55 protein-coding genes and 1 tRNA gene (1 of these 56 running past the window's edge) are annotated in these 57671 nt (G+C 58.1%); 22 read left to right on the top strand and 34 right to left on the bottom strand.

The window, feature by feature from the left end; genetic code table 11:
* Nucleotides 1–169 carry the start of a 3',5'-nucleoside bisphosphate phosphatase gene (locus tag KHU33_RS06870; protein ID WP_211461787.1) on the bottom strand. 662 nt of this gene lie to the left of the window's left edge, so the window shows 169 of its 831 coding nt (coding positions 1–169); the start codon lies at nt 167–169; the stop codon falls past the left edge of the window.
* A 117-nt stretch (nt 170–286) separates the two neighbouring features.
* Nucleotides 287–886, bottom strand: a complete 600-nt coding sequence (locus tag KHU33_RS06865) for a TetR/AcrR family transcriptional regulator (protein ID WP_211461766.1) — start codon at nt 884–886, stop codon at nt 287–289.
* Between the two features lie 173 nt (nt 887–1059).
* Here KHU33_RS06865 and KHU33_RS06860 point away from each other — a divergent pair, with 173 nt between their 5' ends.
* The 4 genes from KHU33_RS06860 to KHU33_RS06845 are packed head-to-tail and all read left to right on the top strand — an operon-like array spanning nt 1060 to nt 5499.
* On the top strand, nt 1060–2514 hold the full coding sequence (locus KHU33_RS06860; RefSeq protein WP_211461765.1) for an efflux transporter outer membrane subunit: 1455 nt from the start codon (nt 1060–1062) through the stop codon (nt 2512–2514).
* 24 nt (nt 2515–2538) lie between these two features.
* A complete protein-coding gene (locus KHU33_RS06855; protein ID WP_211461764.1) occupies nt 2539–3744 on the top strand; it encodes an HlyD family secretion protein in 1206 nt (401 codons plus the stop codon).
* An 18-nt stretch (nt 3745–3762) separates the two neighbouring features.
* Complete coding sequence (locus KHU33_RS06850; protein WP_211461763.1) at nt 3763–5301, top strand: DHA2 family efflux MFS transporter permease subunit; 1539 nt, start codon at nt 3763–3765, stop codon at nt 5299–5301.
* Between the two features lie 9 nt (nt 5302–5310).
* Entirely contained in the window at nt 5311–5499 is a 189-nt protein-coding gene (locus KHU33_RS06845) for a hypothetical protein (RefSeq protein ID WP_211461762.1), read from the top strand.
* 27 nt (nt 5500–5526) lie between these two features.
* Here the strand turns inward: KHU33_RS06845 and KHU33_RS06840 are convergent, their stop codons facing one another.
* On the bottom strand, nt 5527–6564 hold the full coding sequence (locus tag KHU33_RS06840) for an SDR family oxidoreductase (RefSeq protein ID WP_211461761.1): 1038 nt from the start codon (nt 6562–6564) through the stop codon (nt 5527–5529).
* 132 nt (nt 6565–6696) lie between these two features.
* On the opposite strand from KHU33_RS06840, the gene KHU33_RS06835 reads away from it, so the two are divergent.
* The gene (locus KHU33_RS06835) at nt 6697–7299 is read left to right on the top strand and encodes a TetR/AcrR family transcriptional regulator (RefSeq protein ID WP_230414098.1); all 603 of its coding nucleotides are present in this window, start codon (nt 6697–6699) and stop codon (nt 7297–7299) included.
* Nucleotides 7300–7326: 27 nt separating this feature from the next.
* Here KHU33_RS06835 and KHU33_RS06830 read toward each other — a convergent pair whose 3' ends face one another.
* Nucleotides 7327–8214: an alpha/beta fold hydrolase gene (locus tag KHU33_RS06830; RefSeq protein ID WP_211461760.1), complete on the bottom strand. Its 888-nt coding sequence runs from the start codon at nt 8212–8214 to the stop codon at nt 7327–7329.
* Nucleotides 8215–8237: 23 nt separating this feature from the next.
* A complete protein-coding gene (locus KHU33_RS06825; protein WP_211461759.1) occupies nt 8238–9263 on the bottom strand; it encodes a patatin-like phospholipase family protein in 1026 nt (341 codons plus the stop codon).
* Nucleotides 9264–9723: 460 nt separating this feature from the next.
* Between KHU33_RS06825 and adh the strand changes: the two genes are divergently transcribed.
* The 5 genes from adh to eutC all read left to right on the top strand — a co-directional run bounded on the left by adh (nt 9724) and on the right by eutC (nt 15595).
* Complete coding sequence (gene adh / locus KHU33_RS06820; protein WP_211461758.1) at nt 9724–11244, top strand: aldehyde dehydrogenase; 1521 nt, start codon at nt 9724–9726, stop codon at nt 11242–11244.
* Between the two features lie 94 nt (nt 11245–11338).
* The gene (locus tag KHU33_RS06815; protein WP_211461757.1) at nt 11339–11737 is read left to right on the top strand and encodes a DUF779 domain-containing protein; all 399 of its coding nucleotides are present in this window, start codon (nt 11339–11341) and stop codon (nt 11735–11737) included.
* A gap of 193 nt (nt 11738–11930) precedes the next feature.
* The gene (eat, locus tag KHU33_RS06810; protein WP_211461756.1) at nt 11931–13322 is read left to right on the top strand and encodes an ethanolamine permease; all 1392 of its coding nucleotides are present in this window, start codon (nt 11931–11933) and stop codon (nt 13320–13322) included.
* Between the two features lie 47 nt (nt 13323–13369).
* Nucleotides 13370–14773, top strand: coding sequence for an ethanolamine ammonia-lyase subunit EutB (locus KHU33_RS06805; RefSeq protein WP_211461755.1), 1404 nt, complete (start codon nt 13370–13372; stop codon nt 14771–14773).
* A 9-nt stretch (nt 14774–14782) separates the two neighbouring features.
* Nucleotides 14783–15595, top strand: a complete 813-nt coding sequence (gene eutC, locus KHU33_RS06800) for an ethanolamine ammonia-lyase subunit EutC (protein ID WP_211461754.1) — start codon at nt 14783–14785, stop codon at nt 15593–15595.
* Nucleotides 15596–15635: 40 nt separating this feature from the next.
* Here eutC and dkgB read toward each other — a convergent pair whose 3' ends face one another.
* A complete protein-coding gene (dkgB, locus tag KHU33_RS06795; RefSeq protein ID WP_211461753.1) occupies nt 15636–16445 on the bottom strand; it encodes a 2,5-didehydrogluconate reductase DkgB in 810 nt (269 codons plus the stop codon).
* 397 nt (nt 16446–16842) lie between these two features.
* Here dkgB and KHU33_RS06790 point away from each other — a divergent pair, with 397 nt between their 5' ends.
* The 5 genes from KHU33_RS06790 to KHU33_RS06770 all read left to right on the top strand — a co-directional run bounded on the left by KHU33_RS06790 (nt 16843) and on the right by KHU33_RS06770 (nt 22248).
* Nucleotides 16843–19077, top strand: coding sequence for a TonB-dependent receptor (locus KHU33_RS06790; protein ID WP_211461785.1), 2235 nt, complete (start codon nt 16843–16845; stop codon nt 19075–19077).
* Between the two features lie 28 nt (nt 19078–19105).
* A complete protein-coding gene (locus KHU33_RS06785; protein WP_211461752.1) occupies nt 19106–19792 on the top strand; it encodes a Fe2+-dependent dioxygenase in 687 nt (228 codons plus the stop codon).
* 213 nt (nt 19793–20005) lie between these two features.
* Nucleotides 20006–20641 carry a 2OG-Fe(II) oxygenase gene (locus KHU33_RS06780; protein ID WP_211461751.1) on the top strand — a complete coding sequence of 212 codons (636 nt, stop codon included), beginning with the start codon at nt 20006–20008 and terminating at the stop codon, nt 20639–20641.
* A 206-nt stretch (nt 20642–20847) separates the two neighbouring features.
* Nucleotides 20848–21618, top strand: a complete 771-nt coding sequence (locus KHU33_RS06775; protein ID WP_211461750.1) for a slipin family protein — start codon at nt 20848–20850, stop codon at nt 21616–21618.
* 135 nt (nt 21619–21753) lie between these two features.
* The gene (locus KHU33_RS06770; RefSeq protein ID WP_211461749.1) at nt 21754–22248 is read left to right on the top strand and encodes a DinB family protein; all 495 of its coding nucleotides are present in this window, start codon (nt 21754–21756) and stop codon (nt 22246–22248) included.
* 20 nt (nt 22249–22268) lie between these two features.
* On the opposite strand, the gene KHU33_RS06765 is transcribed toward KHU33_RS06770, so the two are convergent.
* Nucleotides 22269–23150 (bottom strand): alpha/beta fold hydrolase, encoded by an 882-nt coding sequence (locus KHU33_RS06765; RefSeq protein WP_211461748.1) that lies wholly within the window; start codon nt 23148–23150, stop codon nt 22269–22271.
* Nucleotides 23151–23522: 372 nt separating this feature from the next.
* Here KHU33_RS06765 and KHU33_RS06760 point away from each other — a divergent pair, with 372 nt between their 5' ends.
* A complete protein-coding gene (locus tag KHU33_RS06760; protein WP_211461747.1) occupies nt 23523–25253 on the top strand; it encodes a CocE/NonD family hydrolase in 1731 nt (576 codons plus the stop codon).
* 16 nt (nt 25254–25269) lie between these two features.
* Here KHU33_RS06760 and KHU33_RS06755 read toward each other — a convergent pair whose 3' ends face one another.
* Nucleotides 25270–27207: a sigma-54-dependent Fis family transcriptional regulator gene (locus KHU33_RS06755; protein ID WP_211461746.1), complete on the bottom strand. Its 1938-nt coding sequence runs from the start codon at nt 27205–27207 to the stop codon at nt 25270–25272.
* A 125-nt stretch (nt 27208–27332) separates the two neighbouring features.
* Here KHU33_RS06755 and KHU33_RS06750 point away from each other — a divergent pair, with 125 nt between their 5' ends.
* Nucleotides 27333–27821 carry a hypothetical protein gene (locus tag KHU33_RS06750; protein ID WP_230414097.1) on the top strand — a complete coding sequence of 163 codons (489 nt, stop codon included), beginning with the start codon at nt 27333–27335 and terminating at the stop codon, nt 27819–27821.
* A 17-nt stretch (nt 27822–27838) separates the two neighbouring features.
* On the top strand, nt 27839–28447 hold the full coding sequence (locus KHU33_RS06745; RefSeq protein ID WP_211461745.1) for a pyridoxamine 5'-phosphate oxidase family protein: 609 nt from the start codon (nt 27839–27841) through the stop codon (nt 28445–28447).
* A gap of 176 nt (nt 28448–28623) precedes the next feature.
* On the opposite strand, the gene KHU33_RS06740 is transcribed toward KHU33_RS06745, so the two are convergent.
* From KHU33_RS06740 to KHU33_RS06730, 3 genes are all read right to left on the bottom strand, one after another.
* A complete protein-coding gene (locus KHU33_RS06740; protein ID WP_211461744.1) occupies nt 28624–29007 on the bottom strand; it encodes a RidA family protein in 384 nt (127 codons plus the stop codon).
* A gap of 66 nt (nt 29008–29073) precedes the next feature.
* A complete protein-coding gene (locus KHU33_RS06735; protein WP_211461743.1) occupies nt 29074–30234 on the bottom strand; it encodes a DSD1 family PLP-dependent enzyme in 1161 nt (386 codons plus the stop codon).
* A gap of 14 nt (nt 30235–30248) precedes the next feature.
* Complete coding sequence (locus tag KHU33_RS06730; protein WP_211461742.1) at nt 30249–30878, bottom strand: HAD-IA family hydrolase; 630 nt, start codon at nt 30876–30878, stop codon at nt 30249–30251.
* Between the two features lie 96 nt (nt 30879–30974).
* Here KHU33_RS06730 and KHU33_RS06725 point away from each other — a divergent pair, with 96 nt between their 5' ends.
* Nucleotides 30975–31910 (top strand): LysR family transcriptional regulator, encoded by a 936-nt coding sequence (locus KHU33_RS06725; protein ID WP_211461783.1) that lies wholly within the window; start codon nt 30975–30977, stop codon nt 31908–31910.
* A gap of 135 nt (nt 31911–32045) precedes the next feature.
* Nucleotides 32046–32930 (top strand): CsgG/HfaB family protein, encoded by an 885-nt coding sequence (locus tag KHU33_RS06720; RefSeq protein WP_211461741.1) that lies wholly within the window; start codon nt 32046–32048, stop codon nt 32928–32930.
* A 118-nt stretch (nt 32931–33048) separates the two neighbouring features.
* On the opposite strand, the gene KHU33_RS06715 is transcribed toward KHU33_RS06720, so the two are convergent.
* From KHU33_RS06715 to KHU33_RS06685, 7 genes are all read right to left on the bottom strand, one after another.
* Nucleotides 33049–33348: a hypothetical protein gene (locus KHU33_RS06715; RefSeq protein WP_230414096.1), complete on the bottom strand. Its 300-nt coding sequence runs from the start codon at nt 33346–33348 to the stop codon at nt 33049–33051.
* 339 nt (nt 33349–33687) lie between these two features.
* Nucleotides 33688–33762: transfer RNA gene (locus KHU33_RS06710), tRNA-Val, on the bottom strand.
* Between the two features lie 93 nt (nt 33763–33855).
* Nucleotides 33856–36123, bottom strand: a complete 2268-nt coding sequence (locus tag KHU33_RS06705; RefSeq protein ID WP_211461740.1) for a RelA/SpoT family protein — start codon at nt 36121–36123, stop codon at nt 33856–33858.
* 10 nt (nt 36124–36133) lie between these two features.
* Nucleotides 36134–36484 (bottom strand): RidA family protein, encoded by a 351-nt coding sequence (locus tag KHU33_RS06700; protein ID WP_211461739.1) that lies wholly within the window; start codon nt 36482–36484, stop codon nt 36134–36136.
* A gap of 50 nt (nt 36485–36534) precedes the next feature.
* Nucleotides 36535–37401, bottom strand: coding sequence for an alpha/beta fold hydrolase (locus KHU33_RS06695; RefSeq protein ID WP_211461738.1), 867 nt, complete (start codon nt 37399–37401; stop codon nt 36535–36537).
* Nucleotides 37402–37665: 264 nt separating this feature from the next.
* Nucleotides 37666–38319, bottom strand: a complete 654-nt coding sequence (locus KHU33_RS06690; RefSeq protein ID WP_211461737.1) for a 3-oxoacid CoA-transferase subunit B — start codon at nt 38317–38319, stop codon at nt 37666–37668.
* Nucleotides 38320–38347: 28 nt separating this feature from the next.
* Nucleotides 38348–39046: a CoA transferase subunit A gene (locus tag KHU33_RS06685; protein ID WP_211461736.1), complete on the bottom strand. Its 699-nt coding sequence runs from the start codon at nt 39044–39046 to the stop codon at nt 38348–38350.
* Nucleotides 39047–39179: 133 nt separating this feature from the next.
* Between KHU33_RS06685 and KHU33_RS06680 the strand changes: the two genes are divergently transcribed.
* On the top strand, nt 39180–39749 hold the full coding sequence (locus KHU33_RS06680; RefSeq protein ID WP_211461735.1) for a LuxR C-terminal-related transcriptional regulator: 570 nt from the start codon (nt 39180–39182) through the stop codon (nt 39747–39749).
* On the opposite strand, the gene KHU33_RS06675 is transcribed toward KHU33_RS06680, so the two are convergent.
* On the bottom strand, nt 39746–40165 hold the full coding sequence (locus KHU33_RS06675; RefSeq protein WP_211461734.1) for an acyl-CoA thioesterase: 420 nt from the start codon (nt 40163–40165) through the stop codon (nt 39746–39748). The genes KHU33_RS06680 and KHU33_RS06675 overlap by 4 nt on opposite strands.
* A gap of 485 nt (nt 40166–40650) precedes the next feature.
* Between KHU33_RS06675 and KHU33_RS06670 the strand changes: the two genes are divergently transcribed.
* Complete coding sequence (locus tag KHU33_RS06670; RefSeq protein ID WP_211461733.1) at nt 40651–42342, top strand: electron transfer flavoprotein-ubiquinone oxidoreductase; 1692 nt, start codon at nt 40651–40653, stop codon at nt 42340–42342.
* Nucleotides 42343–42400: 58 nt separating this feature from the next.
* Here the strand turns inward: KHU33_RS06670 and KHU33_RS06665 are convergent, their stop codons facing one another.
* The 15 genes from KHU33_RS06665 to nuoB all read right to left on the bottom strand — a co-directional run.
* Entirely contained in the window at nt 42401–42961 is a 561-nt protein-coding gene (locus tag KHU33_RS06665; protein WP_211461732.1) for an NUDIX domain-containing protein, read from the bottom strand.
* Nucleotides 42962–43055: 94 nt separating this feature from the next.
* Nucleotides 43056–43370: a DUF2818 family protein gene (locus KHU33_RS06660; RefSeq protein ID WP_211461731.1), complete on the bottom strand. Its 315-nt coding sequence runs from the start codon at nt 43368–43370 to the stop codon at nt 43056–43058.
* A 4-nt stretch (nt 43371–43374) separates the two neighbouring features.
* Nucleotides 43375–44880, bottom strand: coding sequence for an NADH-quinone oxidoreductase subunit NuoN (gene nuoN, locus KHU33_RS06655; RefSeq protein WP_211461730.1), 1506 nt, complete (start codon nt 44878–44880; stop codon nt 43375–43377).
* A gap of 42 nt (nt 44881–44922) precedes the next feature.
* Nucleotides 44923–46413, bottom strand: a complete 1491-nt coding sequence (locus KHU33_RS06650) for an NADH-quinone oxidoreductase subunit M (RefSeq protein WP_211461729.1) — start codon at nt 46411–46413, stop codon at nt 44923–44925.
* Nucleotides 46414–46453: 40 nt separating this feature from the next.
* On the bottom strand, nt 46454–48484 hold the full coding sequence (gene nuoL / locus KHU33_RS06645) for an NADH-quinone oxidoreductase subunit L (protein ID WP_211461728.1): 2031 nt from the start codon (nt 48482–48484) through the stop codon (nt 46454–46456).
* A gap of 89 nt (nt 48485–48573) precedes the next feature.
* On the bottom strand, nt 48574–48882 hold the full coding sequence (gene nuoK, locus KHU33_RS06640) for an NADH-quinone oxidoreductase subunit NuoK (RefSeq protein WP_211461727.1): 309 nt from the start codon (nt 48880–48882) through the stop codon (nt 48574–48576).
* An 11-nt stretch (nt 48883–48893) separates the two neighbouring features.
* Nucleotides 48894–49562, bottom strand: coding sequence for an NADH-quinone oxidoreductase subunit J (locus KHU33_RS06635; protein WP_211461726.1), 669 nt, complete (start codon nt 49560–49562; stop codon nt 48894–48896).
* 95 nt (nt 49563–49657) lie between these two features.
* The gene (gene nuoI / locus KHU33_RS06630) at nt 49658–50146 is read right to left on the bottom strand and encodes an NADH-quinone oxidoreductase subunit NuoI (protein ID WP_211461725.1); all 489 of its coding nucleotides are present in this window, start codon (nt 50144–50146) and stop codon (nt 49658–49660) included.
* A gap of 17 nt (nt 50147–50163) precedes the next feature.
* Entirely contained in the window at nt 50164–51231 is a 1068-nt protein-coding gene (nuoH, locus tag KHU33_RS06625; protein WP_211461781.1) for an NADH-quinone oxidoreductase subunit NuoH, read from the bottom strand.
* Complete coding sequence (gene nuoG / locus KHU33_RS06620; RefSeq protein WP_211461724.1) at nt 51231–53573, bottom strand: NADH-quinone oxidoreductase subunit NuoG; 2343 nt, start codon at nt 53571–53573, stop codon at nt 51231–51233. The genes nuoH and nuoG overlap by 1 nt, the downstream gene beginning before the upstream one ends.
* A 47-nt stretch (nt 53574–53620) precedes the next feature.
* A complete protein-coding gene (gene nuoF / locus KHU33_RS06615) occupies nt 53621–54916 on the bottom strand; it encodes an NADH-quinone oxidoreductase subunit NuoF (protein ID WP_211461723.1) in 1296 nt (431 codons plus the stop codon).
* Nucleotides 54913–55392: an NADH-quinone oxidoreductase subunit NuoE gene (gene nuoE / locus KHU33_RS06610; RefSeq protein ID WP_230414095.1), complete on the bottom strand. Its 480-nt coding sequence runs from the start codon at nt 55390–55392 to the stop codon at nt 54913–54915. The genes nuoF and nuoE overlap by 4 nt, the downstream gene beginning before the upstream one ends.
* 94 nt (nt 55393–55486) lie before the next feature.
* The gene (locus KHU33_RS06605; protein WP_211461721.1) at nt 55487–56740 is read right to left on the bottom strand and encodes an NADH-quinone oxidoreductase subunit D; all 1254 of its coding nucleotides are present in this window, start codon (nt 56738–56740) and stop codon (nt 55487–55489) included.
* Entirely contained in the window at nt 56740–57336 is a 597-nt protein-coding gene (locus tag KHU33_RS06600; RefSeq protein WP_211461720.1) for an NADH-quinone oxidoreductase subunit C, read from the bottom strand. The genes KHU33_RS06605 and KHU33_RS06600 overlap by 1 nt, the downstream gene beginning before the upstream one ends.
* Before the next feature lie 9 nt (nt 57337–57345).
* A partial coding sequence (nuoB, locus tag KHU33_RS06595) for an NADH-quinone oxidoreductase subunit NuoB (RefSeq protein ID WP_211461719.1) occupies nt 57346–57671 on the bottom strand: 326 nt, incomplete at its 5' end.

Raw genomic sequence — 57671 nt, 5'->3', positions numbered from 1 at the left:
GATCAAGCGCTGCCGCTGCGGCCCGTGCTTCGCTGACGCCGCCGATTTCGTCGTGATCGGTCAAGGCCCAGAGATCGACGCCATTCGCCTTGGCGCGTGCAGCCACTTCCTGCGGCGTCAAGGTGCCGTCGGAAATATTGGAATGGCAATGGAGATCAACGTTCAACATCATTAGTCCGTGCAGGGGGAAGCAGCCGTCAAGCCACGATTGTACGCTCCTTGGGCCGCTCATGCTGCGAACGCACATTTTCTCCGCCAGCAAAATATCGATAAGCCGGCGACTTTCTCATATGGCGTAGATTCGCATGAATGCATCGATTGCACGTTCTACCGAGCCGCGCAGCTTGGGCGCGGTCACATTAGTGACGACTCCCAACATCCTGACTTCCATCCATTCGGCTTCCAGCAGCCCGCGCAATTGCAATGCTGCGAGCCAGGTATCGGCCTGGCGCAATTGCTTTCTTTCCATCGCGGTTTTGAGGAATTCGGCAGCAACGGTCCAGCCTCTTTTCGGCCCGCGCTCATACATCGTCTGCCCAAGCTTGGCACGCTCGGCGTGATAAACGATAAGACGGCGGGCGGCAATTATTTCGGGCTGCAAGACGGTCTGCAAATACAGCGTCCCAAAACGCTGCAAGGTCGCAGGTAAATCGTCTGACTCATCCAGGCTGCCGAAGACCAATTCAAACTGCTGCCCGGCATGCTGCAGCATGACCTCGATAAAGATCTCTTCTTTCGATGAAAAATAGTTGTACAGCGTTGCCTTCGAGCCGCCCAGGCGCGCCGAGATTTCCGACATCGAGGCTTGTTCGACCCCTACCTCATTAAATATCTGCGCCGCGATATCGAGGATTGCCTGTCGTCGTTCTTCACTTTTCTTGCGCATTAAATTTGATCCTTGTCCATACATGCCAATGGTGTTAGCGGCAACCTGCCGTGCCGTTGTTGTAAAAAAACCTGCTTTTTTAAGTACGCCAGTTTTACTTGACGACGCTGAAAAGTCAATACTATACTATACCGTACAGTATAGTTATAATAAAACATCAACGGATACCACCTATGTCACCCCCTAATTTTTCACCCTACACCGCCCTCAGCCTGCGCGGTATCGCCAGCATGTGCGTGCTGGCCCTGAGCATCAGCGGCTGTGCCCAGTTCTCTGAAATCGGCGCGCGCGCCGAGCCTAAGGACATCGGCAGCTATCAAACCGGGCCGCTGCTGGCCGGCAATGCCGTCAGTTGGCCTGACGACAATTGGTGGACGGTATACGGCGACCCGCAATTGAATGCCCTGATCGCCGAAGGCTTGAAAGGCGCGCCGTCGTTGGCGGCGGCCCAGGCGCGCCTGCTGAAAGCCGAAGGCGTCGCCCAACAGCAAGGCGCCGCCCTGCTGCCGCAAGTCAGCGCGAACGCCTCGGCCGACTATATGAAGCAAAGCTACAACAACGGCGTGCCGGCAGCGTTCGTACCGCAGAACTACAACTACGAAGGCAAGGCGACGCTGAACCTCAGTTATGAAATCGATTTCTGGGGCAAGAACCGCGCCGCGCTGGCTGCCGCCGCTTCCGATCTGGAAGCCGCCAGGGCTGACGCCGCGCAGGCCAGGATCACGCTGGCGACTTCGATTGCCGCCGCCTATGCCGAGTTCGAGCGCCTGCTGAGCCAGCACGATACCGCCCAAGAAGCGCTGCAAGTACGGATCCAAACGCTGGATTTGTTTGAGCAGCGCCGCGTCAACGGCCTGGAAATGCTGGGCAGCGTCAAGCAAGTGCTGGCGCGCAAGGCCAGCGCCGAGGCCGATCTGCTGAGCCTGGACGAATCGATCGACCTGCAACGCAACAAGATCGCGGCGTTGATCGGCGCCGGCCCGGATCGCGGCTTGCGATTGCAACGGCCGGCCCTCGATCTCTCCAAGCCATTTTCCTTGCCGCAGCAACTGCCGGTCAATCTGCTGGGCCGCCGGCCGGACGTGGTTGCCGCACGCCTGCGCGCCGAAGCCGCCGCCAAACAGATCAAGGTGGCCAAGGCGCAGTTCTATCCCAACGTCAACCTGACTGCCTACCTGGGCTTGCAATCGCTCGGCCTCGGCATGCTGACCAAAGCCGGCTCCGATATCGGCAGCATCGGCCCGGCCATATCGCTGCCGATCTTTGAAGGCGGCCGCCTGCGCGGTCAATACCGCCAGGCCAGCGGCAGCTACGACGAAGCCGTCGCCAATTACGACGGCGCCGTGACACAGGCGCTGCAGGATGTGGCCGATGTCGCCGTCAGTGAAAAAGCGCTGTCGGGGCGCCTGGCGAAAGTACAGGAAGCGACAGACGCAGCCGAAGCCGCCTTCCAGATTGCCCAGAACCGCTACCAAGGCGGCCTGGCCACCTACCTCGACGTGCTCAATGCGCAAGACACCTTCCTCACCAACCAGCGCGACCTGTCGACGCTACGCTCACGCATGTTCTCGCTGGATGTGGAACTGGTGCGGGCGCTAGGCGGCGGCTACCGGCAAGCTGCCATCTGATCAAACACTATAGGTAAGAACAACATGTCACATTCCGATTCTCAAGCTGCGCAAGAACTAGCTGCTACCGCCACCGCAACCGCCGGCAAGGCCGAACAAGCGGCACAGGCCGCCACTACCCAAAAGCGCAAGAAACTGTTCGCCTTGCTGGGCGGCGCCATCCTGCTTGCCGCCCTCGCCTACGGCACTTACTGGTACTTCATCGGCTCGCGTTATGTCAGCACCGATAACGCGTATACGGCTGCCGAAATTGCCTCGATCACACCGGCTGTCAACGGCATCATCGCCGATGTCAAAGTGGTCGACACCCAGTATGTGAAACAAGGCGATGTGCTGGTGGTGATCGACAGCAGCGACGCCAAGCTGGCGCTGTTGCAGGCTGAGGCGGACCTCGATCGCGCCCAGCGCCGGGTGCAAAGCTATTTCGCCAACGACGCCGGACTGGCGGCCCAGGTATTGGCGCGTGAAGCAGAGCAGAACCGCGCCGCAGCGCAGGTATTGTCGGCGCAAGCGGATCTGCAACGGGCCGAACTCGATCTGCATCGGCGTGAAGCGCTGGCCAAATCAGGCTCGGTTTCCGGCGAAGAAGTGACCAATGCCCGCAGCTCGCTGTTGACGGCGCAAGCCAATATGAAAGTAGCCGAAGCCGGAGCGATACAAGCCAAGAGCAATCGCAATGCAACCATCGGCGCGCAACAAGCCAGTACCGTGCTGACCGCCAACACCACGGTCGCCACCAATCCCGAAGTCGAACTGGCGCGGGCCAAGCGCGACCAGGCCAAGCTGGATCTGGAGCGCACTGTATTGCGGGCGCCGGTCGACGGCGTGATAGCCCGGCGCCAGGTCCAGGTTGGGCAGCGAGTGCAGGCCGGCACTGCCTTGCTGTCGGTGGTGCCGACGCAATCGCTGCACGTCGACGCCAATTTCAAGGAAGGCCAGTTGACCCAGGTGCAACTGGGGCAGCCGGTCACCATGAGTGCAGATATCTACGGTGGTTCGGTCGAATACCACGGCACCGTAGTCGGCTTGTCCGGCGGCACCGGCTCGGCGTTCGCGGTAATCCCTGCGCAAAACGCCACCGGCAACTGGATCAAGGTGGTACAGCGCCTGCCGGTGCGGATTTCGATAGACCGCAAGGATTTGATGGCACGGCCGCTGAGCGTCGGCTTGTCGATGGAAGTGTCGATCGATACGCACGGCGACAAGAGCGCGCCGGCCTCGCGCATGTGAAAAAATAGAAAGCAGATCATGTCATCCATCTCTTCAGAGCCGCAGATCAAGCCCCTGGCCGGTGCGCAACTGATCGGCGCCGGCCTGCTGCTGGCCGCCGCCAACTTCATTGCGGTGCTCGACACCACCATCGCCAATGTTTCGGTATCGACCATCTCGGGCGCGCTCGGCGCTTCGTCCAGCCAGGGCACCTACGTGATCACCTCATACGCGGTGGCGGAGGCAATCACCGTGCCGCTGACCGGCTGGCTCGCCAATCGCTTCGGCGCGGTGCGGGTGTTCATCGCCTCGATGATCATGTTCGGCGTTTTCTCAGCCTTGTGCGGCCTGGCCAACTCGTTAGGCTTGCTGATTGCCTTCCGCGTATTGCAAGGTCTGGCCGGCGGCCCGCTGATTCCGTTGTCGCAGACTTTGCTGCTGCGCGTCTTTCCCAAAGAGAAAGCGCCGACGGCAGTCGGACTGTGGGCGATGACGACCTTGATTGCGCCGATTGCCGGCCCGATCCTGGGCGGCGTGCTGTGCGATCAATATAGCTGGCCCTACATCTTCTACATCAATGTGCCGGTGGCGCTGCTGTGCGGTTATCTCGGCTGGAAAATGTTCAAGCGCTATGAGTCGCCGCTGGTGAAAGTGCCTATCGATACCGTCGGTTTGGGACTGATGATCGTCTGGGTCGCGGCCTTGCAATTGATGCTGGACCAAGGCAAGGAAAAGGACTGGTTTGCCTCGCCTGAAATCGTCGCGCTGGCGTTGATCGCCATCGTCGGCTTCATTGCCTTCCTGATCTGGGAACTGACCGAGCGCAATCCGGTAGTCGATCTGCGGGTATTCCGGCATCGCGGCTATTCGGCCAGCGTCGTCACCATCTGCCTGGCGTTCGGCGCCTTCTTCGGCGCTACCGTGCTGACCCCGCTGTGGTTGCAAAGCTACATGGGGTATACCGCCACCCACTCGGGCCAGACTACCGCCTTGAGCGGCATCCTGGCGGTCATCACCGCGCCCTTCGTCGCCAAATTGTCGACCAAGGTCGATCCGCGCAAACTGGTGTGCCTCGGCGTGCTGTGGCTGGGCTCGGTAACCTTGCTGCGCAGTTTCAACAGCACCGATATGACCACCTTTCAGATCGGCTGGCCCTTGCTGCTGCAAGGGATCGGCTTGCCGCTGTTCTTCGTGCCATTGACCGGACTGGCGCTGAGCAGCGTCAATTTTTCCGAGACAGCTTCGGCCGCCGGCCTGATGAGTTTTTGCCGCACCATGTCCGGCGCCATCGCCACTTCGCTGGTCAACACCGGCTGGGAAAACAAGGCGATTTACTATCATGCGGAGCTGGCTGGCCTGGTCGACAAGAGCGGCGACGCCGGCAATACGCTGATGCAATCCGGCCTGAGCGCCGAACAGGCGCGCGTCAGCATCGAGCAAACCTTGCAGTCGCAAAGCATCATGTTATCGACCAATCATATTTTCATGCTAGCCGCGTTCTCATTCTTGCTGGCGGCGACTGCAGTGTGGTTCGCGCCCAAGCCGACACGCATTGCAGATACCTCGGCAGCGCATTAGGAAACGCATATGTTTGAGAAAGAAATGGATGCAAGCGCTATTGGCGAAATGAGCCAAACAAGCGAGTTAGGGGAAATCGAGTATCACTTGACCGTGGTTGAATTCGACATCCTGTGGAATCGCCGGACGACTCTGCAGGAACAGAGCCGCATGGACAACATGATCAAAATCATCGACGCCTTTGAGGAAAACCGATAGCGAAGCCAAAATGCGTCCGGAACCGATTCAGTTTGCATCTGATTGAAGCGGCAGCCATTGCTGCTCCCGATACCAGGCAATGACTTCACGAACCGTATCTTCGACCGGCCTGAATTTCAAGCCCAATTCGCGCTCGCTCTTGGCGTGATTGAAGCGCGTGCGGTCTGCCTCTTTGACCATCAGGCGCACCGTAGCGATACTGAGCAAGATCGGTTTGCCGCTGAGGCGCGCATAGATTTCCTGCAAACCCGCCAGCGCAAATAAAAGCGGCAAAGGCAGCATGCGCTTGGGCGTGGCGACTCCGGCGATCCGGCCGATCAGGGGAATCAGTTCGCGCATCGTCATATGGCGGCCGGCGGCCAGATAGCGCTCGCCGCTGCGCCCGCGCTCTGCGGCGGCGATTTGCGCCAGCGCGACATCACGGGCGTCAACCACCGAAAAACTGCCTGGCACCAGGCCCGGCAATTTTCCCAGAACGGTATCCAGCGCTACCTGCCCGGAAGAAGTCGGGCCGATGTCGCCTGGCCCCCACATCCATCCTGGCAGAACCAGGCTGGCATGCATGTCGGGAAATTTTTCAAGGAAGGCCAGCACCGCATGATCGGCCAGAATCTTGCTCCGATAATAATCATCGGCGTCGGCCGGGTCGCGTTCCCTGGTTTCATCGACCGCCAAGCCTGGCACGCCGTTCAGTACTGCGATCGAGGAAGTTTGCACAAAGCGCCGGACGCCCTGGCGATAAGCTTGCCCAATCAAGGCGGCGCTGCCGTCGACGTTAATCCGCTGGAGTGTTTGCCAATGGCTGCCGCCCTTGTAGTTGTCACGAAAGAAGGCGGCGGTATGGAACACCACATCGCATCCTCGCAAAGCCGCAGAGAACGCTGCGACGTGCTCCATGTCGCCATGCACCAACTCAATCCCCGCCAGGCTGCCGAATTGGCGCGCGGCCTTTTCCGGCGAGCGCACCAGAGCCTTTACGGCGATCCCGCGGCGTACCAGTTCACGCACAAGGTTATTGCCGAGCAGCCCGGTGGCCCCTGTAACAAAGGCGGTTTGTAGTTGCATGCTTGCTCCCGGTAGACGATTGGATTTAAGATATCAGTTGATATCCGAAATTATATCAATTGAAATTCAAAATTCAATTGATATTTGAGATTAATTTACATCGAGATGAACCAGCAAACCACAAAACCCCGCTTGAACCGCGAACAAAGCCAGGCGCTGACGCGCGAACGACTGCTTCAAGCGGGACGTAAACTGTTCGTGCAAAACGGTTTCGGGGGAGCATCGATTCGTGAGATTGCCGAAGAAGCCGGTTACTCGCAGGGCGCCTTCTACTCGAATTTTGCAGACAAAGACGCCCTTCTGCTTGAACTGCTGCGGGCGCACATGGAGACTGAGGCGACGCAGCTGGCGGCCGTGTTTGCAAGCGCCGAGCTGAGCGGCGAGGAAGTGCTGGCGGCGTTGGATGCATGGGCAGCCACGCTGCATGCTGACGCCAATTGGACTATGCTCTCGATCGAATTACAGCTGCACGCCAATCGCAGCCGCGCTTTCGCCGCAGAATATGAGACTGTCTGGAAAACCCACCGTAGCGCACTCGGGCATGTTATCGGACGTCTATTTGCGCATCTGGGCCTGCAGCCGCCAGCCGAACCCGAGCAACTGGCGGCCGGCTTCATGGCCCTGGCTCACGGACTTGGATTGCAAGGCACGGCGATCCATCCCGCCCCTACGGGCAGGATGATCATGCTATTTCTTCGTGGTTTGATTGCTGGAGCAGAAGCTGCGGTCAAGTAGCTCTAAGCTATAAGTTCTGGTCTATATTTATCCGGAACACTCTTGCAGAAACGGTTCGATCAATGCCGCCAGCGCCTGCGGCTGGTCGTGATGCAGCATATGCCCGGCGTCCGCGATGACTGCGCTCCTGGCATGCGGCAGCTGGGCGATGCGGCTGTCGATCTCGCTGCGCATCACTTCTTTGCCGCCCATCCATTGCCACATATTGGTGTGTTCCGCCTCGACGCATAACACCGGCGCCGTGGTGGCGCGCCAGCAGTCCAGCATTTCCTCGACTCTCGGCAACACCGGGTTAATGATTTTATGCGCAGGATCGGCCAGGATTTCCCAGCGCCCCAAATCGTTCTGGCGCGACCAATGCTGCGCCAGAAACGCCGCACGCTGATCGCTTAAACGCGGATTGGTTTTCTGCAAGCGAGCGGCAACCGCGGCCAGGTCCGGATAACTCTGCAAGGCCGCCGCTTCGGCCAGTTGATCCAGCCATTTGGCGTAACGCGCCGGCGCCAGTTCGGCTGGCTGCCGCGCGCCGCCGAAACCTTCCAGGTTGATCAAGGCCTTGATCCGTTGCGGCCGCGTGCCAGCGTACAGGCCGACCGCATAGCCGCCCATGCTATGCCCGAGCAGATTGACCGGCGCGCTGGCCGAATAATGTTGCAAGATGGCGTCCAGATCGGCCAGGTAATCGGGGAACCAATAACTGTCCACCGGCGGCCCTTCGGTCAAACCGAAGCCGCGCCAGTCCGGCGCAATCACATGCCAGTCGTGCTGCAGACAATCGACCACGAATTGAAACGAGGCCGAGACATCCATCCAGCCGTGCAGCATGAAAATTTTTGGAGCGCCGGCGCGGCCCCAGTGGCGCACGTGATAACGCAAGCCGCGCAAGGGGATGAATTCCGATCGGGATACTTTCATTTGCATGATGACGTTAATGCACGTTAAGCCAGGAATTGATCGAGATCGAAATTCGATTCCAGTTCGGCGCCGGAAAATTTCTCTGTCAGCCAGTGTTCCGCGCGCACCCGGCCGGCGTCGCGCAAGGCGAGGATGAAGGACGCTTTGGTATTCAGTTTGCTGGCGACGCTCAACTGGCTCATCAAGGCATCCGAATCGATCACATGGATGCGCAACTCCTTGAGCCGTTCATGCATTTTTCCGCTGGCATTGGGATCGGCTTCGGTTTCGCGCTTGGCCAGCGCCAGCCCGCCGAGCTCGGTAAAAAAGGTGGAGCTGAAGCTGATTTCGCTCAGGCGCTGCCCGATTTCGTCGGTGCCGGTGGGTACCAGCGGACGGCGGAACGGATGCAGCAGCACCGCCAATATGTCGGGCGAGTTGCATAAATGCAGCAACGGGAAAATCGGCGGATTGGCGGTCAGGCCGCCATCCCAATACGCTTCGCCATCGATCTCGACCGCGTGGTGCATCGACGGCAGACAGGCCGACGCCAGCAACGCTTCCTGCGTCAGTTCGTCATTGCGGAAGATACGCAGGCGGCCGGTACTGACCTGGGTTGCGGCGATGAACAGCTTGACTTTGCCGTCTGCGCGCAAACGTTCAAAATCGATCTGCTTGCTCAAGATATCGCGCAAGGGATTCAGATCGAACGGATTGAGCTGATACGGTGAAAACATCCTGGTGACGGAAAACATATGCTTCAACAGCGCCGAGGAAGTCGCCTGGGAAGCAATCCCGGCCTCGCTCAAGGCGTCCGGCCGCATGAAACTGTAGAGATCCCTGGTGCTGACGCCATCCCAGAAATCGGCCAGCGCCTGCCGCGCGCCGTCACGGCCGCCGATCGCCAGGCCATAACTCATCACCACCGCATTCATGGCGCCGGCGCTGGCGCCGCTGATGCCCTCGATATCGATCCTGGGGTCTTCCAGCAGGCGATCCAGGGCGCCCCAGGTAAACGCGCCGTGAGAACCACCGCCCTGCAGCGCCAAAGTCACTATTTTGTTTTGCATGAAAATTACCCCAGAAGATTGCTATCGGTTGAAATGGAACCTTGCCTGCAGGTTTGCAGTTTTTATAGCAATGGCAAGGTCTGACCATAGTCTCCTCTTAGCCTCCTCATAGTCACCCACCCGCTAATTTACCAAGCTTTCGCTGAGTGCGCTCGGTGCGTTTTTCTGAGAGTGGATTGTTGGAAATGACACTGGCACGTTTTGTAGCAGCTGTGCTCAATCGTTGTTCAAAAACGAAACACTTGTTCTGTGTTTTTAACATACCAGACCACCGCCCAAAGCGCTATCGCGTGCGGCGCCATTCGCTGCAATCGCTGATGTGGCAAGGCCTTTCGCAAATTCAGCGCCGTCACAGACTCCGCTGGCACGCTCATTGCGCATTATGAGATGCAGTTTGTATCGCTGGTACCACTTGTATAGCGCGCCGCCATCACTCAATCACTCCAAGCCAGAGGACGACATGAATCTCGCAGACATCAGCAAACTAGCCACACGCAATCCATTCAAGCAACGTTACGACAATTTCATCGGCGGCAAGTTCGTGGCGCCGGTCAAGGGCGAATATTTCGAAAACGTCAGCCCGGTGATTGGCAAGACCTTCTGTGAAATCGCCCGCTCCAGCGCCGAGGATATCGAACTGGCGCTGGACGCCGCCCACGCCGCAAAGGCTGCCTGGGGCAAGACCTCGCCAGCCGAACGCGCCAATATCCTCAACAAGATCGCCGATCGGATGGAAGCCAACCTGGAATTGCTGGCGATTGCCGAAACCATAGACAACGGCAAGCCTATTCGCGAAACCACGGCGGCCGATATCCCGCTGGCAATCGACCATTTCCGCTACTTTGCCGCTTGCATCCGAGCTCAGGAAGGCTCGGTCGCCACCATCGACGACCAGACCTACGCCTATCACTTCCACGAACCGCTGGGCGTGGTGGGCCAGATCATCCCATGGAATTTCCCGATCCTGATGGCGGTCTGGAAACTGGCGCCGGCGCTGGCCGCCGGTAATTGCGTGGTAATCAAGCCGGCCGAGCAAACGCCGGCCTCGATCATGGTCTGGATCGAACTGGTGCAAGACCTGCTGCCGCCCGGCGTACTCAACATCGTCAACGGTTTCGGCCTGGAAGCCGGCAAGCCGCTGGCGTCCAGCAAACGGATCGCCAAGATCGCCTTCACCGGCGAGACCACCACCGGCCGCCTGATCATGCAATACGCCTCGCAAAACATCATTCCGGTGACGCTGGAACTGGGCGGTAAATCGCCGAACGTGTTTTTTGCCGATGTGATGGACCAGGACGACGCGTTCTTCGACAAGTGCCTGGAAGGCTTCGCCATGTTTGCCTTGAATCAGGGTGAAGTCTGCACCTGCCCATCGCGGGCGCTGATCCAGGAATCGATTTATGAGCGCTTCATGGAGCGCGCCTTGAAACGCGTCAAAGCGATCAAGCAAGGCAATCCGCTGGATAGCGCCACCATGATCGGCGCCCAGGCGTCGCAGGAACAACTGGAAAAAATCCTGTCTTACATCGACATCGGCAAGCAAGAAGGCGCCAAATTGCTCACCGGCGGCGCGCGCAAACAACTGGGCGGCGATTTCGATGCCGGCTATTACGTCGAACCTACCGTCTTCGAAGGCAATAACAGGATGCGCATCTTCCAGGAAGAAATCTTCGGCCCGGTATTGTCGGTCACCACCTTCAAGGATGAGGAGGAAGCACTGGCGCTGGCGAACGACACCCTGTACGGCCTGGGCGCAGGCTTGTGGACTCGCGACGGCTCGCGCGCCTTCCGCATGGGACGCGGCATCCAGGCCGGCCGGGTCTGGACCAACTGCTATCACCTGTATCCGGCGCATGCCGCATTCGGCGGTTATAAACAATCCGGCATAGGCCGCGAAAACCACAAGATGATGCTGGATCACTACCAGCAAACCAAGAACCTGCTGGTCAGCTACAGTCCTAACGCGCTGGGCTTTTTCTAAAGCATGCGGCATCCTGTCCCATGTCCGCCGGGGCGGGATGCCGCGCTCTTATCTTCCTTATCTTTCTTATCTTCCCGATAAACGACCGCACATAATGAGCGCCATTCCCGCAAGAGTCAGCGCCACCGGCGCGGCACTGGAATTTTTGCAGCGCCTCAAGCAAAAACATGGGCCGCTCATGTTCTTTCAATCAGGCGGTTGCTGCGACGGCAGTTCGCCCATGTGCTACGCCGTCGGCGATTTCCAGGTCGGCGATGCCGATGTCTATCTGGGCGATCTGGATGGCGCGCCGTTTTATATCGGCGCCGACCAGTTCGAATACTGGAAACACACCCAGCTGATCATCGATGTGGTGCAGGGCAACGGCGGCATGTTTTCGCTCGACAACGGCAGCGGCCTGCGTTTCCTGAGCCGCTCGCGGCTGTTCAGCGATGAAGAATATGCGTTGCTGGCCGGCTCGCCGCCATTGCTGGGCAAGCAAGCGGCCGATTGACTGCGCACCACAACGGCACGTATTTTGCTTTTCCAACTATCAAGATCAGTCCGCGCCCGCGCTTTGCACGAGCAACAACGGCAGAGATGCACCGCTTTCGTCTGCCGGCGACCCAAAGTGGCGCAACCGACCAAGAATGAGCAGATTTTTTCTTTCGATTTCGTGCATCCAACCAATCCCTTGGAGAAGCTTCATGAATGCAAAAACCGGTTCCGGCGTTAGCTCAAGCCCTGCCCTGAAACAAACCCTGGGCACGATTCAGTTATGGGGCATCGCCGTCGGCCTGGTGATTTCGGGTGAATACTTCGGCTGGAGTTATGGCTGGGCTTCCGCCGGCACGCTCGGTTTTACCGTGACCGCGCTGTTCATCGCCGCCATGTACACCGCGTTCATCTTCAGCTTCACCGAACTGACCACCGCCATCCCGCACGCGGGCGGGCCGTTCGCCTACAGCAAAAAAGCCTTCGGGCCGCTGGGCGGCTACTTTGCCGGCGCTGCCACCCTGATCGAATTCGTGTTTGCGCCGCCAGCGATCGCGCTGGCGATTGGCGCTTATCTCAACGTGCAATTTCCCTCACTCGATCCCAAGACCGCCGCGGTCGGTGCGTATGTGGCGTTCATGGCGTTGAATATCGTCGGCGTGCAGATTGCCGCCATGTTTGAATTGTGCGTGACCTTGCTGGCGATTTTCGAATTGCTGGTGTTCATGGGTGTGGTGTCGCCGGGGTTTTCGATCGCGCACTTCGTCAAGGGCGGCTGGTCGGGCCAGGACAATTTCAGCCTGGCCGCGATTCCCGGCATGTTTGCCGCCATCCCGTTTGCCATCTGGTTTTTCCTGGCGATCGAAGGGGTCGCGATGGCCGCCGAAGAAGCCAGGGATCCGAAGCGCTCGATTCCGATTGCCTACATCACCGGCATCATTACCCTGGTGCTGCTGGCCATCGGCGTGATGGTATTTGCCGGCGGCGCCGGCGACTGGACCAAACTGGCGAACATCAACGACCCGCTGCCGCAGGCGATGAAACTGATCGTCGGCGAACATAGCAATTGGCTGCACATGCTGGTCTGGCTTGGCCTGTTCGGCTTGATCGCCTCGTTCCACGGCATCATCCTCGGTTATTCGCGGCAAATTTTCGCCTTGGCGCGGGATGGCTACCTGCCCGGCTACTTCGCCAAAATTCATCCGCGTTTCAAGACTCCGCACCGGGCGATCCTGGCCGGCGGCGTGATCGGCATCGCCGCCATCTACAGCGATGAATTGGTCACGCTTGGCGGCCAGACCCTGACCGCCAACATTGTCACCATGTCGGTATTCGGCGCCATCACCATGTACATCATCAGCATGCTGAGCCTGTTCCGCCTGCGCCGCAGCGCGCCCGACATGGCACGGCCGTTCCGTGCGCCGTTCTATCCTTGGTTCCCGGCGTTTGCGCTGGCCGGCGCATGCGTCTGCATGACCACCATGATTTATTGCAATCCGCTGATTTTCGGCATTTTCTCTGCTTTCCTGGCCTGTGGTTACGCGATGTTCCTGATGACAAAAAACAGCCGCGATACTGCGCAGAGCGCCTATGATGTCGCGTAACGGCTTAGGTAAAACCCGCTCTGCCATCTGCATGGAGGACGCTATCAGTGGATAACAGCAAGCATCAGTTCAGCCATATCGTCGGTGCAAAAACCTATTTGTTCCGCGACCTGAAAGACTTGATGGCCAAGGCCACCCCGCCCCGTTCCGGCGACTACCTGGCGGGGCTGGCCGCCGCCAGCGCGGAGGAAAGGGTGGCGGCCCAGATGCGGCTGGCCGAGCTGCCGCTGACCACGTTCCTGAATGATCTGCTGGTGCCCTACGAGCATGACGAAATCAGCCGCCTGATTATCGACGAACATGACGCCGCCGCCTTCGCCGCAATCAAGCATTTGACAGTCGGCGATTTCCGCAACTGGCTGCTGAGCGATCAAGTTGACGAGATCGTGTTGGCGGCGGTTGCGCCCGGCGTCACGCCGGAGATGGCGGCAGCGGTGTCTAAAATCATGCGCGTGCAAGACCTGATCCTGGTCGCAAAAAAATGCCGGGTGGTGACCCGCTTCCGCAATACCATCGGCCTGCCAGACAGTCTCTCGACACGCTTGCAGCCGAATCACCCGACCGACGACGCCAGCGGCATCGCCGCCAGCATCCTGGACGGTTTGCTGTACGGCAGCGGCGATGCAGTGATCGGCATCAACCCCGCCACCGACAATGTGCCGCAAGTGATCAAGATTGTCAGCATGCTGAACGACATCATCGACCGCTATCGGATTCCGACCCAGTCCTGCGTATTGACCCACGTCACCAACACCATCGAGGCCATCAATCGCGGCGCGCCGGTGGACCTGGTGTTTCAATCGATTGCCGGCACCGAAGCCGCCAACAGCAGTTTCGGCATCAACCTGAAATTGCTCGACGAGGCGCATCGGGCGGCGCTGTCGCTGCAGCGCGGCACCGTCGGCAATAACGTCATGTATTTCGAAACCGGCCAGGGCAGCGCGCTGTCGGCCAACGCCCATCACGGCGTCGATCAGCAAAGCTGCGAAGCACGCGCCTATGCGGTGGCGCGCAAATTCAAACCGCTGCTGGTCAATTCCGTGGTCGGCTTCATCGGCCCCGAGTATCTGTACGACGGCAAGCAAATCATCCGCGCCGGACTGGAAGACCATTTCTGCGCCAAGCTGCTCGGCCTGCCCATGGGTTGCGACGTCTGCTACACCAACCATGCCGAAGCCGACCAGAACGACATGGACATCTTGCTGACCCTGCTCGGCGCTGCAGGCTGCACCTTCGTCATGGGCATTCCGGGATCGGACGACATCATGCTCAACTATCAGACCACCTCTTTCCACGACGCGCTGTATGCAAGGCGCGTGCTCGGTTTGAAACCGGCGCCCGAATTCGAAGCATGGTTAAAAGCCATGAAAATCTTTACCGGGGACAGCTACGTCAAATTGGGCGAGGAGCTGCCGCCGGCATTTCAACAAGCGCTGTTGCGTTTGTCTTGAGGCACTTACATGAGCGATTCAAATCCCACGGTAGTCGACAATCCCTGGCAGGCGTTAAGACAATTCACCGCGGCCCGGATTGCACTGGGCCGCAGCGGCGTCAGCCTGCCCACTTCGGCGCAACTGGAATTCCAGCTGGCGCACGCCAGAGCGCGGGACGCGGTACATCTGGCGCTCGACACTCGGGCGTTGAGCCAGGCTTTAAGCGATGGCGGCGACACCTGCATTACCTTATCCAGCGCGGCAGAGACACGCGATATTTATCTGCAGCGTCCGGATCTGGGACGCCGGCTCGATGCTGCTTCACGCAGCGCGTTGCAAGAGCGGCAGCACGACAGCGAGCGCCGCTACGATCTCGCCATCGTGATCGCCGACGGCTTGTCCGCACTCGCCATCGAACAAAATGCCCAGCCTTTCCTGAACGCCCTCAAGCAAAGACTGCTGCCGGAACACTGGACGCTGGCGCCGCTGGCCATCGTGCGCCAGGGACGGGTTGCCATCGGCGACGAAGTGGGCGAACTGTTGGGCGCCAAAGTGGTGGTGGTGCTGATCGGCGAGCGTCCCGGCCTGAGTTCGCCGGACAGCATGGGCTTGTACCTGACCTGGGCGCCGCGGGTCGGCCTGACCGATGAAAGCCGCAATTGCATCTCCAACGTCAGGCCGGCGGGCTTGTCCTATGCGGAGGCGGCATACAAGTTGCACTACCTGCTGACGCAAGCGCATCAGCGGCAATTGTCCGGCGTGCAATTGAAAGACGAAACCGCAAGCGAACACGCAAAACTGCAACAGCCGGAGCGCAATTTTTTGCTGGAACAGCGCTAAGCCGCGCGTTACTCAGCGTGGAAAGAGCTGATGCCATGATTTAATCCCAAGCCGGCGCCAGGCCTTCCGGATTAGCCAGGCGCTCGTTACGCTCCAGGCTGGCGATCTGCGCCATCTCTTCTGCCGACAGCACGATGCCCTGCAGCTTGAGATTGCTTTCCAGATTGGCGCGCTTGGTCGACGATGGGATTACCGCGAAGCCCTGCTGCAGCGCCCATGCCAGGGCAATCTGGGCCGGATTGGCTTGATACCGCTCGGCGATGCGCGCTATCACCGGTTCCTGCATCACCTTGCCGTGAGCCAGCGGCATATAGGCCGTGATATGAATGCCCTGCTCGCGAGAAAATTCCACCACCTTGCGGTTCTGCAAAAATGGATGAATCTCGACCTGCTGAGTCGCGATCTCGGCAGCGCCGACGACCGCTATCGCTTGCGCCAGATGGGCATTGGTGAAATTGGAGACGCCGATCAGCTTGGTCAGCCCGGCCGCCTTGGCTTCTGCCAGAGCCGCCATGTACTCCGCGACCGGGATCGCATCCTTGGGTGATGGCCAGTGAATCAGCGTCAAGTCCAACTGCTCCAGCCGCAACTTGCGCAAGCTTTCCTTCAAGCTCGGGACCAGCTTGCCGTGCGCCAGGTTGTCGATCCAGATCTTGGTAGTGATGAACAACTCGTTGCGCGCAACGCCGCTTGCGGCAATCGCTTGCCCGACTTCGGCTTCGTTGCCGTAGATTTGCGCGGTATCGATATGGCGATAACCGAGCTCGATGCCGGTACGAACCGAGTCGATCACCACTTGCTCTTGCAAGCGGAAAGTGCCGAGGCCGATGTTAGGGATGCTGATAGTCATGGAGGTCCTTTGGATTGAATGGGAGACGGCGGGGATGCGGCTTGCACTGCTGCAGCGATTGGCAAAAGATGTACTGTGCGCCCATTCTTTATTGTGAAAAATACATATATATTCAAATGATATTTGACCCCATATCAACAATTTGCATCTTGATATATGCAAAAAAACAATGCGAGAAGCGACAAACTACCGCTCTCCAGGCGCTTCTTGCAATTCCCCGCTATTAATTAACGATGACTCTCGTCTATAATTGCGTCGCCATTTAAATCTAAATAAGAATCGATTACACCATCGCTCTTACTTACAACTCCTGCCAGCCAGCAAACCGGGTTCACCGTATTAGCCAGCCAAAAAATCTGCTCCTTCGTTGAAGCACAACCTTTTGCTAACTAAAACAATGAACCGCCTTAACCCGATTGCCGCTGCCCTGGTCGCAGTGTTCGCCGCACCCCTGCCCTTGCATGCACAACAAGCCCCAAGCCCAAAAGCCAATGCCAATCCTGCGGTACTGCAGGAAGTAACGGTAGAAGCTAGCCGCGGCGATTTCAACGCCGGTTCGACGGCCATCACAAAACTGCCGGCCGATCTGCATGACGTGCCGCAATCGGTAGTGGTGGTGAACAAGGCGCTGATGCAGTCGCAAGGCGCCAGCTCGCTGGCCGACGCTCTGCGCAACGTCGCCGGCATCACCCTGGGCGGCGCGGAAGGCGGCCAGATCGGCAACAACATCAATCTCAACGGATTTTCCGCCCGCACCGATATCTATCTGGACGGCTTCCGCGATCGCGGCCAGTATTACCGCGACACTTTCGCCATCGATGAAGTCGAAGTCTTGATGGGCCCGTCATCGATGCTGTTCGGACGCGGCTCTACCGGCGGCGTGATCAACCAGGTGACCAAAAAAGCCAATCTGCGAGCATCGACGGAAGTCTCTGCATCGGCCACCACCAACGGTCTGGTGCGCACCACCGCAGACTACAACCGCCCCTTGTCGGATACCTCGGCATTGCGCCTGTCGGCGATGGCGCAGAATGGCAAGGCAACTACGCGCGACCAGACCGATGTCCAGGATTTCGGCCTGGCCGGCTCGTATGTGTTCGGCATCGGCACCCCGACCGAGATCACCTTGTCGGCGCTGGTGCAACACAATCACGACATGCCGGATTACGGCCTGCCGCCGCTCAACGGCCATCCGGCGAATGTCGACCGCAATACCGCCTACGGCCTCAACAGCGATCACACCAACCAGGATGTGGCAGCGCTGAACGCCACCATCAACCACAAGATCACGCCAGACATCGTGTTGCGCAACCAGACGCAATTCAATTATGTCCGCACCAGTGCGGTGGAGACAGCGCCCAACACCGTCGGCACGGTTTCCGCTAAAGGCTTTAGCGTTCTGCCGACTTCGGCCGTCAGTTCGCTGCCGCTGAGCAGCTTGTATGTGCGCGGTCAAAGCCATGACCGCGACATTCGCGACTATTCGATTTTCAACCAGACCGAACTGTCGGCCAAACTCGGCACCGGTCGCATCAAGCATGAGCTGCTGCTGGGCCTGGAACTCGGCCATGACGGCTACGACAACCAGGGCTATTACCGCAACGGCAGTTGCAACGGCGTGGCGTTGAACGCTACTTCGACGGTAACCGGCTATGTCGACTGCGTGCCGCTGCTCAATCCAGGCTACAGCGCAGCAGGCAGCAGCGTCGCCAGCCAGGCCGGCAATCGTGCCGGCGGCTCCGCCAATACCATCGCCACCTATGTCAACGACACCATGACGCTGACGCCGGAATTCAAGCTGGTCGGCGGCTTGCGCTACGACAGATACGTCGCCAGCATCACCAATTCGCTGAATTCGACCAATGCACCCGCTGCCGCCAAGAACACCACCCTGCCCTACGCTCAGCAGACCGTCAACTTCACCAGCGTGCGCCTGGGCGGCATCTGGCAACCGAGCGCCGAGCAGTCCTACTACCTGTCCTACGGCACTTCGTTCAACCCGTCGCTGGAGCAGTTGACCGGCACCACCGGCCAGCAAAACCTCGATCCGGAAAAGAACCGTTCCTATGAACTGGGCGGGAAATGGGATCTGGCCAATGGCAAGCTGTCGTTCAACTCTGCCATCTTCCAGATCAAGAAGGAAAACGCGCGCAGCCAGATCACTACCGGCGTGTATGCACTGGACGGCACGGTAAGAGTCAACGGCGCACGCGCCGGCGCTACCGGTCACATCACCAAGGATTGGCAAGTCGCGCTCGGCTACACTTATCTGGACGCCAAGGTGATCCAGTCTTCCGGGCTCGATGGCACGCTGGGCAAGACCCCTGTCAACACGCCGAAAAATACACTGACCACATGGTCCACCTACAAGGTAGCGCCGCACTGGGAAGTCGGCGGCGGCGCCACTTACATGTCGGAGCGCTACGCCAATCCTGCCAACAGCGTGCAGGTCGGCGGTTATACACGCTGGGACGCGACGTTGGCTTATACCCAACCGAAATACGATATCCGCCTGAATCTGTTTAACCTGACCAACAAGATGTATTACGATGCGCTGATCCAGTCCGACGGCGGCCGTTCGGTGCCTGGCGCCGGGCGTACCGCTATGCTGTCGCTCAACTATCGCATGTAATCTATCGCATCTAATTGAAGAAACGCTCATGCTGATTGCCATTCCTCAGGTGCTCGATGCACAGCAGTTAAACGCGGTACGCCAGTTGCTGGACCACGCCGGACCGGCGTGGGTCGACGGCCGCGTCACGGCCGGCTACCAGGGAGCGGCCGTCAAGTTCAATCAGCAGATCGACGAACGTTCTGCAGTGGCGCAGCAATGCCAGCAGATCATCCTGGAGGCATTGGAGCGTCACCCGCATTTCATCAGCGCGGCGCTGCCGAATACCGTCTACCCGCCGATGTTCAATCGCTACGGCGAAGGCATGACGTTTGGCGCACACGTCGACGGCAGCGTGCGGATTCATCCTCATGACGGCCGCAAGCTGCGCACCGACATCTCGGCCACGCTGTTTTTATCGGACCCGGCATCGTATGACGGCGGCGAGCTGCAGATTGAAGACAGCTATGGCATGCACGCGGTAAAACTGGCCGCCGGCGATATGGTGATTTATCCGGCCACCAGCTTGCATCAGGTCACGCCGGTCACACGCGGCGTCCGCGCTGCCTGTTTTTTCTGGGTACAAAGCCTGGTGCGCGACGATACTCAGCGCAGCATATTGTTCGACATGGACAACGCCATCCAGAAGCTGAACCAGACCAACGCCGACGAACAGGCGCGCCGCACCTTGATTGGCTGTTATCACAACCTGATGCGGCAATGGAGCGAGATTTGATGGAGCGAGATTTGATGGAGAGAGACTTGGATGGAGAGAGACTTGAGCTGCGGCTAACGCCACGGCAACAGCCAATCCGCTGCGGTGTTACCATAATAGGCTAGCCCCCAATTCGTTTGCGCGAACTGGTTCGTGGCGGCATCGTTAAAACAGCGTTCCTGGACTATTGACGATTTGCAGTTAATGCAGGTTTTCCAGCAAAGAGTGGTAGCGATGCTTGCGCAGTCCCCCGCCTTCCCCCCGCACCTCAACGAGGCGCTGCCTTCACATATGGCCGATGGCTTGGTCGAACATGGCTGGTCACAACAGAACATTTTCTTGTCGGCAGAACTGACGCTGGCACTGGCCGCTGAATGCCGGGCACTGGCAGCAAGCGGCGGATTGAATCCGGCCAGCGTCGGCCGCGGCGCGGCGCAAGCGTTGCGGACGGAGATCCGCGGCGACCGGATTCTTTGGCTGAAAGCCGGACAATCGCCGGCATGCGACCGTTATCTACAGATCATGGAGAGCTTGCGCATAGCGCTGAACCACGCGCTCTACCTAGGGCTGGACGAGTATGAAAGCCATTTTGCGTTCTACGCGCCGGGCGCCTCTTATCAGACCCATCTGGACCGCTTTCGCGACGACGACTGCCGTACGGTGTCGGTAGTCATCTATCTCAATCACAACTGGTTGCCGGGACAAGGCGGCGCTTTGCGCTTGCATCCGCAGGGCGAGTGCGCGCAAGATATTGCGCCGCTGGGCAGCCGCATGGTGCTGTTCCTGTCCGCCGAGATGCGGCACGAAGTGCTGCCCGCGACGCGTGACCGGCTGTCGCTTGCCGGCTGGTTCAGGCGACGGCCAGCCTGAAACAGCTAACCATGAATTGAAAAACTCCGTTTCAACACGGGCATTTGTGGTTCAGGGCGCCAGTCCCTGCGCTCGGGATGCCCGGGATGTTTAAGTCGCGCGCTGTGACCTATACTGCTGGTATGGCCTGCCAATTGCCTTACCGGGCTTATCCGGTTGCCAGGCTAGAGATGCAAGCTCATCCTCGACAAGGAAGGAGGCACAAAATGCCCTTGAATTTCGCCTGGTTCGGACTAGTCGCAAGCATTTTCTTATTGATCATCCTGCTGAATGCGGCAATTTACATTTTCCGAGAATATGAACGTTGCGTGATCTTCACCCTGGGACGCTTTTCCGGCGTCAAAGGGCCGGGACTGGTGCTGCTGGTGCCGGCCATCCAACAGCTGGTCAGGGTAGATCTGCGCACCGTTGTGCTGGAGGTGCCGACACAGGATGTCATCTCGCGCGATAACGTCTCGGTGCGGGTAAACGCAGTGGTTTATTTCCGCGTCACCGATCCCAAAAAAGCCATCGTCGAAGTCGCCAATTTCTTTAACGCAACCAGCCAATTGTCGCAAACCATGCTGCGTTCGGTGCTGGGCAAACATCAGCTGGACGACATGCTGGCCGAACGGGAAAAGCTGAACCTGGCAATTCAACTGGCGCTCGACGCACAGACCGACTCCTGGGGCATCAAGGTTTCCAACGTCGAGATCAAACAGGTCGACCTGACTGAATCGATGATCCGCGCCATCGCCCGCCAGGCCGAAGCGGAACGTGAACGGCGCGCCAAGGTGATCCATGCCGAGGGCGAGCTGCAAGCATCGGAAAAACTGTATCAGGCGGCCGCCGTCCTGGCGCGAGAACCGCAAGCAATCCTGCTGCGCTACCTGGAAACGCTGACCGTGATCGGCGCCGACAAGAACACCACGGTGGTGTTTCCGCTGCCGATGGATTTGCTGTCGACTTTTCTGGGAGATAAAGGAAAAACGCCGTAACCAGGATTGCAGGATTTCCTATGTGATGCGTAACTTGCGTTGCCGCATGCTGAACACCTGTCGTGCCGCAACGCATTTCTTTGCGCCGCCATATAATTGCCTATCCGAAATTCCCCCCCTCCAGGCGCGTCAAGCATGAACCCTATTACGATCAACGCCCTCGCCGCTTTTCCACAGCAACTGGAAGCGCACTACGCCGCCTTTCCCGCCGGCTTCACACACTGGAAACCGGCGTCCTGGGACGGCGTGCCGAGCGAACCCTTCAGCGCCATCGAACAGATCTGCCATGTACGCGATATCGAGATCGATGGTTATCACCTGCGTTTCCAGCGCACTCTGGATGAATGCAATCCGCTGCTGGCGTCGATCGACAGCGACATCCTTGCCGGCGAGCGTAATTACGGCGCCGCCAATCCGGCCGAAGTATTCGCGGCGTTTCGGGCAGCGCGAGCCAAGACGGTCGAATTACTCTCCTGCCTGGATGAAGAGCAGTTCAAGCGCAGCGCCGAGTTCGAAGGTTATGGCCCCTTGACGCTGCGCAGCCTGGCGCACTATCTATGCAGCCACGACCAGCAGCACCTGGCGGGCTTGCAGTGGCTGCTGGGGAAAATAGACGCTGCGCACAGATAGTACGCAGCACGCCGGCATGCTCAGGCTACGGCCAGGATAGCAGCAGCAAAATCCTGCGCGGCCTCCTGCGGCAGATTGTGTCCCGCAATCGGGATCACGCGGCGTTGGTAAGGTCCGCCAAAGAATCTTTCATGCCGCTCCGAGCCGCCGCTCAAACTGACGCCGTCGCCGCCGCCATCCAGCACCACGGTTGGCACGCCGATCCGCGGTTGCGCTGTCAACAGCAACTCAGTGTTCTCATACGCCGGATCGCCTGGCGCCAGCCCAAAACGATGACGATAGGAATGGATCACAACTTCAACGAAATCGGGATTGTCGAAGGCAAGCGCGCTGCGCCGATAAGTCTCTTCATCGAAATCCCAGTTGGGCGACCATAAGCGCCAAAGCAGTTTACAGAACTCATAGCGGTTTTGCTGCAGCCCGGCCCGCCCACGCTCGCCGTGGAAATAATATTGATACCAGTAGCGCCATTCATTTTCCGGCGTCTGTGGTTTCATCGATGCCGGAATATCCTGGATGTTATAACCGCCCGCGGACACCAGGCCGCTCGCCCGTGCCGGCCACAACGCAGCGACAATGCAAACGGCGCGGCCGCCCCAGTCGTAGCCGGCCAACACCGCACTCGGAATCGCCAACGCATCCATCAAGGCCAGCAGATCGTGAGCGAGCGCGGCTTGCTGGCCGGAGCGCGGCGTAGCGGCCGATAAAAACCGGGTCGGTCCGTAGCCGCGCAAATAGGGAGTGATGACGCGGCAGCCGGCTGCCGCCAGCAAACCAGTCACTGCGTCATAAGCATGGATATCGTAGGGAAAGCCATGCAGCAACAAGACCGCGCGGCCAGTCGCGTCGCCATTCTCTTCGTAGCAGACATTCAGAACGCCTGCATCGATCCGCTTTAACATGACCGCACCTCCGATTTATTCTCACTACCAACAGTGCACATTGATAATTAGTCGCTATCTTCTAATCTTTTTATTGATGCTGCAACGCGATGCGTGGGTTAATAAAACGTTACAAAAAGAACGATCGTTCACTTATTTTCACGCGTGGTTTCTTGCATGGCTTGCGACACACCTCCCGTAGCCTTGAATGGCCGATGCAGATATCCCTCTGAATACGAACATTCACACCATCCGATTTTTCGAAGCATGCAGTTTGAATACCGCAGCAGCCGTCATGCCGCAGTTTCCAGTTTCAAGAACTTGCCAGTTCCCGCCCTACTTTGACACAGAACGAACCATCAATAATCAATCATAAATACAGGAGAACGTCGCATGCGCATCTCGTCTCTGTTTACCTTATCCGGAATTGCCCTGACGCTAGGCCTGAGCCTGGCATCTTCCGCCGCCAACGCCGAACTGTGCCGCAGCGCCAGCGCGGCAGAAGCAGCAAGCTATACCACTCCCATGCAGTCGCCCGGGATTGTCTCGCCCATAGACGGAACCTGCTGGATTCCCGCCATGACCATCAGCAGTTTCGACGGTACCAAACTGGCGGCCAATCTATTCCTTCCCAAGCGCAGCAGCACTGACCAGAAATTTCCCGCCATCGTGATGATCGCCAGCTGGGCCGCGCCCGGCCGCGTCGAATATATCGGCCAGCAGCAGCGGCTGGCGCAAGACGGCTATGTCGTGGCGAGCTATACCGCACGCGGCTTCTACCTTTCCGAAGGCCAGGTAGACGTCGCCGCGCCGGAAGACGTGCGCGATGTCTCGTCGGTGCTCGACTGGCTGCAAGCCAATGCCCCTATCGACATCAACAACGTCGCCGCCAGCGGCATTTCCTACGGCGCCGGCCTGTCGCTGATCGCGCTCGGGCAAGACCCGCGCTTCAAGACCGCGGTCGCGCTGTCCGGCTGGGCCGCCTTGGCGGATCAGCTTTACACGGCCGGCTCGCCCAACTTGACCTGGGCCACAGTGCTTGGCCTGGCCGGCAGCGTCACCGGCAGGCCCGCGCCGGAGGTAAATCAAAACATACTGGCCCTGCTCGATCCGAATACCAGCGCCGCCAGGATTGCCGAAATCACGGCCTGGGCCAAACCGCGCTCGCCATCCAGCTATGTGGCCGCCATCAACCAGCGCAACGCGCCTGTATTCATCAGCAAGAATTTCCAGGACGATATGTTCACGCCGAATTCTTCGCTGGCGATGTTCGCCGCGTTCACCGGGCCTAAGAAGATGCTGCTCAACGCCGGCATTCATGCCTCTGCGGAATTGACCGGTGCTCTGCTGGGCGCACCCAACTATCCTTACGATCAGGCCCATCGCTGGTTCAACCGCTGGCTGAAGGGAGAAAAAAACGGCATCGATACCGAGCCCCAGGTGTCCATGCAAATCAAGTTCAGCGACCGCCGCGAATCGTTTTCCACCTGGCCCGCGCCTGAGCTCAGCAGCAAGACTTATTACCTGGCTCCGCGCGGCGCGATCCGCTTCGATCTCAGCTGCTTCTGCGGCAAAGGCGACAAAGGAACCATCGCCGCCACGCCGAACCAAAACACCGATGCCGACCTGATCCAGAACCTGTTCGACACCACCGCCAGCAGCGGCCTGATTCCTATCCTCTCCACTCTGGGCGAAACGCTCAACGTGCCGGTGATTAATTCGCTGTTGACGGTCAGCCTGGCCGCCGGCGTGCGCTATGAAGCGCCGGCGCTCGCCGCCACGCAAAAAATCAGGGGCGTTCCGAGACTGAATTTGCGCGTCACGCCTTCGCAAGCGCGCGCCCAAGTGGTGGCCTATCTGTATGACGTGGATGCGATCGGCACCGGCGTCTTGATTACCCACGGCGCGACTACCCTGCATTGGGCCACGCCAGGCCAGACCGTCGATTTCCCGATCGAATTCTCGGCCACGGCGTATGACGTGCCGGCCGGCCATCATATCGGCGTAGTGCTGGATACCGCCGACAGCCTGTATGCCTCTCCGGTGAATCCGGGCGAACGCTTCGGCGTGCGCTTTGAATTCAATCCGAGCCGGCAATCGACCCTGGTTTTACCGACGCCGTAGCCGCCAGCGTCACCTTTTAGCGCAGATTCAGCTTGCGATACACGGTATTGCGGGAAACCCCTAATGCCTTGGCGGTGGCGGAGACATTGCCGCCGCTGGCCTCAAAGGCTTTCTTGACTGCTGCCAGCGCCAGGTCCTCCAGACTGCCGACGCCGCCATTCGCTGCCGCTGCTGCCGAAACAATAGCGCTTGCCGGCGGCGGCTGTTCTGGCTGCACATCCTCCAGAAAATCGTCGGGCAAATGTTCCAGCCTGATTATCCGGTCGTCGCCGGCCATGACTACCGCGGTCCTCAGCAAATTGCTCAACTGGCGGAAATTTCCTGGCCAGCTGTGCCTGCGGAACAAGGCCATGATGTCGGGTGCAACCCTACAGCAACCCTTGCCATTTCCGGCTTCCGCCAATAATCTTTCGACGATGACGTCGAGATCGCCGCGCTCGCGCAAGGCCGGCAGCTTTATCACCAGGCCATTCAAACGATAGTAAAGATCTTCACGAAACGAATTGGCCGCAATCAATTCGCGCAGATTGCGGTTGGTGGCGCAAATCACGGCGAGATCGACCGGGATCGATTTGATGCTGCCCAGCGGTGTCACCACTCTTTCCTGCAACACCCGCAGCAAGCGCGCTTGCAGGCCGAGCGGCATGTCGCCGATTTCGTCCAGAAACAGCGTGCCGCCGTTGGCTTGCAGAAGCTTGCCCTGGCCACCCTTTTTCCTGGCGCCGGTAAATGCGCCCTCCTCATAACCGAACAGCTCCGACTCGATCAGCGTTTCCGGAATCGAGGCGCAGTTGACGGCGACGAAAGCACTGTTTTTCCGAGGCGAATCGTTGTGCACCGCCTGCGCCAGCAATTCTTTGCCGGTGCCGGTTTCGCCGGTAATCAAAATCGGGATGTCGCGCCCTATCACTTTGTCGAGCTTGCCGATCAGGGCGGCCATGTGCGGATCGCCGGTATTCAGATAACGCAGGCTGGACAGGCGCCGCGCCGTCATCCTCGGCGCTGCTGTCGCGGTTGCTGCGGTTTCGGCTGCCGCAGGCAATTCGCTGCAGTGCTGAAAAACGCTGTTCGACAGCCGCAGTTCGGCGCGGGCATATACCTTTACTCCGCTATGCAGGCAAAGATTGAGCAAGCCCGGCGCGGCGCTCCGATAGTGATCGAACAAGGACGACAACGGCAAGCCAAACAGCGAGCTGAAGGTATGCGATTGCAGTGCCGTCTGCGGCAGCCCCAACTGGAACAAGGCGCTGCGGTTAGCCGACAGGAAACGGCCGCCGGGCGTGAAGCAGGCGATGCCCTCCACCAAGGTACCGATGAACTCGGGCCGGCTATGAAAATGCAGAGTGACGGCATTTTCAAAGGCCGCGGTAAACAATTGGTTTTCAATCATCTGCGCCGACATCCGCACCAGCGCCATGGTGTGCTTGTGATAGCTGCCACGATCGCCGCTGACATCCAGCACGCCCAGGATATTGCCCTGATAATCGAAAATCGGCGCTGCCGAACAAGTCAGGAAATGATTGGCCGAAAGATAATGGGCATCGGCATGCACCGTGGTCGGCGCCCGCTCCGCAATCGCGGTGCCGATCGCGTTGGTGCCCTTGCTTTGCTCCGACCAGGTAACCCCCGGATTCAACGCCACGCGGTTAGCCTTGACCAGGAAATCGTCGTCGCCCAGCGCATGTACGATCACGCCGTTGGCATCGGTCAGAATCACCATGTTATGGGTGTCGACGATCTGCTCGTACAGGGTTTCCATGACCGGCAAGGCATGCGTATGCAAGGCCCGGTTCTGTTCCAGCAACATGGACAAGGCGCTACGATCGAGCGGCAGGATATCCGGCTTGTCGTTTTTGCCCAGGCCATATGCGGTCGATCTTTGATGCGATTTTTCGATCACCGCGGGATCGCAGGAAAATTGATCCGTCGATCTGTTGCACGAGATGTCGCTCATCTTGTCTCCTTCAGGCGGGTTGCGTGAAGCTCTCTTCGTGGACGCTGGAGCGCCTCTCAACGATTTGACCTCCGCCAGTCTACCGTTGAAACGCCATCGATGTCACTGCTCTGACGGCAGCGCCCATGTTAGGTTCACCGCCTTTGGTGTATCCTGCCGGAATGAACAGCGAAACCGACATCCAACTCAGTGGGCCATTCAGCGTTACCGACGCCGCTGGCCGTAGTCATAACATAAAAGCAATCCGCATCTTCGACGAAGGTTACGGAATCATCGACGTCTATGTCGATTTTGCCGCGGCAGTCGGCAAAGAACGGCTGTATGAAGATCAGGTGCTGATTGCCCAAATCCTGAGCCAGCTGCGCCGGATCGGCTATGTCGGGCCGGATTTCGGCCACGGCGACCTTGGTTTGCAAGATGACAAGCTGATCGTGCTGGAAGCGCCGGAAGAATTCAATGTATTCGCGGCAAGCAAGGGCTGGAAGAACCTAGCCGAGGAATTTGCCGACGAACACGATGCAGACACCGATGCCGACAGTGACGTCGATGACAGCCGCGGGCAAGCAGCATCAAGCACAAAACTCGATGCCCTCAAGAACAAATTCAAAGCGTAGTTTTGCATAAGACCGATATGCTTACCAATGTCGCGCAGCTAGAGGAAATTTACGGAAAACCGCATGAGCGATCATTGTGGAAAGAAATAGATTTCCTGAATGAAGACTACCAGGCCTTTGTTAAAGCCTCGCCCTTTGTGGTGTTCGCCTCCGGCGGCCCAGGAGGCATGGATTGCTCTCCCAAGGGCGATACTCCGGGATTCGTCAAGATTCTGGATGAACGCACACTAGCGATTCCCGATCGTCCGGGCAACAATCGTATCGACACCCTGCGCAACATCATTGCGGATCCGCGCATCGCCCTGCTGTTCATCGTCCCTGGCGTCGACGAAACCTTGCGCGTCAACGGCCGCGCCGAAATTTCAGCGGAACCGGCTTTGCTTGAACAATTCGCGATGAATGGCAAACTGCCGCGCACGGTCATCATCGTCAAGGTAGAAGCGACTTACTTCCATTGTTCAAAAGCGCTGGTGCGCTCGAAATTGTGGGACCCCGCCCAACAAATTGAACGCAGCAGTTTTCCGAGTCCCGGCGCCATATTGAAGCGTCTTAGCAGTGGCGGCGGCTTTGACGCTGACACCTACGACCGCGACTTGCCAGAACGGGTTAAAGCAATGCTCTATTGATACGATTGCAAAGCCGCTCGCTCCAGTCGTCAATTAACTCTGGCCGTCAACCAAGCTCTGCGATATTTTCCAATGCGCCCAGCACCTCCGGAAAATCGGCAGTAATCATCGGCCCGAATTCTGCTGCGGCCGGTCCGCTGATTTCCGTGCTGTGTTCGTTCGCCAGATGTGCCTGGTTAACCTGGTACGGGAACGAAAGCGATCAGCTGCAGTTCGACCAGATAGCCATGGTGCAAAGCCGGCACCGGCACTACGGCGCGCGCCGGTTTGTGCGAGCCTAGATAGCTGGCGTAAATCTCGTTGAACAAGCCCCAGTTTTCGACGCCAACCAGATACGCCGTAGCCTGCACCACATCGCCATAACTACAGCCCGCAGCGCGCAAGACCTCCTGGCATTGGCGGAACACCGCATCGCACTGCTGCCGGAAATCATGCTTGATCGGGTCGATGGCGCTCGATGCCGGCAACATGCCTGACAAAAAGACAAAACCGCTTTGTTCGACCGCCTGAGAATAGTGACCGAGCGGCGCCGGCACGGCTGGGGTATGTATGATTTTCATAGTAGCTTTGCTTTGTAAGCGTGCATGGGATCAGACGAATTTATAGCAAAATCCGGAGAGCAGCTTCTACCAGCCGCGAAACCGCTCCCATATCTCAACGATATCCGAAGAATTCCGATTGACGACGTGGTAACGGGAATGCTGAGCGCCGGTTGCGCAAGCATGGTTCGGCAAGATGCGCAGCATGGTGCCGATGGGCAGCGCCGGCGTTTGCGCAGGATCGCCGAAGCGATGCGCGATCACGCCATGTTCCTGGTTGGCGTCGACCACCAGCATATCCGGCAGCAGTTCGCCATCCAGACCGCAGATCAGGCCATAGCCCTGGTCCACCGCTTGTTTGCTGGTTCCGCGGTCGCGCGACATGGCCATCCAGCCGGCATCGGTGATGATCCAGCCCTTTTCTTTTTGGTGGCCGATAACCGTGGTGAGCACCGATAGCGCAATGTCTTGCTGGCGGCAGACGCCGAGACCGGCCATGACCAGGTCGCCAAACACAAAAACACCTGCGCGTACTTCGCTGACGCCATCCAGATTATCGGCAAACATGGCGGTTGGCGTCGAGCCGATACTGACCGTGGGGCAGGCAATCCCAGCCGCCCGCAAGCGGTCCGCGCAGCCAACCGCAGCATCGCGCTCTTGCTGCGCCATCTGCCGGATGGCAGGTATCGAGCGGCAGTTATAAGAGTTGCCGGCATGCGTGACGACGCCGGCCAGATACTGCCCGCCGGCGACCAGGCAACGCCCGATGTCGAGCAGCTGCGGCGAGTCGGGAACGACGCCCGAGCGATGGCCGTCGGAGTCGATTTCGATCATCACGTCGAAGCGCGTATTTTCCTGCCTGGCCTTGCCGCACAATGCCTGAGCCATCTCCAGGCTATCCAGAATGACCGTCAGCTTTACCCCTTGCCGCCGCAGCCTGATCACATGATCGAACTTGCCGGGAACAATGCCGACCGCGTACAGAATATCCGTGAAGCCGCTGGCGGAAAAATATTCCGCCTCCTTGAGCGTCGACACTGTAATCGGCCCGCTGGCTTGCCCGAGCGTGGAGCGGGTAACCTGGATCGACTTGCTGGTCTTGACGTGCGGCCTGAAAGCCACATCGAAGCGGGCCAGGCTGGCGCGCATGCGGTCGACATTCTGCGCCATGCGATTCTGATCGAGGACCAGCGCCGGCGTTTCAAGATCGCTTAAACTGTGCGCCGTATTTTTTGAAGAATCATCCATAGGATTTCCTAGATTTATTCAGCTTCGACAAATGCAAGCAGATCTGCGATCCGGGCCGACTCGGCCAATGGCGCCGGCGCACCGGCCGGCGCCGCCAAGCCGATGCGGTTGTGCCAGAAAGTATCGAGGCCGACTTGCGCGGTGCCGAACATATCGTAAGCAGAGCCAGCGACAAACAGCACGCGCTCTGCCGGCAAGCCCAATTTTTGCAATGCCAGTTGATACGGCCGCGGATCCGGCTTGTAAAAGCCGGCATGCTCCGAAGTCACGATCACATCAAATTCCACGCCCACCCGGGCGGCGGCCAACTGCCCAAGTCTGGCTGAACAATTGGTCACCACGCCAAGCCGATAATTCTGTTTCAAACGCGTCAGCGTCGCCGCAACATCCGGCCACGGCGCCAGGCTAGACCAATTCCGGTCCAGCTGTTGCGCCAGTTGCGGCGCCAGTCCGACGTTCTGCGCTGCTTGCGCTACCAGCTCCTCGTAGGGCCGATAAGCGCCGCAGCCATACGTCAGCCGCAGATATTCTGCACGCCAGGCTCGCCCGGCTTGTTCCGAGCCGGCGGTATGGTTCCAGACCGACCAGGAATCCAGCAGCGCGGTAAGCAGATCGAACAAGATTGCCTCATATCTTTGCGCCATGTCAGCCTCGATGCAGTTGATGTCGGTGAATTATCGATCGTATTGGCAAGACTGTGGTTAAATGACGCGCATAGCTAACTTAAGTTTTACTTAATGATGATTCCAGTCGACGACATTCGTTTTTTCATGATTGTGGTAAAGGCCGGCAGCCTTGCCGCGGCCGCGCGCGAAATCAACGTTACCGCATCGGCCGTGACGCAACGCCTGCAACAGATCGAAGCAAGGTTGGGGCTGCGCCTTATCGATCGCTCAACGCGCAATATGCGCCTCACCGATGAGGGCGAATTACTGGCGGAAGAAGGCGCGGCGATTTGCGACAGCAATGATCTTTTGTTTGAAAAACTGAAGGCGCGGCAAGGAGTTGTAGCGGGACATCTGCGGATAAACGCCCCGTTTGGCTTTGGCCGGCGCTATCTGACGCCGCTAGTGGCGCAATTCCAGAGCGATCATCCTGACATCAAGGTCTCGCTGACCCTGCTCGACAGCATCAGCGTCAGCGCGGCGCATAAGGCCGATATCACATTTCACATCGGCGCCCTGGCCGACTCCAGCCTGGTGCGCTACCAGATTGGCGCAAATGCAAGAATCCTATGCGCGGCGCCCGCCTATATCCGGCGCATGGGAGCGCCGGCAGATCCGCAATCGCTGGCCGGACATCGGTGCCTGGTATTGCGCGAGAACGATGAAGATGTGAGCCTCTGGAAATTTTCAAAAGGACCGCTCCATCGCAGCGTCCGGGTGGATCCCATCCTGAGTTCCAACGACGGCGAAGTGATTCATCAATGGGCCCTCCTTGGAAAAGGCATCATGATCCGCTCCGAATGGGACGTCGCTGAAAATATCCGGCGCGGCAAATTAGTCACGCTCCTCCCGCAATGGAACGTAGCGCCGGCCGACGTCATCGCGCTGGTTCCGCAGCGCAGGGGCATGTCCGCGCGAGTAAAGAAATTCATCGAATACGTGACCCAGCAGTTCGGGCCGGTGCCGCCATGGCGGATCAAGAGCGACAGCAAGGACGCGCTTGGCAGCTAACCGAACTGCTTCTGAATCGGGCCAAGAACGCAGCACAATGAACGCGGAGAAATGTGGCAAAAAAACCAATTTTTATTCCAAAAGAAATTGAAAAATGGTTAAAATGACAAATTTTCTAGGGGAGGAATAAAAGCTATGTATAACAATCGATTACTTCGCATCTTGCCGGCATGCCTGACCGGCGCCGTTTTGCTGAGCGCGTGTTCTAGCATGGACATGGGCAACGCCGGAGCAAAAACCGTAGCAACCGGCTCGGCCGGCGGCGCCAACGCCGAAAATGCCAATGCTTCGCTTGAGCACTGCGACCGTTCGCTCGGCACCATCGCGATCATCGAAGATACCAGCGCCCCTTGGTATGGCATCCTCACCGGCCAGTACAAACTCGGCTCGACGGTACCGGTACTTAAATTGCTGGTGCAGCAATCGAACTGCTTCGTCGTGGTCGAACGCGGCCGCGGCATGACAGCAATGATGGGTGAGCGGGCCCTGCAACAATCCGGGGAGTTGCGCAACAACTCGAATTTCGGCAAGGGCAAGATGGTCTCGGCCGACTATGGCCTCAATCCATCGATTACATTCAGCAACAATAACGCCGGTGGCGCTGGCGCCAGTGTCGCCGGTTTGTTGGGCGGTCTCGGCGGCGTGGTTGCCGGGCTGGCCGGCAACGTCAACAGTAAGGAAGCGAGCACTCTTCTGAACCTGGTCGACAACCGTTCCGGGGTGCAAATCGCCGCAGCCGAAGGCAGCGCCAAGAGCATGGATTTTGGCGCGCTAGGACAGTTGTTCGGCTCGCGTGCGGCAGGCAGCATGGGTGGTTACTCAAACACGGCAGAAGGCAAGGTGATCGTCGCTGCGTTCACCGATTCGTACAACAGCATCGTGCGCGCGGTGAAGAACTATCGTCAGCAGACGGTGGCGGGCGGATTGGGCACCGGCGGCCAGCTTTCGGTTCAGGGCGACAGCGATGCAGCACCGGCTTCAAGCAAGAAGAAAACTAAGAATCGTCAGCCTACCCAGTAAGCTCTTCCGCCCAGCGATGTGCCTGAGCCGGCACACGGGCACTTTGCGTACGCACTGAGCAAAGCCGGAAGTTCTGGATCGATCCTTCCGGCTGTTGCGTACTCACGGAATATTGCAGCTAAGCGATGTTACCAATGGCAATGAAACTGAAATTTCTGTCGGTATACCTGCCCCCGCCGTCACCTGTTTGCACGGTAGCACCGCCGCCTGACAAGGAAGGAAAGATCACATTATCCAAGGTGCTTTCCCCGCTGCCATATCCCCATTGGGCGCCAGTAATCGCAGGATTGTTAGTGAACTGGTTTTTGAACAAAATCGAATAATTGCCGGTGCTCTCGCGCTTCACGCTGAAGCCGCCTGAACCACTGACTATCGTTCCGTCTTTTTCGATACTGCCCCATAGCGTAAGTTGAGTCATAGTCATTTCTCCTTCATCTGAATAGGTTTGAGGGTAAAAATTGACGCACTGACATCGATCAAAATTTGACTGCTTGAATGCTTAAGCGGCAAACACGGTTTGTGTATTCGAGTCAGCAAATTGAGGCTACTCCCAAATGTTTCCCCCCACACCTGTCAAAATACGCAGTGCTCTGGACATGATTTGGGCGTCTTTTATCGGGACTACGCTACCTAGGTTCACGCTGAAGATGTTGGCCGGGAAATGATCAGAATTGAGGTGCAGATAAACGAAAATATCCCAGAACTGCCTCTGAGAATTTCGAAATCTGCTCAAACTATTGATTTAAAACAGGAATTTTGGTGGGAAGTACAAGTTTCGAACTTGTGACCTATCGCGTGTGAGGCGATCGCTCTACCCCTGAGCTAACCTCCCGGAGAGGCCACCATTATGGCATGAAATTCCCGATAAATAAAGCAGGCGCTGAGACGATATAGCACGCCATCGTCCAGCCCCTGCATCCCCGGCTTACTGGCGCTTGGCTTCCAGCACGCCCTTTACTTCGCGGATCACGGTCAGCGCCTTTTGCAGCTGGGCGGTGGAAGCGATTTCCGCGGTGAACGCCATGCGTGCATGCGCTTTGGCGCTTTGGGTGCTGACGCCGATGACGTTGATTTTTTCACGCAGGAATACTTCCGAGATATCCCGCAGCAAGCCCTGACGGTCGCTGGCCAGCACGAAAATATCTACCGGGTAAACGGTTTCCGCTTCCGGCGCCCCCCAGGTGGTCTGGATCACGCGCTCTGGCGCCTTGATACGCATCTCGGCGAAATTCTTGCAGTTCTCGCGATGGATGGAGACGCCTTTGCCGCGCGTGATGAAGCCGACTACCGGATCCGGCGGCGCCGGTTTGCAGCACTTGGCCAGTTGCGTCATCAAGCCGTCGGTGCCCACCACCAGCACTCCTGACCTGCCGCCATGCGCCACGCTTGAGGCGCGGCTCTTGCGGGTGATCGCCGCCTCTTCCAGCTCGCTGCTGTGTTCGACCTGCTTGACGCCATGATCATCGTGCAAGGCTTGCTCGACGTGGCGCAGGCTGAACTCGTCCTTGCCCAGCGCCAGCAACAGATCTTCCAGCTTGGCGAACTCAAGCTTGCGCGCCAGCTCTTCCAGATTGACCGCGGTCTTGCCTTCGCGTTGCAAGGTCTTGTCCAGCAAGCTGCGGCCGGTCGCCAGCGTCTCTTGCTGTTCGATCGCATTGAACCAGGCGCGCACCTTGGAGCGGGTGCGAGCGCTGGCGGCGTATCCCGGCGTCAGCCAGTCGCGCGAGGGGCCGGCGCCGCCGGGAACGTTTTTGGCGGTGATGATTTCTACCGTCTGGCCATTCTTCAGCGGCGTATTCAACGGCACCATGACGCCATCCACCCGCGCACCGCGGCAGCGATGGCCGACGTCGGTATGCAGGTAGTAAGCAAAATCGATAGGCGTGGCGCCGCTTGGCAGCTCGATCACGCGTGCTTGCGGCGTCAGTACATAGATGTGGTCGTTGAGCGTGGCTTGCTTGAGTTTTTCCAGCCATTCGCGACGGCTGTCCTCATGCTCGACAACCGCATCCACCACTTCGCTTTTCCAGGCCAGCAGCTGCCGCAGCCAGGCGATTTTTTCGTCGTATTTCTGCGCCGAGAAATTGGAGCCGCCGGCTTCCTTGTAGCGCCAATGGGCAGCCACCCCGTATTCGGCGAAATGATGCATTTCGTTGGTGCGGATCTGCACTTCCAACGCCCGGTCATCGTCGGCCAATACCACCGTATGCAAGGACTGGTAACCGTTTTGCTTGGGACGTGAAATATAGTCGTCGAATTCTTTCGGAATCGGCACCCAGATGTTGTGGACGATGCCGAGCACCGTATAACAAGTCTTGACGTCGTCGACAATCACGCGGAAAGCGCGGACGTCATACAGCTCGGAAAAATCGAGCTCCTTGCCTTGCATCTTGTTCCAGATGCTATAGATGTGTTTCGGCCGGCCCGAGACTTCGGCCTTGATGTCGGCCGCCGCCAGCTCGCTGCGCAAACGGGTGATGGCGGCGTCGACAAAACCTTCGCGTTCGATGCGCCGCTCTTCCAGCATTTTGGCAATGCGTTTGTAAGTGACCGGATCGATAAAGCGGAACGACAGATCTTCCAGCTCCCATTTGAGCTGCCAGATTCCGAGCCGGTTGGCCAGCGGTGCGTACAGGTCGAGCGTCTCGCGCGCATATTGGCTGGTGCGCGCATTTTCCATCTTGTGTTCGGCAAAATAGCGCAGTGTAGTCACCCGCGAAGCCAGCCGCACCAGCACCACGCGCATGTCGGTCGCCATCGCCAGCAACATCTTGCGCAAGGTTTCCACCTGGCTGGCAGCCTGCTGCGCGGCATTTTTTCCGCGCATGACTTCTTGCGGCAAACCGAAGGTAAAACCGTGCAGGCGCATCAACTGCCGGATGCCGCCGACCAGGTCCGAGATTTCCTTGCCGAACCGTTGCTCGATCGTGTCGGCATAACTGGCGTCCTGCAAAGGCAGTTCGAACAGCAGGGCCGCGATCCGGGTTTCGACGTCGGTATCGAGCAAGGCCAGTACGCTCGCCACTCCTTGCGAAAAGTCGAGCGTGTTCTGGCCGGTAGCGATGAAATTATCGGCATACAGCGGCTCGACGAAAGCCAGTGCATCGAGTACCCGCGCGCTATCCTCGGCACTCAGGCCGGCAGTGCATAACTGAGTTTGCGTAGCGCGTTGTGTTGCAGTGAGCGAAACCATGCTGACATCTTTATTTTTGTGCTGCGACCACGATAATTTCTATCAGGATTTCCGGACGCGCCAGCTTGGCTTCCACCGTTGCCCGCGGCGGCGCATTGCCGGCCGAAACCCAGCCATCCCACACCGCGTTCATGCCATCGAAATCCTTGACGTCGGCCAGGTAGATCTGGCAAGACAGAATGTTGTGCTTGTCGCTGCCGGCTTCGGCCAGCAGACGGTCGATATGCGCGAGCGATTCGCGGGTCTGGCCTTCAATGTTCTGGGTAGTGTCTTCGGCCAGCTGGCCGGCCAGGTAAACGGTACCGTTATGGATGGCGACTTCCGAAAGTCTCTTGCCGACATGCAGGCGCTGGATAGCCATAATTCATCTCCTCCTCAGTTAAACAACAACTTAATAAACACAATAACAAATCAGCCGATCAGGAAATCGGTGACAATTTCTATCTGGTCAATATGCAAAAAGGTTGGCGCATGGCCGACGCCGGCCAGCTCAACCAGCTTGGCTTTTGGCCCGCTTTCCGCCATGACCCGGGCCGTCTCGGCCGACAACAGATCGGACTCGGCGCCGCGCACCAGCAAGGTCGGACAGGTAATCGCCTGATACGCTTTCCACAGCAGCATTTCCGACAGCTTGAAGGCGTCAGCACTGGTCGAGATGAAAGGCTGGGCCAGCTTCAAATCGTAGTGGCGGATCCATTGGCCGTCCGCATTCTGACGCAATACATCAGTAGCCAGTTTATGCCACTCGGCATCGGTGTGCGGGCCGAACGAGGCCGAGATGGCGCGAATATAGGCCGCGGCTTCGTCAAACGTGGCAAAGCGCATGTCAGCGCCGATATAGGCGCCGATGCGTCCCATCGCCTCCGGATTCAAGCTGGGGCCGACATCGTTCAATACCAGCTTGCGCAGCGGATTCTCCGGCAGCGAGGCCAGCCCGATACCGATCAGGCCGCCCATCGAAGTGCCGACCAGATCTACCGTTTCAGCATTGAGCCGCGCCAGCAAAGTGACGATGTCGTTCAGATACTGCGGCAGTACATAATATTGCGGATCGCGCAACCAGTCGGAACGTCCGCGGCCGACCACATCCGGGCAAATCACGCGGTAGGTATCGCATAGCGTGCGCGCCAGCTGGTCGAAATCGTCGGAAACCCGGGTCACGCCATGCAGACATAACAACACATTGGGATTATGCGGATCGCCCCATTCCTGGTAAGCCATTTTATGCAAACCGGCAGGCGAAATACACTGGACAGTCTTGTGCGTGGCGATGGTCATTACGATCCCGTTTCAGTTTCAATAAGGGCTTGATGGATGGCGGCAAGCAAAACGGCAGTCGAATCAGGCTATTTGCTTTGCGGATATGCAACATCTTATCGCATATGCCGCCACCCTTGCACGTTAGCGTAAACAGAACGGCCTAAAAAACAGCGGCCGGCTAGTCAAGGCCGCTTTTCAAACGAATTCCGGCGGCAAAAAAAACGGCGTCCGACACAAAGTGTCAAACGCCGCTTTCCTTACTGCTGGTTTTCGTGCAATGCGTCAGTGCAACGCACTCAGATCCAATGGCGCGCCGGTTTGCTCGATGATGTCTTGCTGGCTGACGCCCGGCGCCAGTTCGATCACCTTCAAGCCTTGCGGCGTCACATCCAGCACGCCAAGATCGGTGATGATGCGATTGACGACGCCGACGCCGGTCAGCGGCAAGTTGCAGGCATCGAGAATCTTGTGCGAGGTCGAACCATCCTTGGCCTTGGCGACGTGTTCCATCAACACCACTACCCTGCCGACGCCAGCCACCAAGTCCATCGCGCCGCCCATGCCCTTGACCATCTTGCCGGGAATCATCCAGTTCGCCAGGTCGCCGTTTTTTGAAACCTGCATCGCGCCGAGTATGGCGATGTTGATTTTGCCGCCGCGTATCATGGCGAACGAATCCGCCGAACTGAAGTACGACGATCCCGGCAGCGATGTCACAGTCTGCTTGCCGGCGTTGATCAGGTCGGCGTCGACCGCATCTTCGGTCGGGAACGGTCCTATGCCCAGCAAGCCGTTCTCCGATTGCAGCCAGACTTCGATCTCCTTCGGTACATGGTTCGCCACCAGCGTCGGCAAGCCGATCCCCAGGTTGACGTAAAACCCGTCTTGCAATTCCTTTGCCGCCCGCGCGGCCATTTCCTCACGTGTCCATGCCATTTTGCTCTCCTGTTCTACGTGTTCTGGGTTATGCCGTACGGACAGTGCGCTGTTCGATCCGCTTTTCCGGCGTCGCATTGACCACGATGCGATGGACAAATATGCCGGGCGTATGCACCTGGTCCGGATCGATCTCGCCGACCTCGACCAGATGCTCGACTTCCACCACGGTGATTTTTCCTGCCATGGCAACGTTTGGATTGAAGTTGCGGGCAGTCTTGTTGAATACCAGGTTGCCGCTGCGATCCGCCTTGTACGCTTTAACCAGGGCAACATCGGCCACCAGCGAACGCTCCATCACATACTTGGCGCCGTCGAACTCGCGGATTTCCTTGCCTTCGGCAACCAGGGTGCCGACGCCGGTTTTAGTGAAAAATGCAGGGATGCCAGCGCCGCCGGCGCGCAATTTTTCCGCCAGCGTCCCTTGCGGCGTGAACTCAAGCTCCAGTTCGCCGGCCAGGTATTGACGTTCGAATTCTTTGTTCTCGCCGACGTAAGAGGCGATCATTTTTTTGATCTGACGGGTCGCCAGCAATTGCCCCAGACCAAAACCGTCAACCCCCGCGTTATTCGAAATCGCGGTCAGATTCTGCACTCCCGAATCGCGCAACGCCAGGATCAGCGCTTCAGGAATGCCGCACAATCCGAAACCGCCTACGGCGATGGTCTGGCCATCTTTGACTACGCCAGCTAACGCGCTTGCCGCGTCAGGATAAACTTTGTTCATACCTGTACCTCCTGTTTATGTAAACTCTGACTATTATTGGTTTGCGTACAGTCTGTTAGCATATGACGAAGCGATGCTTCCAACAATACCGTAAAAATACGAAATCAACACCTGACCGATCTATCCAGTGCCCTTGCCTAACTCTACTGTCGACTACGCTTCTATCTTTGCCCACGCGCCGATCGGCATGTGCGTCTCCGAACGCCGCATCATGCAGGTGTGCAACCTGGCGCTGGCGCGGATGTTCGCTTACCAGCCGGGCGAGTTGAACGGCCAGTCATTCCAGATACTGTACCCGACCCAGGACGAGTTCGAGCGCACCGGCGCGCGCATCGTGCCGATCATGAATGCCAAAGGCGTTTATTCCGACGAAAGAATCATGCGGCGCGCCAACGGCGAGCTGTTCTGGTGCCATGTCACCGGCCACGCCCTGGTGCCGGAAGACACCCACGCCGCGGGCATCTGGACCTTTGAAGATCTGAGTGAAAAGCGCAGGGCTTCGGCTACGCTCTCGCCGCGCGAGCGGGAAATTGCGGCGCTGCTGGTCGAAGGCAAAACCAGCAAGCTGATCGGCAAGCAAATCGGCCTCAGCCCGCGCACGGTGGAGATGCACAGGGCCAATCTGATGAAGAAGTTCACCGCATCGACCTCCAGCGAACTGGTGCATCGCCTGCTGGGCATTGCCCAAAGCGAAGGCGTTTAGGACGCGGGCACGGGATTGCTCAACAACTGGCGCAGGTCGTCCGGCAGCGGCATCGATTTTTCCAGGTCAAAATCTACCCAGACGATCTTCGCCGTCCCTTCGGCAAACACCGCGTCCGGCATGTCTGCACGGCGGATCTCATAGCTGGCTTCGAAACTGGAGCGGCCAATCGCACCGATGTAGGATTTGACTTCGACGTCACAGGGGTATTTCAACTGACGTAAAAAACTGCATTGCGCATTGACCAGCACCGGCCCGTGGCGTGCATCAAAGTCGCAGCCTATCTGTTGCAGCCACTCGATGCGCGCCTGCTCCATATAACGGAAATACACGGTGTTGTTGACATGGCCGAGCGCATCCATATCGCCCCAGCGCATGGCAATCCGTGTGGTATGAACGTGTTTTTTGTTTTCCATTGCTCTAACTTTCCTGAATACTGTAATTTAGTGTCCGACAAGCGAGGAACACCACTAACCACCGACGAAACCGAGGGCCTGCTGACCTTCAATTTGGGAGTGCGAACGCGCGGCAGGCGTTGCATGCCTAGGCGCAGCGACGCGACGTGGCGGTGCCACGGCAAGAAGCTGCAACAACGGCAAGCGACGCCTGCAGCCGTTCCCGGAGGGTTCCAACTAAAACGTGCGCTGGCCGCGTTGCATGGCTTGCTGGGGCACCAGCCCCAGCTACGCCACGCCCTTGCAGGGCGCATACCCGCCTGCATGCGGGTATCGTTACGCAGGCGTGCAGCAGTGCTGCACGAATTCCCTGCGACACCCTTGCCACCACACGTTTTGGTTGGAACGCATCTCCCAAATTGAAGGTCAGCAGGCCCTAGCATTCTGCCGCAAAATCCCCGACAATTAGCACATCCGTTCGAAAATTAATTATAGGTAAAGAGACAATGACTCCAACCCAAGGGCAGAACCAGCAGAACCTCCTGGAACAATACGGTCCACGCGAGGCCATGGAATATGACGTGGTGGTGGTCGGCGGCGGGCCGGCCGGCCTGGCGGCGGCGATCCGGCTGAAACAGCAGGCCACCGAACAAGGCCGTGAAGTGTCGGTCTGCGTGCTGGAAAAAGGCAGCGAAATCGGCGCCCATATCCTGTCCGGCGCGGTGATGGACCCGCAGGCGCTGACCGAGTTGCTGCCCAACTGGAAAGAACTGGGCGCACCGCTGACGACCGAAGTCAGCGAAGACCGCTTCCTGTTCCTGACCGAGAAAAAAGCTTACAAGACGCCTAACTGGCTGCTGCCGGCCTGCTTCCAGAATCATGGCAATTACGTCATCTCGCTGGCGAACGTGGTGCGCTGGCTAGGCCAGCAGGCGGAACTGCTGGGGGTCGAGATTTTCCCTGGTTTCCCGGCCGCCGAAGTGCTGTATAACGACGACGGTTCGGTCAAGGGCGTCGCCACCGGCAATATGGGCGTGGACCGCCATGGCCAGCCGACCGACGCCTTCCAGCTGGGCATGGAGCTGCACGCCAAATACACTCTGTTTGCCGAAGGCGCACGCGGCCATCTGGGCAAGCAGCTGATGGAAAAATTTGACTTGAACAAGGGTAAAGATCCGCAAACCTACGCTATCGGCATCAAGGAACTGTGGGAAATCGATCCCAAGCTGCATCAGCCGGGGCTGGTGGTGCATACCGCAGGCTGGCCGCTGGATACCCAAACCTATGGCGGCTCTTTCCTGTATCACCTGGAAAATAACCAGGTCGCAGTCGGCTACGTAGTTGGCCTGGCTTACGAGAACCCCTATCTGTCGCCCTACGAAGAATTCCAGCGTTACAAAACCCATCCCGCAATCAGCAAATTTTTCCAAGACGGCAAGCGCATTTCCTACGGCGCCCGCGCGATTACCGCCGGCGGCCTGCAATCGCTGCCTAAGCTGACCTTCCCAGGCGGCGCGCTAATCGGCTGCGACGCCGGCTTCCTCAACGCCAGCCGCATCAAGGGCAGCCACGCCGCCATCAAGACCGGCATGCTGGCCGCCAACGCCGCATTTGAAGCCTTGGGCGCCAACCGTCAGTTTGACGAGCTGACCGCTTATAGCGAGGCTTTCGAACAGTCCTGGCTGCACCAGGAATTGCACAAGGCGCGCAACTTCAAGCCATGGATGAGCAAAGGTTTGTATCTTGGTACTTTAATGGTCGGCATCGATCAGGTGGTGTTCGGCGGTAAAGCGCCATGGACTTTGCATCATACCCATGCCGACCATGAATGCCTGAAGCCGGCGGCCAACTATGCGCCGATCAAGTATCCGAAACCGGACGGCAAGCTGACCTTCGACCGCCTGTCGTCGGTATTCATCTCCAACACCAATCACGCCGAAGACCAGCCGGTTCACCTGACCTTGAAAGACCCGAACGTCCCGGTCAACGTCAATCTGCGCGATTACGCCGGACCGGAAGCGCGTTACTGCCCTGCCGGTGTGTATGAATTCGTGACCAACGAAGACAATACCGAACGCCTGCAAATCAATGCGCAAAACTGCGTGCATTGCAAAACCTGCGACATCAAGGATCCGACGCAGAATATTGTGTGGGTAACGCCGGAAGGCGGCGGCGGGCCGAATTATCCGAATATGTAATCAGGTGCTCTGAACCGGTCAGCTTCAAGGCAGCTGCATGATGTAACTGCCTTGAAGTTTATTCGGGCAACTGCCAGTCGCCTGCCACGATTTTTTCAAGCCAGAAGGTGCCGATCACGGTTTTGACGTCGGTTACCTTGCCTTCCCTCACCCAGCTCAGCATGTCTTCGAGCGGCGCCTTGAATACGTCCAGGAATTCGCCGTCGTCGAGCTTGCGCTCACCGGCCACCAGACCTCGCGCCAGGAATAATTCCAGATGTTCATCGGAATAAGCAATCGCGTTGTGAATCGTGCAGACATGCTGCCACTCAGTGGCGGTATAGCCGGTTTCTTCCAGCAGTTCACGCTTGGCGCAACTCAGATGGTCTTCGCCCGGATCGATTTTCCCCGCCGGATATTCAATGAATACACGTTCCAGCGGGTAGCGGTACTGCCGCTCAAGCAAGACCGTGCCATCTTCAAACAAGGGCAGAATCACCACCGCACCGGGATGCTTGATGTATTCGCGCGTGGTCGGCTTGCCGTCGGGCAGTTGCACCGTATCGCGCTGCACTTTGAGGAAATTGCCTTCATAGGCGGCAGCGCTGGCGATCCGGATTTCTTTCAGGTGACGATCCATGCGGGAACTCCGAGGAAAGATAAGGCAGACGAGAGGAAGATTGTAACGCCTGGGTGCGCAGGCTGCGCTGCACGCCGCTCAGGGCAAGGCTGGATCAGCGGTGCTTCTTCAAATACCGCAATACATAGCCGGGATAGGCCAGCACCAGGAACATGCAGCCGGTCACCGCATAAAATTCCCAGCCTTGGCTAAAGGCATTGCCGATATTCGATTCCAGCACGTGGCCGAACACGCCGACCAGCGCGTACAAGACCAATAGTTCAAGCAAGCGCACCCAGACCGGCTTGACCGCAGCCTGGCCGCCGGACTTGAGCGGCACCAGGGCGAACAGCCGTTCGTTGAAAAACGGCAGGTTGGCAGCCAGCAGCGCCAACAGAATCACGAACCAGCTGGAGAGCGAGACGTTCACAGAGTTACGACACCACTCTGCCGAGGAAGGAGGTCAACGTCCGCACGATGGCTGTGGTAGTCGCATCCATCAGCAAGCCAGGCCACAAGCCGAGCACCAATACCGCCATGCCGTTGAAGCTGAGCAGTACCCGCACATCGAGATGGGCAACAATCTGCACGCTGTCTTGCGGCTCATCGAAATACATCAGCTTGATCACGCGCAGATAGTAGTAGGCGCCGATCAGAGAGAACGCTACGGCGACCACCGCCAGCCAGACCTGGCCGGTGCCGAGCACGGCCTGCAGCACGGACAATTTGGCGTAGAAGCCCATCAGCGGCGGAATCCCCGCCAGCGACAGCATCAGGACCAGCATCACGCCGGCAAACCAAGGGCTGCGTTGATTCAAGCCTTTGAAATCTTCCATGTTTTCCGCTTCGAACCCGGAGCGCGCCAGCAGCATGATGACGCCGAAGGTGCCGAGCGTGGTCATCACGTAAGTGATCGAATAGAACAAGGCCGAGCTATACGCGTTGGCTGCCGAGAACAGATTGCCGTCGACCACGCCAGCCAGCAAACCGAGCAGCATGAAACCCATGTGGGAAATGGTCGAATACGCCAGCATGCGTTTGATATTGCTCTGGGCGATCGCGGTGATGTTACCGATCGCCATCGACAGCACCGCCAGCACGGTCAGCATTTGCTGCCAGTCGAACGCCAGCGGCAACAGCGCTTCGATCAGCAAGCGGAAGCAAATCGCAAAAGCCGCCAGCTTAGGCGCGCCGCCCAGCAACAGGGTGACCGCGGTCGGTGCGCCCTGATAGACGTCAGGCACCCACATATGGAACGGCACCACGCCCAGCTTGAACGCCAGGCCGGCTACCACGAACACCACGCCGAATACCAGTACGGTCGGGTTGATGCCGCCGGAGGACGCAGCGCGGGTTACTTCGATCAGGTCGAGCGAACCGGTGGCGCCATACAGCATCGACATGCCGTACAGCAGGAAACCGGAAGCCATCGCGCCCAGCACGAAATACTTCATCGCCGCTTCGGTCGCGGCAGCGCTGTCGCGCCGCATTGCCACCAGTGCGTACAGCGACAGGGACATCAATTCCAGGCCCAGGTAAATGCTGAGGAAGTTGCTGCCGGAGATCATCACCATCTGGCCCAGCAAGGCAAACAGCGCCAATGGATAGAACTCGCCGCCGAGATGGCCGCTGACCATGCCGCGCTCAGTCACATAACGGCGCGAATACACCAGCGTGATCGCCACCGCGACGTAAGAAACCAGTTTCAACAGACTGCTCAGAGGATCCGAGACAAACATGTTGTGGAAGGTGTAGACCGTCTCCCCGCTTTGGAATTCAGCCAGCGTCAATACGAAACACACAGCCAGCACGGCCAGCGTCAGGTAGTAAGTGAGATGGCGCTTGGCATCCGAAACAAACATATCGATCAGCAGTACGACCGAAGTCGCAATCAGCAGAAAGATTTCCGGATAAACAGGGATCAGATTCATGTTATTCATTTATTTGCCGCTTATCTTTTATGCACTGGGTACACTATGTATTCAGTTTAACTTGGTGATCGCAACCTGCTTCAGCAGGTCGGCCACCGATACTTGCATCGCATCGGTGAACGGCGCCGGATACACGCCCATCGCGATAACGGCGATCGCCAGCACACCCAACATCACGAATTCACGCTTGTTCAGGTCCAGCATTTCTTTCACATGCGGATTGGTGACGGCGCCGAACACCACGCGCTTGACCAGCCACAGCGAATACGCGGCGCCCAGGATCAACGCCGTCGCAGCCAGCAGGCCGATCCAGAAATTGAACTTGACCGCGCCCAGGATCACCATGAACTCGCCGACGAAACCGGAGGTTCCCGGCAGGCCGGAATTGGCCAGCGAGAACAACACGAACAAGGCGGCGAAGCGCGGCATGACGTTGACCACGCCGCCGTACTCGGCGATCTGGCGCGTATGCATGCGGTCATACAGCACGCCGATACACAGGAACATTGCGCCGGACACAAAACCGTGCGAGATCATTTGCACGATGCCGCCCTGGACGCCGATGTCGTTGAAAATAAAGAAGCCGAGGGTGACGAAACCCATGTGGGCGATCGACGAATAGGCGATCAGCTTTTTCATGTCGTTCTGCACCATCGCCACCAAGCCGATATAGATCACGGCAATCAATGACAAGGTAATGATGAAACCGGCCAGATAGTGGCTGGCGTCAGGCGTGATCGGCAGCGAAAAACGCAGGAAACCGTAGCCGCCCAGCTTCAGCATGATTGCCGCCAGCACCACGGAGCCGCCGGTCGGCGCTTCGACGTGGGCGTCCGGCAGCCAGGTATGCACCGGCCACATCGGCACCTTGACCGCAAACGCCAGCAGGAAAGCCAGGAAAATCAGGATTTGCGCCGTCATCGGCAGCGGCAGCTGCTGCCAGGTCAGGATATCGAAACTGCCGCCCGACTGGAAATACAGATACAGCAATGCCACCAGCATCAACAGCGAACCCATCAGGGTGTACAGGAAGAACTTGATCGCTGCGTACACGCGGTTGGCGCCGCCCCAGACACCGATGATGATAAACATCGGGATCAGCGTCGCTTCGAAGAACACGTAGAACAGCAAGCCGTCCAGCGCACAGAAGACGCCGATCATCAAACCCGACAGGATCAGGAAAGCGCCCATGTATTGCGCGACTTTCTTCTCGATCACTTGCCAGGCGGAGATCACCACGATTACGGTAATGAGGGCCGTCAGCGGCACGAACCACAGGGAAAGGCCGTCGATGCCTAAAAAGTAATTGATGTTGAAACGGTCGATCCAGGCAGCCTTTTCAACAAACTGCATGCCGTGGAAACCGTTATCGAACTGGCTCACGATCGGCAAGGTCACCACGAAGCTGACCGCTGCACCCAGCAGCGACAGCCAGCGCACCAGATTAGGATTATCGTCGCGGCCGACTGCCAGGACGAGGATACCGAACGCGACCGGACACCAGATCGCAACACTGAGAAGAGGAAAAGTTGACTGCATCATATTTATTATTTATCTACTTTACTGAGTTTGCTTCGCCAGCTTACTTGGCAAACGGAAACGGCATGAACCAAACCAGGAAACCCAGCACCCCGACAATCATCACGAACGCATAGTGATAGATATATCCGGACTGCCAGAGACGAGTAATTTTCGAGAACCAGCTGACTGCCTTGGCGCTGCCATTGACGATCAGGCCGTCGATCAGGCCGCGGTCGCCGCCATTCCACAAGCCGCGCCCGATCAAGCGCGCGCCGCCGGCAAACACCACATCGTTGAACTTGTCCATATAGTATTTATTGTCGAGCAGCGTAAAGATCGGGCCGGCCTTCTGCTTGATCGCCGCAGGCAGGCGCGGATTGACCAAATAGCAGTAGTAGGCTGACGCCACGCCGGCGATCGCCAGCCACAACGGCGCCGAGCTGAACGTATGCGCAACCATGCCAACCGGGCCATGGAAATCGTTGCGCAATTCTTCCATCGCATGGTGCGCTTCATTGACGAAAATCACGTCCTTGAAGAAGCTGCCGAACAGCATTGGCTCAATCGCCAGGAAACCGATGACGGCGGATGGAATCGCCAGCAGGATCAGCGGCAAGGTCACTACCCAAGGCGACTCGTGCGGCTTTTCCCCCGCACTCAAGCCATGATGGCCGGGCTCTTCGTCTTCGTGTTCATGGCCATTGTGTGCGGCGCCGAAACGCTCTTCGCCGTGGAATACCATGAAGTACATGCGGAAAGAATAGAAAGCCGTGACAAACACGCTTGCCAGCACAGCGAAGTAGGCAAAGCCGGAACCAAACAAAGTCGACGCGTGCGCCGCTTCGATGATGCTGTCCTTCGAATAGAAACCGGAGAAGAACGGCGTGCCGATCAGCGCCAGCGAACCGACCAGCGAAGTGATCCAGGTAATCGGCATGTATTTACGCAGGCCGCCCATGTTGCGCATGTCTTGATCGTGATGCAGGCCGATGATCACCGAACCGGCGCCAAGGAACAGCAAGGCCTTGAAAAAAGCGTGGGTCATCAGATGGAATACCGCTACCGAGTAGGCCGAAGCGCCCAGAGCGACGGTCATGTAGCCGAGCTGCGACAAGGTCGAGTAAGCCACGACGCGTTTGATGTCGGTCTGGATCACGCCAAGGAAACCCATGAACAAGGCGGTGATCGCGCCAATGATCAGGATGAACGACAAGGCGGTGTCGGACAGTTCGAACAGCGGCGACATGCGGGTCACCATGAAGATACCGGCGGTCACCATGGTGGCGGCGTGGATCAGTGCCGAAATCGGGGTTGGACCTTCCATCGAATCAGGCAGCCAGACGTGCAGCGGGAATTGTGCCGACTTGCCCATGGCGCCGATGAACAGGCAGATACAGGCCACCGTCAACAGCATCCAGTCGCTGCCGGGCAGCATCAGTTGCGCCAGCATGCCTCTTTGCGCAAACACTTCGCTGTAGTTCATCGAGCCGGAATACGCCAGCAGCAGACCGATGCCGAGGATGAAGCCAAAGTCGCCGACACGGTTGACCAGGAACGCTTTCATGTTGGCGAAAATCGCGGTCGGACGGGTGTACCAGAAACCGATCAGCAGATACGACACCAGGCCCACCGCTTCCCAGCCGAAGAACAGCTGCAGGAAGTTGTTGCTCATGACCAGCATCAGCATCGAGAACGTAAACAAGGAGATATAGGCGAAGAAACGGTTATAGCCCTCGTCGTCCTGCATGTAGCCGATAGTGTAGATATGCACCATCAGCGAGACAAAGGTCACCACGCACATCATCATCGCGGTCAGGCTGTCGATCAGGAAGCCGATCTCCAGCTTGACGCCGCCGACCGTCATCCAAGTGTACAAGGTGCCGTTAAAGGTGGCGCCGTCGTTCACCGCCAGCAAGGTCTGCACGGAAATGATCAGGGCGATCAGCACGCCCAGAATGGTGACCGTATGCGAGGTCTTGCGACCGACCAGATTGCCGAAGAATTTGGTACCGAATAAGCCCGCGATCGCAGCGCCAGCCAGGGGCGCCAACGGTACGGCAAGAAGTAATTGTGGGTTAAGTTGCCCCGCCATGATGAACCTTATCTTTATTCGTTGTTTGTTGTCTGTGTATTCTCTATCTGCTCATCCCGGCAAACCTGCGTCTGCCGGGACAAACCGCGTCAGCCTTTAAGGCTGTCCAGATCTTCTACGTTGATGGTGTCCAGGTTACGGAACAACGCCACCAAAATCGCCAGGCCAATCGCCGATTCGGCAGCTGCTACGGTAAGGATGAAGAAAACGAAAACCTGCCCGGCCGCATCACCCAGGTAATACGAAAAGGCGATGAAGTTCATGTTCACCGCCAACAATATCAATTCGACTGCCATCAGCAATACGATGAGATTTTTGCGGTTGAGGAAAATACCGACGATGCCGATCGCGAACAGGATCGCGCCGAGGATCAGATAGTGAGCGAGCGAAAGAGCCATATTCGTCCTTGTTATTTTTGTGGGGCTGCTGGTGCAGCCGCGTTGGTAGCGGGGTTGGCGGCATTAGCAGGCGCAACCGGGTCGACCTTGGCTTCCGACGGCATCTTCACTATGCGGACCCGGTCGGTACTCTTGACCTTGACTGCGGCAGAAGGTGAAAAATACTTGGTGTCCTTGCGCCGGCGCAGCGTCAGAGCAACGGCGGCGACAATCGCCACCAGCAGCACGACGGCGGCGATTTCAAAGGCGTACACATATTCCGTGTAGATCAGCTTGCCCAGTTCTTTGGTATTGCCGATATTGGCCGAGATGGCAGGAACGTCGGCGTCGTAACCTTGGAAACCGTGGAATATGACGGCGGCCATTTCCAGCACGATAATCGTGCCGACCGTAGCCGCCAGCGGGAAATAACCCCAGAATCCCTCGCGCATCTTATCCAGGTTGATATCCAGCATCATCACCACGAACAAGAACAGCACCATCACCGCGCCGACATACACCAGCACCAGCACGATGGAGAGGAATTCGGCTTTCAGCAACATCCAGATACCCGCCGCGGAGAAAAACGACAATACCAGGAACAACGCGGCGTGCACCGGATTGCGTGCGGTAATTACGCGCAGGGCGGCGATTACCAGCACCACCGAAAACGCGTAGAACAAGAAGGTCTTAAATTCCATAATGGCCCAAAAAGTCGGCTAAAGAAGCTTCACTTATCGCTGTAAAACAGCAATCAGCGCTAACACAAACGGCGACAAGCGCCACGCCAAACCGCTTAGCGGTATGGCGCGTCCGCTGCCCGTGCCGCGGCAATTTCATTTTCGTAACGATCACCTACCGCCAGCAGCATTTCCTTGGTGTAGTACAGATCGCCGCGCTTTTCACCGTGATATTCCAGGATGTGAGTCTCGACGATCGAATCGACCGGGCAAGACTCTTCGCAGAAACCACAGAAAATACACTTGGTCAGATCGATATCGTAGCGCGTGGTGCGGCGCGAACCGTCTGCACGCTGCTCGGACTCGATGGTGATTGCCATTGCCGGGCAAACCGCTTCGCACAGTTTGCAGGCGATGCAACGTTCTTCACCGTTCGGATAGCGGCGCAGTGCGTGCAAGCCGCGGAAGCGCGGCGATTGCGGCGTCTTCTCTTCCGGGAACAGCACCGTAATCTTGCGTGCGAACAGGTAGCGGCCGGTCAGCCGCAGCCCTTTGAGCAACTCCAGCAGCATTAAACTGCCGAAAAAATCCTTGATGGCTTCCATTTACACTAAACCTTCCATTACTTCCAGATATTCCATGGACTTTGAATCCAGGCAGCGACAATCACCAGGTAGGCGAGAATCAAGGGGATAAACACTTTCCAGCCCAAACGCATGATCTGGTCATAGCGATAACGCGGGAACGAGGCACGCACCCAGATAAACACCGACAGCAGGAAAAAGGTCTTGAGGCCAAGCCAGATCCAGCCCGGAATCCAGTCCAGCATCGCCAGCGGCGAGGCCCAGCCACCCAGGAACAGCAGCGTTGCCAGGATCGAGACCAGGATCATATTGGCGTATTCGGCCAGGAAGAACATCGCGAACGACATGCCCGAGTATTCGATCATGTGGCCGGCAACGATTTCCGATTCGCCTTCCACCACGTCGAACGGGTGGCGGTTGGTTTCGGCAATCCCTGAGATAAAGTAAATCAGGAATACCGGCAACAAGGACAGCCAATTCCAGGACAGGAAACCGACGCCGTGGTCATAGAAGTAACCCTTGCTTTGCGCCATCACGATATCGATCAGGTTCAGGCTGCCGGACACCATCAGCACGATGACCAGCGCAAAACCCATGGCAATTTCGTAGGACACCATCTGCGCCGAAGCGCGCATCGCACCGAGAAAGGCATACTTGGAGTTGGAGGCCCAGCCGGCGATGATCACGCCGTAGACTTCCATCGAAGTGATGGCCATCACGAACAGCAGGCCGGCATTGACGTTGGCCAATACGGTTTCGGGACCGAACGGCACCACCGCCCATGCAGCCAGTGCCGGCATGATGGTCATGATCGGCGCGATGAAGAACAAGACCTTGTTGGCGCGTGCCGGCAAGGTGACTTCCTTCAGCAGCAGCTTGAGAGCGTCGGCGATCGGTTGCAGCAAACCGGCCGGACCAACCCGGTTAGGGCCGAGACGGATATGCATCCAGCCGATCAGCTTGCGTTCCCAGTAAGTCATGTAGGCCACGCATAACAGCAGCGGCACCACCACGACGACGATCTTGATCAAGTTCCAGATCAACGGCCAGATGAAACCGAACCAGCCGGCGCCGGTGGCATTGATGGTGGCGATGAAATGATCCATCATGCTTTCTCCACTACGATAGAACCAAACATCGCGCCCAAGGCTGCGGTCGAGGCGTGCGAAGCGGCGACCCGCACCACATTTTCCGGCAGCTTAGGATCAATTGCCGCCGCCAGCGCAGCAGCGCCCTGCCCTTGTTTGAGATTGACACGATCGCCAGCGGCGATACCCAGTTTTGCCGCCAGCGCTGCCGACAACCATGCTTGCGGCGCCTGGCCGTCCACGGTTTCCTGCAACGACGGCGCGCGACGCACTACCGCATCGGCAAAATAGATCGGCACATCGGCGATGCGTTCCAACGCTCCGTTGGCAGCCTGGGCTGCAGCTTGCGGCTGCAGATCGCTGAAGTTGTTCAAGCGTGCCGCCAGGTTGGCTTCGGCAACTTCGCCGGTACCCAGCACTTCATCGCGAATCGCTTCCGAAGTATCGTAGTCGAAGCCAGGCAAGCCCAGCAAGTTACCCAGCACGCGCAACACCTTCCAGGCCGGACGGGCGTCGCCCATCGGCTTGACGGTGCCGTTGAAGCTTTGAGCACGGCCTTCGCAGTTGACGAAGGTGCCGGAAGTTTCAGTAAATGGTGCGATCGGCAGCAACACGTCAGCGTAGTCAGCGCCGTGCTTGTAGGCAGATAATGTCACCACCATCTCGGCCTGCTTCAGCGCCGCGACGGCGACTTGCGGGTCGAAGCTGTCCAGCTCAGGCTCAGCGTTCAACAACACATAAGCTTTGTGCGGTTGAGCGAAAATCTGTTGTGCGTTGCGGCCCTTGCCAGATGCCGGCAAGGCATTGGCCCAATAGCCGCCGACGGTATTACCAGCCTCGGTCATGTAGCCGAACTTGGCGTCGGTCTGCTGCGCGATCCATTGCGCCACAGCGTGCAGTTGCGAAGCTTGCGGATGCTGTGCCGCGGCGTTGCCGAGCAATACCGCTTTCGCAGCGCCGGACAACAGGCTGGCAGCAGTCTGCTTGGCTTCCGCCGACGCTTCGACATTCTCGAAGCCGGCCGGAACGGCAATGCTCTTGGCCTGCGCTACCGCAACCGCTACCTGGCCCAGGGCCGACAGCCAGGCCGAAGGCGCAACGATCATCTTGTTGGCAACCGGCATCAGCAGATCGTCGTCGGTCGCATGCAGGATATTCAGCTTGGCGCCGCGCTTGACGCCCAGGCGCAGCCGTGCCGACAGCAGCGGGTGATCCTTGCGCAGGAACGAGCCGATGATGAAAGTGCGGTCCAGTTGGGCGAATTCGTTGATCGACATGCCGAGCCACGGCATGACTTTGCCATCCAGCGCGAAGTCGGATTGACGCAGACGGAAATCGATGTTTTCCGAACCCAGGCCGCGCACCACTTTTTGCAGCAGCGACAGTTCTTCCAGCGTCGAATACGGCGTGCCGAGAGCAGCGATGGCGTCCGCGCCATGCTCATGGCGGATATTGCGCAGACCGTGCGCCACATACTCCAGCGCGGTTTGCCATTCGACTTCCTGCCACTTGCCGTCTTGCTTCAGCATCGGCTTGGTCAGGCGCTCGGCGCTGTTCAAGCCTTCGTAGGCGAAGCGATCCTTGTCCGACAGCCAGCATTCGTTGACGTCGTTGTTTTCCAGCGGCAGCACGCGCATCACCTTGCCGGACTTGACTTGCACTACCAGGTTGGCGCCCAGGCCGTCATGCGGGCTGACCGATTTGCGGCGCGACAATTCCCAGGTGCGGGCGCTGTAGCGGAAAGGCTTGGAGGTCAACGCGCCGACCGGGCACAGATCGATCATGTTGCCGGACAATTCGGAATTCACAGTCTTGCCGACGAAAGTAGTGATCTCGGAATGCTCACCACGACCAACCATGCCGAATTCCATCACGCCGGCGATTTCCTGGCCGAAGCGGACGCAGCGGGTGCACTGAATGCAACGGCTCATTTCCTGCATCGAGATCAGCGGACCGGCGTCTTTCGGCGCCACCACGCGCTTCTCTTCTTCGTAGCGGGAAGACGATTTACCGTAACCGACCGCCAAGTCCTGCAACTGGCATTCGCCGCCCTGATCGCAGATCGGGCAATCCAGCGGGTGATTGATCAGCAGGAATTCCATCACGCTCTTTTGCGCGGTCGTGGCCTTGTCGCTGGCGGTGCGCACGATCATGCCGGCCGTCACCGGAGTGGCGCAGGCAGGCAGCGCCTTAGGCGCTTTTTCCACCTCGACCAGGCACATGCGGCAGTTGGCCGCGATGGAGAGTTTTTTGTGATAGCAGAAATGTGGAATGTATGTACCAATCTTGTTGGCAGCATCCATTACCATGCTGCCCTCTTGGACTTCCACTTTCTTGCCGTCTATTTCGATTTCAACCATGGCTTTGCTTTTCTTGCCTAAGTGTTTTGCACGCTGCTTGCGCAGGCTTAAACGTATGCCGGCACCAAGCAATGCTTATGCTCGATGTGATATTCAAATTCTTCGCGATAATTCTTCAGGAAACCGCGCACCGGCATCGCTGCCGCATCCCCGAGCGCACAAATGGTGCGACCCATGATGTTGCCGGCTACCGTATCCAGCAGATCCATGTCTTCCGGACGGCCGTGTCCGGTTTCTATGCGATGCACCAGGCGATACAGCCAGCCGGTGCCTTCGCGGCATGGCGTGCACTGGCCGCAGGATTCTTCAAAATAAAAGTAGGACAGGCGCAGCAGCGATTTCACCATGCAACGGGTTTCGTCCATCACGATCACGGCGCCGGAACCGAGCATGGAGCCGGCCTTGGCGATCGAATCGTAATCGAGATCGGTATCCATCATGACCTCGCCGCGAATCACCGGCGCGGATGAACCGCCTGGGATCACAGCCTTGATCTTTTTACCGCCGCGCATGCCGCCGGCCAGTTCCATCAGCTTGGCGAACGGCGTACCCAGCGGCACCTCGTAATTACCCGGCTTTTCAACGTCGCCCGAGATCGAGAAAATCTTGGTGCCGCCGTTGTTCGGCTTGCCCAGCGCCGCATAGGCTTCGCCGCCCATGTTCAGCAGGAATGGCACGGCCGCGAAAGTCTCGGTATTGTTGATCGTGGTCGGCTTGCCGTACAGGCCGAAGCTGGCCGGGAACGGCGGTTTGAAGCGCGGCTGGCCCTTCTTGCCTTCGAGCGATTCCAGCAATGCGGTTTCTTCGCCGCAGATATACGCACCGTAACCATGGAACGCATGCAACTGGAAGTTGAATTCGCTGCCGAAAATCTTGTCGCCCAAAGCACCGGCGGCGCGCGCCTCGTCCAGCGCTTCTTCGAAGAGCTCGTAACCGGACCAGATTTCGCCGTGGATGTAGTTGTAGCCGACCGAAATGCCCATGGCGTAAGCGCCGATGGCCATGCCTTCAATCAGCGCATGCGGATTGTAGCGAATGATGTCGCGATCCTTGAAGGTGCCAGGCTCGCCTTCGTCGGTGTTGCAGACCAGGTATTTTTGTCCCGGGAACTGACGCGGCATGAAGCTCCACTTCAGGCCGGTAGGGAAACCGGCGCCGCCGCGGCCGCGCAGCGAACCGGCTTTCAGTTCAGCGATGACTTGTTCCGGCGTGATGCCTTCAGACAGGATGCGCTTGAGAGCGGTATAGCCGCCGCGCTTGACGTAATCGGCGTAGTGCCAGTTGTTGCCGTCCAGGTTAGCCAGGATCAGCGGGTTGATATGACGATCGTGCAGGCAGGTCATTTCTTAAGTTCCTCCAGCAAGCCGTCAATCTTTTCGTTCGACATCCAGCTACACATGCGTTTGTTATTGACCAGCAGCACCGGCGCATCGCCGCAAGCTCCCATGCACTCGCCCTCGACCAGCGTGAACTGGCCATCCGCGGTGGTTTCGCGGAAATCGATGCCGAGCTTGTGCTTCAGATGCTCAGCCGCCCGATCGCCGCCGGACAATTGGCATGGCAGATTGGTGCAGATGCTGATCTTGTGCTTGCCGACCGGCTTGGTGTTGTACATATTGTAAAAGGTCGCGACTTCCTGCACCGCGATGGCCGGCATGCCCAGATAGTCTGCGACATCCTGCATGGTTTCCGGCGCCAGCCAGCCCTTTTCATCTTGCGCAATCGCCAATGCAGCCATCACCGCCGACTGTTTCTGGTCGGCGGGGAATTTCGCTACTTCGCGATCGATCTTCTTGTATGTGTCTTGACTTAACAACATGTCGTTGGCCATTCGTGCGCGGTGTTTTGCGCTAGTAGTTAATGTTGATACTGCGTTTGATACTGCCGTTGACTTATTGCAGATAACAGCGGGTTTAGCGGTCGATTTCGCCAAACACGATATCTTGCGTACCGATGATGGTAACGGCATCGGCAATCATGTGGCCCTTGGCCATTTCATTCAAACCCTGCAGATGCGGGAAGCCAGGTGCACGGATTTTCAGACGATAAGGCTTGTTGGCGCCATCCGACACGATATACACGCCGAACTCGCCCTTTGGATGCTCGACCGCCGCATAAGCTTCGCCCGGCGGTACGTGGAAACCTTCGGTGAAGAGCTTGAAGTGGTGGATCAGCTCTTCCATATTCGATTTCATGTCGACCCGCGACGATGGCGCAACCTTGTGGTTGGTCGTCATCACAGGACCGCCGTTGTTGCGCAGCCATTCTACGCATTGCTTGATAATCCGGTTGGACTGGCGCATTTCTTCCACCCGCACCAGATAGCGATCATAGCAATCGCCGTTCTTGCCGACCGGGATATCGAAGTCCAGCAAATCGTACACTTCGTACGGCTGCTTCTTGCGCAAATCCCACTCAACGCCTGAACCGCGCAGCATCGGGCCGGTAAAGCCCATCGCCTTGGCGCGCTCCGGCGACACCACGCCGATGCCGACCAGACGCTGTTTCCAGATGCGGTTATCGGTCAGCAGGGTCTCGTACTCATCCACGTATTTCGGGAAGCGCACGGTGAAATCCTCGATGAAATCGAGCAGGGAACCCTGGCGGTTTTCGTTGAGCGCCTTGATCGCCTTGGCGTTGCGCACCAGCGACGCCTTGTGCTGCGGCATGGTGTCCGGCAGATCGCGATAAACGCCGCCCGGACGATAATAAGCAGCATGCATGCGGGCGCCGGAAACGGCTTCGTAGCAATCCATCAAATCTTCGCGTTCGCGGAATGCGTACAGCAATACCGCCATCGCGCCGACGTCCAGCGCATGCGCGCCGATCCACATCAGGTGATTCAGCAGACGCGTGATTTCGTCGAACATGACGCGGATGTACTGCGCCCGCAGTGGCACTTCAAGACCGAGCAAGCGCTCGATTGCCATCACATAGCCGTGCTCGTTACACATCATCGACACGTAATCGAGGCGATCCATGTAAGGCACTGACTGCAGGTAGGTTTTTTGTTCAGCCAGCTTTTCGGTGCCGCGATGCAGCAGGCCGATATGCGGATCGGCGCGCTGAATCACTTCACCATCCAGTTCCAGCACCAGGCGCAAAACACCATGCGCGGCCGGATGTTGCGGACCGAAGTTCAGCGTGTAATTCTTAATCTCTGCCATTATTTGATCCCGTAATGTTCTTCACGAATCACCCGCGGCGTGATTTCGCGCGGATCGATCGTTACGGGTTGATAAATTACGCGTTTTTGCTCTGCGTCGTAACGCATCTCGACATATCCCGAGACCGGGAAATCCTTGCGGAAAGGATGGCCGATGAAGCCGTAGTCGGTCAGGATGCGGCGCAAGTCGTTGTGACCTTCGAACAGAATGCCGAAAAAGTCGAACGCTTCGCGCTCATACCAGTTGGCCGAGGCCCAGATATCGGTCAGCGAGGCCAGCACCGGCATCTCGTCGTCCGGCGCAAAAACGCGCACCCGCAGGCGCCAGTTATGCTGTATCGACAGCAAATGCGATACCGCCGCAAAGCGCGCGCCATCCCAGGCACCGTCACCATAGGTTGAATAATCGACGCCGCAGAGGTCGATCAATTCTTCAAAACGGGTATCGGCGTGATCGCGCAGCACGCGCATCGCCGACAGATAATTCGAAGCCTTGACCACGATCGTGATCTCGCCAAAGGCCACAGTCAGACTTTGAAGGTCATCACCGAGCGCATTGCGCACGGCGGCTTCCAGGGTTTCCAGTTTGGTCGTCATGGTGCTCTCTTAGCGCGCAATCGTGTTGGTGCGGCGAATCTTGTTTTGCAGCTGGATGATGCCATACAGCAGCGCTTCGGCAGTCGGCGGACAGCCGGGAACGTAAATATCGACCGGCACGATACGGTCGCAACCGCGCACTACCGAATACGAATAGTGATAATAGCCGCCGCCATTGGCGCAGGAACCCATGGAAATCACCCAACGCGGTTCCGGCATCTGGTCGTACACCTTACGCAAGGCAGGCGCCATCTTGTTGCACAGCGTGCCGGCCACGATCATCACGTCAGACTGACGCGGCGACGGCCGGAAGATTACACCAAAACGGTCCATGT

It is taken from the genome of Collimonas silvisoli, from assembly GCF_018305005.1.
GTDB classification, from domain to species: Bacteria; Pseudomonadota; Gammaproteobacteria; order Burkholderiales; family Burkholderiaceae_D; genus Collimonas; species Collimonas silvisoli.
This window is presented reverse-complemented; position numbering and strand designations above follow the sequence as displayed.

Excerpts from the sequence above, each read along its gene's own strand:
- KHU33_RS06865 (WP_211461766.1), bottom strand. The coding sequence starts at position 886 with ATGCGCAAGAAAAGTGAAGAACGACGACAGGCAATCCTCGATATCGCG.
- KHU33_RS06860 (WP_211461765.1), top strand. The coding sequence starts at position 1,060 with ATGTCACCCCCTAATTTTTCACCCTACACCGCCCTCAGCCTGCGCGGT.
- KHU33_RS06855 (WP_211461764.1), top strand. The coding sequence starts at position 2,539 with ATGTCACATTCCGATTCTCAAGCTGCGCAAGAACTAGCTGCTACCGCC.
- KHU33_RS06850 (WP_211461763.1), top strand. The coding sequence starts at position 3,763 with ATGTCATCCATCTCTTCAGAGCCGCAGATCAAGCCCCTGGCCGGTGCG.
- KHU33_RS06845 (WP_211461762.1), top strand. The coding sequence starts at position 5,311 with ATGTTTGAGAAAGAAATGGATGCAAGCGCTATTGGCGAAATGAGCCAA.
- KHU33_RS06840 (WP_211461761.1), bottom strand. The coding sequence starts at position 6,564 with ATGCAACTACAAACCGCCTTTGTTACAGGGGCCACCGGGCTGCTCGGC.
- KHU33_RS06830 (WP_211461760.1), bottom strand. The coding sequence starts at position 8,214 with ATGAAAGTATCCCGATCGGAATTCATCCCCTTGCGCGGCTTGCGTTAT.
- KHU33_RS06825 (WP_211461759.1), bottom strand. The coding sequence starts at position 9,263 with ATGCAAAACAAAATAGTGACTTTGGCGCTGCAGGGCGGTGGTTCTCAC.
- adh (WP_211461758.1), top strand. The coding sequence starts at position 9,724 with ATGAATCTCGCAGACATCAGCAAACTAGCCACACGCAATCCATTCAAG.
- KHU33_RS06815 (WP_211461757.1), top strand. The coding sequence starts at position 11,339 with ATGAGCGCCATTCCCGCAAGAGTCAGCGCCACCGGCGCGGCACTGGAA.
- eat (WP_211461756.1), top strand. The coding sequence starts at position 11,931 with ATGAATGCAAAAACCGGTTCCGGCGTTAGCTCAAGCCCTGCCCTGAAA.
- eutC (WP_211461754.1), top strand. The coding sequence starts at position 14,783 with ATGAGCGATTCAAATCCCACGGTAGTCGACAATCCCTGGCAGGCGTTA.
- dkgB (WP_211461753.1), bottom strand. The coding sequence starts at position 16,445 with ATGACTATCAGCATCCCTAACATCGGCCTCGGCACTTTCCGCTTGCAA.
- KHU33_RS06790 (WP_211461785.1), top strand. The coding sequence starts at position 16,843 with ATGAACCGCCTTAACCCGATTGCCGCTGCCCTGGTCGCAGTGTTCGCC.
- KHU33_RS06785 (WP_211461752.1), top strand. The coding sequence starts at position 19,106 with ATGCTGATTGCCATTCCTCAGGTGCTCGATGCACAGCAGTTAAACGCG.
- KHU33_RS06780 (WP_211461751.1), top strand. The coding sequence starts at position 20,006 with ATGCTTGCGCAGTCCCCCGCCTTCCCCCCGCACCTCAACGAGGCGCTG.
- KHU33_RS06775 (WP_211461750.1), top strand. The coding sequence starts at position 20,848 with ATGCCCTTGAATTTCGCCTGGTTCGGACTAGTCGCAAGCATTTTCTTA.
- KHU33_RS06770 (WP_211461749.1), top strand. The coding sequence starts at position 21,754 with ATGAACCCTATTACGATCAACGCCCTCGCCGCTTTTCCACAGCAACTG.
- KHU33_RS06765 (WP_211461748.1), bottom strand. The coding sequence starts at position 23,150 with ATGTTAAAGCGGATCGATGCAGGCGTTCTGAATGTCTGCTACGAAGAG.
- KHU33_RS06760 (WP_211461747.1), top strand. The coding sequence starts at position 23,523 with ATGCGCATCTCGTCTCTGTTTACCTTATCCGGAATTGCCCTGACGCTA.
- KHU33_RS06755 (WP_211461746.1), bottom strand. The coding sequence starts at position 27,207 with ATGAGCGACATCTCGTGCAACAGATCGACGGATCAATTTTCCTGCGAT.
- KHU33_RS06750 (WP_230414097.1), top strand. The coding sequence starts at position 27,333 with ATGTTAGGTTCACCGCCTTTGGTGTATCCTGCCGGAATGAACAGCGAA.
- KHU33_RS06745 (WP_211461745.1), top strand. The coding sequence starts at position 27,839 with ATGCTTACCAATGTCGCGCAGCTAGAGGAAATTTACGGAAAACCGCAT.
- KHU33_RS06740 (WP_211461744.1), bottom strand. The coding sequence starts at position 29,007 with ATGAAAATCATACATACCCCAGCCGTGCCGGCGCCGCTCGGTCACTAT.
- KHU33_RS06735 (WP_211461743.1), bottom strand. The coding sequence starts at position 30,234 with ATGGATGATTCTTCAAAAAATACGGCGCACAGTTTAAGCGATCTTGAA.
- KHU33_RS06730 (WP_211461742.1), bottom strand. The coding sequence starts at position 30,878 with ATGGCGCAAAGATATGAGGCAATCTTGTTCGATCTGCTTACCGCGCTG.
- KHU33_RS06725 (WP_211461783.1), top strand. The coding sequence starts at position 30,975 with ATGATTCCAGTCGACGACATTCGTTTTTTCATGATTGTGGTAAAGGCC.
- KHU33_RS06720 (WP_211461741.1), top strand. The coding sequence starts at position 32,046 with ATGTATAACAATCGATTACTTCGCATCTTGCCGGCATGCCTGACCGGC.
- KHU33_RS06715 (WP_230414096.1), bottom strand. The coding sequence starts at position 33,348 with ATGACTCAACTTACGCTATGGGGCAGTATCGAAAAAGACGGAACGATA.
- KHU33_RS06705 (WP_211461740.1), bottom strand. The coding sequence starts at position 36,123 with ATGGTTTCGCTCACTGCAACACAACGCGCTACGCAAACTCAGTTATGC.
- KHU33_RS06700 (WP_211461739.1), bottom strand. The coding sequence starts at position 36,484 with ATGGCTATCCAGCGCCTGCATGTCGGCAAGAGACTTTCGGAAGTCGCC.
- KHU33_RS06695 (WP_211461738.1), bottom strand. The coding sequence starts at position 37,401 with ATGACCATCGCCACGCACAAGACTGTCCAGTGTATTTCGCCTGCCGGT.
- KHU33_RS06690 (WP_211461737.1), bottom strand. The coding sequence starts at position 38,319 with ATGGCATGGACACGTGAGGAAATGGCCGCGCGGGCGGCAAAGGAATTG.
- KHU33_RS06685 (WP_211461736.1), bottom strand. The coding sequence starts at position 39,046 with ATGAACAAAGTTTATCCTGACGCGGCAAGCGCGTTAGCTGGCGTAGTC.
- KHU33_RS06675 (WP_211461734.1), bottom strand. The coding sequence starts at position 40,165 with ATGGAAAACAAAAAACACGTTCATACCACACGGATTGCCATGCGCTGG.
- KHU33_RS06670 (WP_211461733.1), top strand. The coding sequence starts at position 40,651 with ATGACTCCAACCCAAGGGCAGAACCAGCAGAACCTCCTGGAACAATAC.
- KHU33_RS06665 (WP_211461732.1), bottom strand. The coding sequence starts at position 42,961 with ATGGATCGTCACCTGAAAGAAATCCGGATCGCCAGCGCTGCCGCCTAT.
- nuoN (WP_211461730.1), bottom strand. The coding sequence starts at position 44,880 with ATGAATAACATGAATCTGATCCCTGTTTATCCGGAAATCTTTCTGCTG.
- KHU33_RS06650 (WP_211461729.1), bottom strand. The coding sequence starts at position 46,413 with ATGATGCAGTCAACTTTTCCTCTTCTCAGTGTTGCGATCTGGTGTCCG.
- nuoL (WP_211461728.1), bottom strand. The coding sequence starts at position 48,484 with ATGGCGGGGCAACTTAACCCACAATTACTTCTTGCCGTACCGTTGGCG.
- nuoK (WP_211461727.1), bottom strand. The coding sequence starts at position 48,882 with ATGGCTCTTTCGCTCGCTCACTATCTGATCCTCGGCGCGATCCTGTTC.
- KHU33_RS06635 (WP_211461726.1), bottom strand. The coding sequence starts at position 49,562 with ATGGAATTTAAGACCTTCTTGTTCTACGCGTTTTCGGTGGTGCTGGTA.
- nuoI (WP_211461725.1), bottom strand. The coding sequence starts at position 50,146 with ATGGAAGCCATCAAGGATTTTTTCGGCAGTTTAATGCTGCTGGAGTTG.
- nuoH (WP_211461781.1), bottom strand. The coding sequence starts at position 51,231 with ATGGATCATTTCATCGCCACCATCAATGCCACCGGCGCCGGCTGGTTC.
- nuoG (WP_211461724.1), bottom strand. The coding sequence starts at position 53,573 with ATGGTTGAAATCGAAATAGACGGCAAGAAAGTGGAAGTCCAAGAGGGC.
- nuoF (WP_211461723.1), bottom strand. The coding sequence starts at position 54,916 with ATGACCTGCCTGCACGATCGTCATATCAACCCGCTGATCCTGGCTAAC.
- nuoE (WP_230414095.1), bottom strand. The coding sequence starts at position 55,392 with ATGTTGTTAAGTCAAGACACATACAAGAAGATCGATCGCGAAGTAGCG.
- KHU33_RS06605 (WP_211461721.1), bottom strand. The coding sequence starts at position 56,740 with ATGGCAGAGATTAAGAATTACACGCTGAACTTCGGTCCGCAACATCCG.
- KHU33_RS06600 (WP_211461720.1), bottom strand. The coding sequence starts at position 57,336 with ATGACGACCAAACTGGAAACCCTGGAAGCCGCCGTGCGCAATGCGCTC.